General features: G+C 35.2%; 54 protein-coding genes and 1 rRNA gene (1 of these 55 running past the window's edge). 30 read left to right on the forward strand and 25 right to left on the reverse strand.

Annotated features, from left to right (window positions below; all coding sequences use genetic code 11):
* The 5 genes from EOJ36_RS06165 to EOJ36_RS06180 all read right to left on the reverse strand — a co-directional run.
* Positions 1–62: ribosomal RNA gene (locus EOJ36_RS06165) — 16S ribosomal RNA — on the reverse strand; the annotation flags it as partial.
* A gap of 102 nt (positions 63–164) precedes the next feature.
* The gene (locus tag EOJ36_RS11965; protein WP_164847859.1) at positions 165–311 is read right to left on the reverse strand and encodes a hypothetical protein; all 147 of its coding nucleotides are present in this window, start codon (positions 309–311) and stop codon (positions 165–167) included.
* A gap of 33 nt (positions 312–344) precedes the next feature.
* Entirely contained in the window at positions 345–1,628 is a 1,284-nt protein-coding gene (tyrS, locus tag EOJ36_RS06170) for a tyrosine--tRNA ligase (RefSeq protein ID WP_127804403.1), read from the reverse strand.
* Positions 1,629–1,665: 37 nt separating this feature from the next.
* Positions 1,666–2,907, reverse strand: a complete 1,242-nt coding sequence (locus EOJ36_RS06175) for an S-adenosylmethionine:tRNA ribosyltransferase-isomerase (RefSeq protein ID WP_127803453.1) — start codon at positions 2,905–2,907, stop codon at positions 1,666–1,668.
* Positions 2,904–3,410: an SdpI family protein gene (locus tag EOJ36_RS06180; protein ID WP_127803455.1), complete on the reverse strand. Its 507-nt coding sequence runs from the start codon at positions 3,408–3,410 to the stop codon at positions 2,904–2,906. Before EOJ36_RS06180 ends, EOJ36_RS06175 begins: the two co-directional genes overlap by 4 nt.
* Before the next feature lie 119 nt (positions 3,411–3,529).
* On the opposite strand from EOJ36_RS06180, the gene EOJ36_RS06185 reads away from it, so the two are divergent.
* Positions 3,530–4,081, forward strand: coding sequence for a cob(I)yrinic acid a,c-diamide adenosyltransferase (locus tag EOJ36_RS06185; RefSeq protein WP_127803457.1), 552 nt, complete (start codon positions 3,530–3,532; stop codon positions 4,079–4,081).
* A gap of 14 nt (positions 4,082–4,095) precedes the next feature.
* Entirely contained in the window at positions 4,096–5,148 is a 1,053-nt protein-coding gene (locus tag EOJ36_RS06190; protein WP_127803459.1) for a branched-chain amino acid aminotransferase, read from the forward strand.
* Here the strand turns inward: EOJ36_RS06190 and EOJ36_RS06195 are convergent.
* On the reverse strand, positions 5,145–5,726 hold the full coding sequence (locus EOJ36_RS06195) for a hypothetical protein (protein ID WP_127803461.1): 582 nt from the start codon (positions 5,724–5,726) through the stop codon (positions 5,145–5,147). The genes EOJ36_RS06190 and EOJ36_RS06195 overlap by 4 nt on opposite strands.
* A gap of 255 nt (positions 5,727–5,981) precedes the next feature.
* On the opposite strand from EOJ36_RS06195, the gene EOJ36_RS06200 reads away from it, so the two are divergent.
* Positions 5,982–7,193: a DNA recombination protein RmuC gene (locus EOJ36_RS06200; protein WP_127803463.1), complete on the forward strand. Its 1,212-nt coding sequence runs from the start codon at positions 5,982–5,984 to the stop codon at positions 7,191–7,193.
* On the opposite strand, the gene EOJ36_RS06205 is transcribed toward EOJ36_RS06200, so the two are convergent.
* Genes EOJ36_RS06205 through EOJ36_RS06215 form a run of 3 tightly spaced genes read right to left on the reverse strand, consistent with a single transcriptional unit; the run spans position 7,190 to position 11,427 of the window.
* Positions 7,190–7,399 carry an alkylphosphonate utilization protein gene (locus EOJ36_RS06205; protein ID WP_127803465.1) on the reverse strand — a complete coding sequence of 70 codons (210 nt, stop codon included), beginning with the start codon at positions 7,397–7,399 and terminating at the stop codon, positions 7,190–7,192. The genes EOJ36_RS06200 and EOJ36_RS06205 overlap by 4 nt on opposite strands.
* Positions 7,390–9,261, reverse strand: a complete 1,872-nt coding sequence (locus tag EOJ36_RS06210; protein ID WP_127803467.1) for a YgiQ family radical SAM protein — start codon at positions 9,259–9,261, stop codon at positions 7,390–7,392. Before EOJ36_RS06210 ends, EOJ36_RS06205 begins: the two co-directional genes overlap by 10 nt.
* 30 nt (positions 9,262–9,291) lie before the next feature.
* A complete protein-coding gene (locus EOJ36_RS06215; RefSeq protein WP_127803469.1) occupies positions 9,292–11,427 on the reverse strand; it encodes a S9 family peptidase in 2,136 nt (711 codons plus the stop codon).
* A gap of 170 nt (positions 11,428–11,597) precedes the next feature.
* Between EOJ36_RS06215 and EOJ36_RS06220 the strand changes: the two genes are divergently transcribed.
* From EOJ36_RS06220 to EOJ36_RS06250, 7 genes are read left to right on the forward strand one after another with little or no spacing between them, the layout of a single operon-like run.
* Positions 11,598–12,467, forward strand: coding sequence for an EboA domain-containing protein (locus EOJ36_RS06220; protein WP_127803471.1), 870 nt, complete (start codon positions 11,598–11,600; stop codon positions 12,465–12,467).
* On the forward strand, positions 12,451–13,455 hold the full coding sequence (locus EOJ36_RS06225; RefSeq protein WP_127803473.1) for a TatD family hydrolase: 1,005 nt from the start codon (positions 12,451–12,453) through the stop codon (positions 13,453–13,455). The genes EOJ36_RS06220 and EOJ36_RS06225 overlap by 17 nt, the downstream gene beginning before the upstream one ends.
* Positions 13,455–14,339 (forward strand): UbiA-like protein EboC, encoded by an 885-nt coding sequence (gene eboC, locus EOJ36_RS06230; protein WP_127803475.1) that lies wholly within the window; start codon positions 13,455–13,457, stop codon positions 14,337–14,339. Before EOJ36_RS06225 ends, eboC begins: the two co-directional genes overlap by 1 nt.
* Position 14,340: 1 nt before the next feature.
* The gene (locus tag EOJ36_RS06235) at positions 14,341–15,495 is read left to right on the forward strand and encodes a 3-dehydroquinate synthase (RefSeq protein ID WP_127803477.1); all 1,155 of its coding nucleotides are present in this window, start codon (positions 14,341–14,343) and stop codon (positions 15,493–15,495) included.
* Positions 15,495–16,652, forward strand: coding sequence for a metabolite traffic protein EboE (gene eboE, locus EOJ36_RS06240; RefSeq protein ID WP_127803479.1), 1,158 nt, complete (start codon positions 15,495–15,497; stop codon positions 16,650–16,652). Before EOJ36_RS06235 ends, eboE begins: the two co-directional genes overlap by 1 nt.
* Before the next feature lie 2 nt (positions 16,653–16,654).
* Positions 16,655–18,019 (forward strand): alkaline phosphatase family protein, encoded by a 1,365-nt coding sequence (locus EOJ36_RS06245; protein WP_127803481.1) that lies wholly within the window; start codon positions 16,655–16,657, stop codon positions 18,017–18,019.
* 57 nt (positions 18,020–18,076) lie between these two features.
* Positions 18,077–18,445, forward strand: coding sequence for a hypothetical protein (locus EOJ36_RS06250; RefSeq protein ID WP_127803483.1), 369 nt, complete (start codon positions 18,077–18,079; stop codon positions 18,443–18,445).
* Positions 18,446–18,460: 15 nt separating this feature from the next.
* Here the strand turns inward: EOJ36_RS06250 and EOJ36_RS06255 are convergent, their stop codons facing one another.
* Positions 18,461–18,946 carry a hypothetical protein gene (locus tag EOJ36_RS06255; RefSeq protein WP_127803485.1) on the reverse strand — a complete coding sequence of 162 codons (486 nt, stop codon included), beginning with the start codon at positions 18,944–18,946 and terminating at the stop codon, positions 18,461–18,463.
* A 187-nt stretch (positions 18,947–19,133) separates the two neighbouring features.
* Here EOJ36_RS06255 and EOJ36_RS06260 point away from each other — a divergent pair, with 187 nt between their 5' ends.
* Together EOJ36_RS06260 and EOJ36_RS06265 are read left to right on the forward strand one after the other, a co-directional pair.
* Entirely contained in the window at positions 19,134–20,348 is a 1,215-nt protein-coding gene (locus tag EOJ36_RS06260) for a parallel beta-helix domain-containing protein (protein WP_127803487.1), read from the forward strand.
* Between the two features lie 126 nt (positions 20,349–20,474).
* Entirely contained in the window at positions 20,475–21,512 is a 1,038-nt protein-coding gene (locus tag EOJ36_RS06265) for an SO2930 family diheme c-type cytochrome (protein ID WP_127803489.1), read from the forward strand.
* Between the two features lie 86 nt (positions 21,513–21,598).
* On the opposite strand, the gene EOJ36_RS06270 is transcribed toward EOJ36_RS06265, so the two are convergent.
* The gene (locus EOJ36_RS06270; RefSeq protein WP_127803491.1) at positions 21,599–24,934 is read right to left on the reverse strand and encodes a TonB-dependent receptor; all 3,336 of its coding nucleotides are present in this window, start codon (positions 24,932–24,934) and stop codon (positions 21,599–21,601) included.
* Positions 24,935–25,182: 248 nt separating this feature from the next.
* On the opposite strand from EOJ36_RS06270, the gene selD reads away from it, so the two are divergent.
* From selD to purS, 6 genes are read left to right on the forward strand one after another with little or no spacing between them, the layout of a single operon-like run.
* Positions 25,183–26,217, forward strand: a complete 1,035-nt coding sequence (selD, locus tag EOJ36_RS06275; protein WP_127803493.1) for a selenide, water dikinase SelD — start codon at positions 25,183–25,185, stop codon at positions 26,215–26,217.
* A complete protein-coding gene (locus tag EOJ36_RS06280) occupies positions 26,214–26,975 on the forward strand; it encodes an alpha/beta fold hydrolase (protein ID WP_127803495.1) in 762 nt (253 codons plus the stop codon). Before selD ends, EOJ36_RS06280 begins: the two co-directional genes overlap by 4 nt.
* Positions 26,972–27,676 (forward strand): SAM-dependent methyltransferase, encoded by a 705-nt coding sequence (locus EOJ36_RS06285; protein ID WP_127803497.1) that lies wholly within the window; start codon positions 26,972–26,974, stop codon positions 27,674–27,676. The genes EOJ36_RS06280 and EOJ36_RS06285 overlap by 4 nt, the downstream gene beginning before the upstream one ends.
* 36 nt (positions 27,677–27,712) lie before the next feature.
* The gene (locus EOJ36_RS06290; RefSeq protein WP_127803499.1) at positions 27,713–28,357 is read left to right on the forward strand and encodes an MBL fold metallo-hydrolase; all 645 of its coding nucleotides are present in this window, start codon (positions 27,713–27,715) and stop codon (positions 28,355–28,357) included.
* Positions 28,354–29,076 (forward strand): CDP-alcohol phosphatidyltransferase family protein, encoded by a 723-nt coding sequence (locus tag EOJ36_RS06295; protein WP_127803501.1) that lies wholly within the window; start codon positions 28,354–28,356, stop codon positions 29,074–29,076. The genes EOJ36_RS06290 and EOJ36_RS06295 overlap by 4 nt, the downstream gene beginning before the upstream one ends.
* On the forward strand, positions 29,073–29,324 hold the full coding sequence (gene purS, locus EOJ36_RS06300) for a phosphoribosylformylglycinamidine synthase subunit PurS (protein WP_127803504.1): 252 nt from the start codon (positions 29,073–29,075) through the stop codon (positions 29,322–29,324). Before EOJ36_RS06295 ends, purS begins: the two co-directional genes overlap by 4 nt.
* Here the strand turns inward: purS and EOJ36_RS06305 are convergent, their stop codons facing one another.
* Positions 29,325–29,678, reverse strand: coding sequence for a CoA-binding protein (locus EOJ36_RS06305; RefSeq protein ID WP_127803506.1), 354 nt, complete (start codon positions 29,676–29,678; stop codon positions 29,325–29,327). It lies immediately after the preceding gene.
* A 28-nt stretch (positions 29,679–29,706) separates the two neighbouring features.
* Here EOJ36_RS06305 and EOJ36_RS06310 point away from each other — a divergent pair, with 28 nt between their 5' ends.
* Entirely contained in the window at positions 29,707–32,115 is a 2,409-nt protein-coding gene (locus EOJ36_RS06310; RefSeq protein WP_127803508.1) for an AsmA-like C-terminal region-containing protein, read from the forward strand.
* Here the strand turns inward: EOJ36_RS06310 and metF are convergent.
* Genes metF through kdsB form a run of 3 tightly spaced genes read right to left on the reverse strand, consistent with a single transcriptional unit; the run spans position 32,107 to position 37,617 of the window.
* Positions 32,107–33,060: a methylenetetrahydrofolate reductase [NAD(P)H] gene (gene metF / locus EOJ36_RS06315; RefSeq protein ID WP_127803510.1), complete on the reverse strand. Its 954-nt coding sequence runs from the start codon at positions 33,058–33,060 to the stop codon at positions 32,107–32,109. The two genes, EOJ36_RS06310 and metF, sit on opposite strands and share 9 nt — an antisense overlap.
* Before the next feature lie 3 nt (positions 33,061–33,063).
* The gene (metH, locus tag EOJ36_RS06320) at positions 33,064–36,822 is read right to left on the reverse strand and encodes a methionine synthase (RefSeq protein ID WP_127803512.1); all 3,759 of its coding nucleotides are present in this window, start codon (positions 36,820–36,822) and stop codon (positions 33,064–33,066) included.
* A 39-nt stretch (positions 36,823–36,861) separates the two neighbouring features.
* Entirely contained in the window at positions 36,862–37,617 is a 756-nt protein-coding gene (gene kdsB, locus EOJ36_RS06325; RefSeq protein ID WP_127803514.1) for a 3-deoxy-manno-octulosonate cytidylyltransferase, read from the reverse strand.
* 49 nt (positions 37,618–37,666) lie between these two features.
* On the opposite strand from kdsB, the gene EOJ36_RS06330 reads away from it, so the two are divergent.
* The 6 genes from EOJ36_RS06330 to EOJ36_RS06355 all read left to right on the forward strand — a co-directional run bounded on the left by EOJ36_RS06330 (position 37,667) and on the right by EOJ36_RS06355 (position 42,309).
* Complete coding sequence (locus EOJ36_RS06330) at positions 37,667–38,314, forward strand: hypothetical protein (protein WP_127803516.1); 648 nt, start codon at positions 37,667–37,669, stop codon at positions 38,312–38,314.
* The gene (locus EOJ36_RS06335) at positions 38,307–39,215 is read left to right on the forward strand and encodes a septal ring lytic transglycosylase RlpA family protein (RefSeq protein ID WP_127803518.1); all 909 of its coding nucleotides are present in this window, start codon (positions 38,307–38,309) and stop codon (positions 39,213–39,215) included. The genes EOJ36_RS06330 and EOJ36_RS06335 overlap by 8 nt, the downstream gene beginning before the upstream one ends.
* 162 nt (positions 39,216–39,377) lie before the next feature.
* Positions 39,378–40,196: a TIGR02757 family protein gene (locus tag EOJ36_RS06340; RefSeq protein ID WP_127803520.1), complete on the forward strand. Its 819-nt coding sequence runs from the start codon at positions 39,378–39,380 to the stop codon at positions 40,194–40,196.
* Positions 40,177–40,335: a hypothetical protein gene (locus tag EOJ36_RS06345; protein ID WP_238944428.1), complete on the forward strand. Its 159-nt coding sequence runs from the start codon at positions 40,177–40,179 to the stop codon at positions 40,333–40,335. The genes EOJ36_RS06340 and EOJ36_RS06345 overlap by 20 nt, the downstream gene beginning before the upstream one ends.
* Positions 40,336–40,427: 92 nt before the next feature.
* Positions 40,428–41,372, forward strand: coding sequence for an aldose 1-epimerase (locus tag EOJ36_RS06350; RefSeq protein WP_127803523.1), 945 nt, complete (start codon positions 40,428–40,430; stop codon positions 41,370–41,372).
* A gap of 31 nt (positions 41,373–41,403) precedes the next feature.
* The gene (locus tag EOJ36_RS06355; RefSeq protein ID WP_127803525.1) at positions 41,404–42,309 is read left to right on the forward strand and encodes a DUF3078 domain-containing protein; all 906 of its coding nucleotides are present in this window, start codon (positions 41,404–41,406) and stop codon (positions 42,307–42,309) included.
* Positions 42,310–42,379: 70 nt separating this feature from the next.
* Here EOJ36_RS06355 and EOJ36_RS06360 read toward each other — a convergent pair whose 3' ends face one another.
* Both EOJ36_RS06360 and EOJ36_RS06365 read right to left on the reverse strand, forming a co-directional pair.
* Positions 42,380–43,279: a Ppx/GppA phosphatase family protein gene (locus EOJ36_RS06360; protein ID WP_127803527.1), complete on the reverse strand. Its 900-nt coding sequence runs from the start codon at positions 43,277–43,279 to the stop codon at positions 42,380–42,382.
* Positions 43,276–43,569: a HesB/IscA family protein gene (locus EOJ36_RS06365; protein ID WP_127803529.1), complete on the reverse strand. Its 294-nt coding sequence runs from the start codon at positions 43,567–43,569 to the stop codon at positions 43,276–43,278. Before EOJ36_RS06365 ends, EOJ36_RS06360 begins: the two co-directional genes overlap by 4 nt.
* 128 nt (positions 43,570–43,697) lie before the next feature.
* Here EOJ36_RS06365 and porX point away from each other — a divergent pair, with 128 nt between their 5' ends.
* Positions 43,698–45,266 carry a T9SS response regulator signal transducer PorX gene (gene porX / locus EOJ36_RS06370; RefSeq protein ID WP_127803531.1) on the forward strand — a complete coding sequence of 523 codons (1,569 nt, stop codon included), beginning with the start codon at positions 43,698–43,700 and terminating at the stop codon, positions 45,264–45,266.
* Here porX and EOJ36_RS06375 read toward each other — a convergent pair whose 3' ends face one another.
* The gene (locus EOJ36_RS06375) at positions 45,267–45,944 is read right to left on the reverse strand and encodes a cell division ATP-binding protein FtsE (RefSeq protein ID WP_127803533.1); all 678 of its coding nucleotides are present in this window, start codon (positions 45,942–45,944) and stop codon (positions 45,267–45,269) included.
* Positions 45,945–45,948: 4 nt separating this feature from the next.
* A complete protein-coding gene (gene fsa, locus EOJ36_RS06380) occupies positions 45,949–46,611 on the reverse strand; it encodes a fructose-6-phosphate aldolase (protein WP_127803536.1) in 663 nt (220 codons plus the stop codon).
* A gap of 192 nt (positions 46,612–46,803) precedes the next feature.
* Here fsa and EOJ36_RS06385 point away from each other — a divergent pair, with 192 nt between their 5' ends.
* The 3 genes from EOJ36_RS06385 to EOJ36_RS06395 are packed head-to-tail and all read left to right on the forward strand — an operon-like array spanning position 46,804 to position 48,808.
* Complete coding sequence (locus EOJ36_RS06385) at positions 46,804–47,511, forward strand: tetratricopeptide repeat protein (protein WP_127803538.1); 708 nt, start codon at positions 46,804–46,806, stop codon at positions 47,509–47,511.
* Between the two features lie 11 nt (positions 47,512–47,522).
* The gene (locus EOJ36_RS06390; RefSeq protein ID WP_127803540.1) at positions 47,523–47,894 is read left to right on the forward strand and encodes a transmembrane 220 family protein; all 372 of its coding nucleotides are present in this window, start codon (positions 47,523–47,525) and stop codon (positions 47,892–47,894) included.
* The gene (locus tag EOJ36_RS06395) at positions 47,888–48,808 is read left to right on the forward strand and encodes a sugar phosphate isomerase/epimerase family protein (protein WP_127803542.1); all 921 of its coding nucleotides are present in this window, start codon (positions 47,888–47,890) and stop codon (positions 48,806–48,808) included. The genes EOJ36_RS06390 and EOJ36_RS06395 overlap by 7 nt, the downstream gene beginning before the upstream one ends.
* A 2-nt stretch (positions 48,809–48,810) precedes the next feature.
* On the opposite strand, the gene EOJ36_RS06400 is transcribed toward EOJ36_RS06395, so the two are convergent.
* From EOJ36_RS06400 to EOJ36_RS06425, 6 genes are all read right to left on the reverse strand, one after another.
* Positions 48,811–49,263: a hypothetical protein gene (locus EOJ36_RS06400; protein WP_127803544.1), complete on the reverse strand. Its 453-nt coding sequence runs from the start codon at positions 49,261–49,263 to the stop codon at positions 48,811–48,813.
* A gap of 82 nt (positions 49,264–49,345) precedes the next feature.
* Positions 49,346–50,077, reverse strand: coding sequence for a DUF4292 domain-containing protein (locus EOJ36_RS06405; RefSeq protein WP_127803546.1), 732 nt, complete (start codon positions 50,075–50,077; stop codon positions 49,346–49,348).
* 65 nt (positions 50,078–50,142) lie between these two features.
* The gene (locus tag EOJ36_RS06410) at positions 50,143–51,345 is read right to left on the reverse strand and encodes a TCR/Tet family MFS transporter (protein WP_127803548.1); all 1,203 of its coding nucleotides are present in this window, start codon (positions 51,343–51,345) and stop codon (positions 50,143–50,145) included.
* A 74-nt stretch (positions 51,346–51,419) separates the two neighbouring features.
* Positions 51,420–52,319, reverse strand: coding sequence for a sugar phosphate isomerase/epimerase family protein (locus tag EOJ36_RS06415; RefSeq protein ID WP_127803550.1), 900 nt, complete (start codon positions 52,317–52,319; stop codon positions 51,420–51,422).
* Between the two features lie 2 nt (positions 52,320–52,321).
* Positions 52,322–53,062 (reverse strand): PI-PLC domain-containing protein, encoded by a 741-nt coding sequence (locus EOJ36_RS06420; RefSeq protein WP_127803552.1) that lies wholly within the window; start codon positions 53,060–53,062, stop codon positions 52,322–52,324.
* A 2-nt stretch (positions 53,063–53,064) separates the two neighbouring features.
* Complete coding sequence (locus EOJ36_RS06425; protein WP_127803553.1) at positions 53,065–56,925, reverse strand: pyruvate carboxylase; 3,861 nt, start codon at positions 56,923–56,925, stop codon at positions 53,065–53,067.
* A gap of 164 nt (positions 56,926–57,089) precedes the next feature.
* Between EOJ36_RS06425 and pdxA the strand changes: the two genes are divergently transcribed.
* Positions 57,090–57,671: the 5' portion of a 4-hydroxythreonine-4-phosphate dehydrogenase PdxA gene (gene pdxA / locus EOJ36_RS06430; RefSeq protein WP_127803555.1), read on the forward strand. Its footprint extends 420 nt past the window's final position; only the first 582 of its 1,002 coding nucleotides appear in the window; the start codon lies at positions 57,090–57,092; its stop codon lies off the right edge, out of view.

A 57,671-nucleotide genomic window follows, 5' to 3' on the forward strand; every position in this document is an offset into this window, starting at 1 on the left:
ACTTGCATGTATTAGGCCTGCCGCTAGCGTTCATCCTGAGCCAGGATCAAACTCTCCATTGTAAATAATCTTACGGATTCATTTGACTTGCTCTTATAATTAAAATAAGAATTGTCTATCCAATCTTTTTTTAGAATGCTACAATTAAATCTTACCCTCTTCGTTTACATCCAAAGAGTAAAATCGTCTACTTCTATCAACACTTCAAAGAACGTTTTAAAATCGGGACAAAATCCTTCTTTTAATTGCACCGAACTCTTTTGTTCAGTGGTTGGGAGTGCAAAGATGCAAGGTTTATTTCTTTTGTCCAAATTTATACCAAAGAAATTTTTAATTTTTTTTATCTATTTAAATAGCAATAAATAGTTTTTCTGCTTTCCATTGCCCACCAAAACATACTTCCCTCTAATCTTATCAATTGATTTCCAGTCAGTTTGAGGATCTGTAACTTTAACCTTATTTACACTAAGTGCATTCCCTTGAATAGCCTTTCTTGCATCCCCCTTTGAAGAAAAAATTATATTTTTTGTTCCAACAGATACCAAATCGGTTAAATTATTACATTCCAATAGATCTTCACTCGCTACTTCCAATACCGGTAATTGCGCCAACAATTCCTCCGAAGCATTTGCCAATAGTTCAACTGCATCTTTTGAAAATAACAATCCACTCGCCTCATTTACCAATGCCGTAATAGCTGCACCATGTACGCGAGTGGTCACCTCCTCTGCAATGGCCTTTTGCAAAATACGTAAATGCGGAGCGTCTGCATGCTCTTTTTCCATCGCCTCTATATCTTGTTTCGAAAACAAGGTAAAAACACGAATTAAACGAGCACAATCTGCATCTGCTGCATTTAACCAAAATTGGTAAAACTGATAAGGACTAGTTTTGGAGGCGTCCAACCAAACATTTCCGCTCTCCGACTTCCCAAATTTTGAACCATCAGCCTTGGTTACCAAAGGTGTTGTCAAAGCATAGGCCCTATCATCATTATCTTCTTCAGTTTTTCGACGAATGATTTCAGTACCCGTTGTAATATTCCCCCATTGATCAGACCCTCCCATTTGCAAACGTACATTCTTGGTTTTGTACAAATGGTAAAAATCATAACCTTGTAGTAGTTGATAAGAAAATTCCGTAAAAGACAGTCCGGTTTCTAACCTTTTTTGAACAGAGTCTTTCGACATCATGTAATTAACTGTCAAAAACTTACCTGCCTCCCGCAAGAACCCTAAAAAGGAAAACTCTTTAAACCAATCATAATTATTAACTACTTCAGCAGAAGTGGCTCCACATTCAAAATCTAAAAACTTTTCCAATTGAGCTTTGATACCAATTTGATTTTCACGCAAGGTCTCTTCTGATAAAAAATCACGCTCTGCACTTTTACCAGATGGATCCCCAATCATTCCCGTTGCTCCACCCACCAAAGCGATTGGTTTATGGCCAGCCAGTTGAAAGTGTTTCAACAACATAATCGCCGCCAAATTTCCAATATGTAAACTTGGCGCTGTTGGGTCAAAACCAATATAGGCTGTTGTTAATTCTTTTTGCAAATGTTCTTCCAAACCTGGAATCATATCATGCAACATTCCTCTCCAACGTAATTCTTCAATAAAATTCAATGACATTTCGTAAAATTTTAATCAATGGGATGCAAAATTAAGTAAATTTTGGCATATTTTGATTAAACAATAAAGAGGAATCTCCGTAACTCAAAAATCGATAATTTTCGTCTAATGCATTTTGATAAATATCCTTCCAATGGGAACCTACCAATGCAGAAACTAATACAAGTAACGTAGACTTAGGTTGATGAAAATTAGTTACTAAGGCATCGCAAAATCTAAATTGATAGCCTGGCATGATCAAAAGTTCTGTTTCTACAACCCAATTTCCCATTCCTTTTAGCTGTAGATAATTTAAAATATTTTCAAGTGATTGTTGACAACTTATTTGTTCTTGCTCTTGATAAGCAAATTCCTTAGAAATCAATACAGGAAATTCCACTGAATTATTTTCTTGTAAAAGGTAAACTCCCGACCAATAAAGACTTTCTAATGCCCTCAAGGCCGTGGTGCCTACAGGAATAAATTTCCCCTGATGTGCTAGTAAGTTTTTAATAAATTCTGCAGAAACTATAATTTGTTCCCTATGCATTGGATGTTTTGAAACATTTTCCTCTTTTACTGGCAAAAAAGTTCCAGCACCAACATGCAGCGTTAAATATTGCTTATTTACATTTTTTTGATTCAAATTCTGAAATGTTTTTTCAGAAAAATGCAAAGAGGCAGTTGGTGCAGCAACCGCCCCAATGGCCTTTGAAAATATTGTTTGGTACCTTGTTTGGTCCTCAATAGTAGAATCCCTTTGCATATAAGGAGGCAATGGAGTATTTCCAATTTGCTCCAAAATCACTTCCATTGTAAATTTCCCTTCCCAACTAATTTCAACCCAATTCATTTCCCTGTCGACCCACGAAAATTTAACAGCATTTTTTTGACCACCAACTAAAATTTCTTTTTGCAAAACCTCAGCTAACTTCCACCTTTTTTTATTACCGACCATCACTTCCCAAATCATGGAACTTTCCGTCATCTCTAAAACTTCTGTCAAGTTTTGATGAACATTTGGTCGCAACAAAAATAGCTCAATATGAGCTCCGGAAGATTTTTGGACAAAAATACGTGCAGGAATTACCTTTGTATCATTAAAAATCATCATCGAATTTTCAGGTATAAAATCGGCTAAATCTGAAAAATTCTTGTGTACAATTTGCTGATTTTGAAACACTAATAAGCGCGATGAGTCTCTTTGAGCTAGTGGATTTTGGGCAATTTGTTCATCAGGAAGAGGATAATCATACTCATTTATCCATACCTCTGGCATTAAAATCTTTTTCATTTTTCCTTAAAATCAGCACTCAAAACTAATCGAAAGGGAAAATATAAAATCCATGCCGCTATTAACAAATAACCAACCCAAGGAAGATAAGAATAGTCGGCATCAAAAGTTCTTTCATCATTTAATAATAAAAGAATTCGAAGAGCTAATAACAAAAAGGTATTGATTCCAGCTGCCAAAAAATGAACCCAATTGCAAAGTACCTTTTGAATTAATTCGCCACCCTTGGATTGAAAAATGGTAAAAATTTTCTCAAAAACAGCGACTGGAACTTTTTGAATATTTTTGATTAATAGTAAAATTAATACATTGATAAAGGTTACCAAGGCAGCCAATAAGTAAAAAATTTCCTCCTTTGGCAAAAAACCATCTCCTCTTCCCGATTCCCCAAAATGTACTGCAGTTGGATCTGGTAAACCACGATAAGTAAACAATAAAGTTATGCCAAAGGCAATTATCGAAGCCACTCTCCAAAATCTTGAAACAAAATGATCTATTGACATATCTCTGAAAATTCTTGCAAAATTATAACAGAACTCGCAATTGAACTAATGATTTATGAAAAATTGAATTGGAATTTAAGTCGTAAAATTTTAGATTTGTAATTACAGCTTTAATTTTAATGAAGATTTACACTAAAAATGGAGACCAGGGTTATACTCAGCTAGCAGATGGCACGGGTTTACATAAGGCTGAAAGTAGAATTCAGGCTATTGGTGAAATTGATGAATTAAATTGCCATTTGGGATTAATTGCCTGTAATTTACCCAAAAACATTGAACAGTCGATTGCGGAAATTCAGAAAAGTCTTTTTGCCTTAGGAGCTCACATTTCATCTAATTCACCTGAATTATTAGGGAACATGAAATTAGTTTCTTTACATGACATTGTTTATTTGGAGGAGGAAATTGATCAAATTGAATCAAAATTAAGTCCTTTGAAGAATTTTATTTTGCCTGGTGGAAACGAATTAATTGCGCAAACTCAAATTGCAAGAGCCGTCTGCCGAAGAGCAGAAAGAACATTAATTCACTGGGTAATCACCGAGGAAAAAGAAGATTACCAAACGGCAATTGCCTACCTAAATAGATTATCTGATTACCTTTTTATAGTATGCCGATATTTACATAAGGAATTAAATGTACCTGAAATTCCTTGGAAATCTGGCAAATAGACCCCTAAAAATTTATGCAAATTGATATAAATAAAATCTCGAATTCGAGAATTGCTGAAGTAGATTTTAACCAATTAGGTTTTGGAAAAGTATTTGCTGACCACATGTTGGTAGCAGAATATGCAGATGGAAAGTGGCAAAAAGCTACTATCCAACCTTATGGCCCATTAAGTTTTCAACCTGCCATGATGTCGCTTCATTATGGCCAAGCCATTTTTGAAGGAATGAAAGCCTATCGCTCAGATGCAGGTGATATTTTGGTTTTTAGACCTGAAGAAAACTGGAAAAGATTTAATAAATCGGCTGCAAGAATGTGCATGCCTGAGGTTCCTGAAGATATTTTCTTAGGTGGATTAAAAGAATTACTTAAACTTGATAAAAATTGGGTACCATCTCAAGATGGGTGCTCCTTATACATTCGTCCATTTATGTTTGCAACGGATGAATACGTAGGGGTAACTCCTTCAAGTACCTATAAATTTATCATTTTCAATTGTCCAGTAGGATCTTACTATGCGAAACCACTGCGTGTAAAAATTGAAACAGAATACATTCGCGCAGCTAAAGGAGGAGTAGGATTTGCCAAAAATGCTGGTAATTACGGAGGTTCTTTATTCCCAACTCAATTGGCAAACAAAGAAGGATATGACCAAATCATTTGGACAGACGCTGCAACACATACCTATGTAGAGGAAGCTGGAACCATGAACTTAATGTTCATAATCGACGGTGCGCTTGTAACAGCTCCTACAGGTGATACGATTTTAGATGGTGTAACTAGAAAAAGTGTACTTCAAGTGGCCAAAGATTGGGGAATGGATGTACAAGAAAGGCTTTTATCTGTTGAGGAACTGGTAAAAGGCATTGAATCAGGAAAAGTTCAAGAGGCATTTGGTGCTGGTACCGCTGCAGTTATAGCCCCTATTCAAACGATTGGCTACAATGGAAAGGATTATGATTTACCAGAAAGAAAACCCGATGGTTTTTCTGCTAAGGTTTACCAAGAAATTAACGATATTCGTTTAGGTAAAAAAACAGATACCAGAAATTGGATTTGGAAGGCTTAAGGCTTTTCAATAAATTCTAACTTTAAACCTGGATCTTTTGCAGTACTCATGTCTGTAAATTTGATTCGGGTTTTTTGATTTTTATCCCAAATAAATTCAGAATCTTTTTGCTCAAATGAACCATATTGATTTGTAAGAAAACGAGCCACTTCTTCTTTAATTTTTTTTACCTCACTAGGCTCCTCTAAATACACATCAAAAATAATCTGATTCAATTTACCCGATTGACCTAAATAGGAAATATCTACAAAATTAAGGTCTGTATCATCAAAATAAAGGGAATAAGAAATCCCGTTTTCCGGCTGAGATTCTGATTTCTCTAAATTTTCAGAAATTTTATCGATAGAATCTCCCCAATTTTTGTCGCGAATAATTCCAACAAATGAACCTAAAATTTTCTGACTAGTAGGTGAAAGTTCATCCCAAGCATCTTTTATTTTTTGATCAGTAGGACTTAATTTAATTTCAGTAGCAGAATCCACCTTTTCAGAGCTACTTGAACAACTCATTAAATAGATACTTAAAAAAGCAAAAATGCCTATTTTTAGAATAATTAATTGCTTTTTAGGAGATTTCATAGGCGATGATTAGTAGAGAAAAAATATTTTCATGAAATTACAATAAAATTATAGGGTACTTGATAATTTTTATAAAATAAGTTGTAATTTTGTATCAGAAATTTAGAGCAGTTAACTGCCAAAAGATATTTAAGATTATTAGTGGTTAGGTATTTTAAAAATGAGCCGGTCTTTGACTGGCTTTTTTTTGTCACTGGATTTTTTTCACTTGCTTCCTTTCTAATCAATTTCTACACATATTTGTAAAAAAATGCTATGGAAATCGCTTTATTTATCGCTGGAACACTAATTGGTATTGGTTTAACTTATTTCCTTTTTCAAGGACAATTGAAAAAATATTCACAATTAGAATCTGAGAATTTGTCATTAAACCAAGCAAATGCTTTCTTAAAAGGTAAAATGGAAGAGGTTCAAAAATCCTTAGAAGAACAAAAAAATAATGAGTCAAATTTGCGCAAAATGATGAGCGATATTTCAAATGAAACCATTTTGCGACAAGGCAAAATTTTACACTCTCAACAAGAACAGCGATTAACAGAAGTATTGACTCCTTTAAAAGAAAAATTAAAGGATTTTGAAAAGAAAGTGGACGATAGTCAAAACGAGGCAACCAAACAAAACATTCAACTATTTGAACAAATAAAGAGTTTAACCCAACTTAACCAAACTGTTACCCAAAAAACAGAGGATTTAACAAATGCCTTAAAAGGTTCAAATAAAATTCAAGGAAATTGGGGAGAAGTAATCTTGGAAAGGGTCTTAGAAAGCTCTGGCTTGGTCAAAGATAGGGAATATAAAACGCAATTTGTTACTAAGAATCAGCAAGAAGATACCATCAAACCTGATGCGGTGATATTTTTACCCGACGAAAAAAACATTATTATCGACAGCAAAGTATCTTTAAAAGCTTATGAAGAGTACCATTCGGCGGAAGATGGTTCAGAGCAAAAAGCCCTTGCCTTAAAAGCCCACATGGAATCTTTAAAAAATCATATTAAATTATTGTCATCCAAAGATTACCACTCTGGATTAGATTTAAACTCACCTGATTTCACTTTATTATTTATTCCGATTGAATCAGGATTTGCTTTAACCATGAGCCAAGACAACTCTTTGTTTCAATTTGCTTGGGAAAGAAAAATTGTTTTGGTTTCACCTTCTACCCTTTTGGCTACCTTACGAACGATTGCCTCTGTTTGGAAAATTGAAAATCAAACCAGAAATGCTATTGAAATTGCCCAAAAAGCTGGCGATTTATACGATAAATTTGTGGGATTTACTGAGGACATGCAAGATATAGGAAAGCATCTCCAAAAAGCAGAAGATGCTCACCAAAAAGCCTTTTCAAAACTTCAATTTGGAAAAGGTAACTTAATTTCCCGAATGGAAAATTTAAAGAAAATGGGTATCAATGCGAATAAAAAGTTAGATATTAGCCATGATACAAATGAGGAGAATGAAAACTAAGACTTTTTCAGAAAACAAGTTTTCAAAACCATTACAGATTTTTCTACCTTTCCTTCTACCTCTTCCTCATCGTCTGTTAAACGTATATTTTTCACAACTGTTCCTCTTTTGATTACACCAGAAGAACCACGTACTTTTAAATCTTTAATTACTACTACAGAATCTCCTTCATTTAATAAATTACCATTACTATCTCTTACTTCCATTTTTTAAAATTTTGATTGTTATTTTTATTAAAACCTAATAATCTTTGAGCCAAATCACCACGATTCATTTGATTTAATCGCTTGCGAATCCAGTCCTTATATTCTGCTTTGTACCAAAAGAAATATTTATTTTGGTTTAATTTTTCTTCTCTAGTTTTAGCGGTTTTAACTGGCTGTAAAGTATATGGATGCACTCCAGAATAATAAATCACCTCAGCTACCGTCATAGGTGTTGGGGTAAAATCTTGTACTTGCTCCAATTGAAAGCCTAAATCCTTGGTTTCTGCTGCTAAATTGGCCATATCCTCTTCTTCACAACCTGGGTGCGAAGAAATAAAGTAAGGAATCAAAGGTTGACGCAATTGGAACTTGGCAGAAATCTGATCGTATTTTTCCTTAAACTTTTTGAAATATTTGAAAGATGGCTTTCGCATAATTCGCAAGGTATTATCTGATGTATGCTCAGGTGCCACCTTTAATCGACCAGAAACATGTCGAGTGATTAATTGTTCCATATATACATCATGATTCTTGTCTTGATTATTTTTATTAAAATCATCTACCAACAAATCATATCGAATACCAGAACCCACAAAAGCCTTTTTGATTTTCGGATGGGCATCTACCTTTTTATATATCTCTGTTATCGGGGTATGATTTGTATCTAAATTAGAACAAATTACTGGATGAATACAGCTTGGACTTACGCATTTTGCACAAATAGACTCATCTTTCCCTTTCATTTTATACATATTTGCAGAGGGTCCACCGAGGTCAGAAATATAGCCCTTAAAATCGTCTTGCTGGGTGATAAAATCAACTTCTTTCATGATTGACTTTTCACTTCTTGAAGCTATAAATTTACCTTGATGAGCTGAAATAGTGCAAAAACTACAACCCCCAAAACATCCTCTGTGCATATTAACAGAGAATTTTATCATTTCAAAAGCCGGAATGGGTCCACGCTTTTTATACTTTGGATGAGGTAAACGAGTATAAGGAAGGTCAAATGATTTGTCCATTTCTTGTTCAGTCATGGTCACAAAAGGTGGATTAATCACCAAAGTTCTCTCACCTATTTTTTGCAAAATTCGATCTGCTTGCCATTTATTAGATTCTACTTCTACGACCTTAAAATTGGCGGCGTATTTAATTTTATCTTCTAAACATTCTTCATGGCTCGCCAATTCAACTGTTTCAGTTTCAGTCCAATCTGGCAATTTATCTTCTTTATTTTGAATGAATGCAACTTGTTTAATCTGGTGTAAATCCTTGAAACTTTTACCCGCTTTTAATTCTTGAATAATTGAACGAAGGGGTTGTTCACCCATACCATACACCAACAAATCTGCTTTTGAATCCTCTAAAATGGATGGAAATAATTTATCTGCCCAATAATCATAGTGGGTAACTCGACGCAAAGAAGCTTCTATTCCACCAATCATTACTGGGACATCAGGATATAGCTCTTTTAAAATTTTGGAATAGACAACAGTTGCATAATCTGGTCTAAAACCAGCCTCTCCACCTGGAGTATAAGAATCATTTGAGCGAAGGCGCTTGTTAGCAGTATAATGGTTAACCATGGAATCCATGCAACCAGCAGTAACGCCAAAAAAATATTTAGGCGTGCCTAACTTTTTAAAATCTCGTAAATCGTCCTGCCAATTGGGTTGGGCAACAATACCTACTTTAAAACCTTCACTTTCTATAATTCGGCCGATTACAGCTGTACCAAAGGATGGATGATCTACATAGGCGTCACCTGAAATCAAAATTACGTCCAATTGTTCCCATCCCCTTTTTTCAACTTCTTTTTTGGTTAAGGGCAACCAATCGGTTATCGGACGTTCTGCATTCATCTTGCAAAATTAGGTAAATGCTTGCACATTTTACTTCATCAACTGATTTTTTAAAAATTCTGCAGTTGCCTCCAGTACTGTAATTGAGTTTTGATGTTTAGCCCAATGGTGATTGTCATCTACAATAACCATAGATTCCATTTTAACCTTTTTCTTTTCCAAACGTTTCATTAAATCAATAGTTTGTTGAAAATTGACGTTTCTGTCATCATCTCCATGAATAAACAAAACGGGTGAAGTCCATGAGCTGGTGTAAGAAATTGGAGAGGCCTTAGAAATTAAATTAGCGGCCCACTCTGCATCGGGTGCTTTTTTATTTTCATCTCCAAACAATTGCATTTGAGAATAGCCCAACCAGTCGTGCACACCGTGAATATCAACACCTGCTGCAAACAATTTTGAATCTTTACCTAATCCCATGGCGGTTAAATACCCTCCATAAGAACCACCCCACAAACCAATTTTTTTAGGATTTACGTTTGGCTGCTTTGCCAGCCACTCGCCAGCGGCTTTCACATCCCAGTATTCAGGAGCAACTAAGAAATTTGCTGGATGCTGAAAACTAAATCCATACCCAATTCCTAAACGATAATTTACCGACAATACCACAAATCCTTCCTGAGCTAAATATTGATTTAAAGCGTAAGCATTTGAATAATAATCAGAATAATGCCAGCCTAACAACATTTGTCGAGATGGTCCACCGTGTACGAAAACGACAGCTGGTTTATTTGTTTTTCCGTCTCCATTGTCAAATACTTGTCCATAAATAGTTAAACCATCTAAGGATTTAAATTCTACTGAAGTTGGTGTTACCAAGGCCTTTTCAGGAAATTTTGTTGGATAAAGATTTGCTGTTAATGATGAACCAGCTTGATTTCCATTTTTCAAATACACTTGAGGGCCTTTTTGGGCAGTGGATCCTAAATAGGCATACGTATCGCTTCCTGCTAAACTCTTTGCCGACCATTCATTCCCAGCACCACTTGTCACAAAAGACATATTTGCTTTATCTACAGAAACCTTACCTATGTGACGTCTGTGGTAATCTAATGGATCATTCCCAAAGTTGCCATCGAACAAAATACTTTTTGCGTCAGCGCTCAATGATAAATGCTCAACCATAAAATTTCCTGGTGTTAATAGAGTTGCTTGGCCACCTTTAGTAGAAATTGAATAAATATGTGGCCAACCATCGTGGTAACTTGTAAAAGTCAACAATTGTTTGTTGGGGAACATCAAATTTGCATGCCCATCTGTTGGTGGTAAAGTGCCAGCTTGAGTATTTGGAGAACTCCACAAAGTGGTTGACAATTTATCTTTTAAATTAGAAATTTGAATACTCCAAAGGTTGGGTTTTCTTTGGGATAGCGAATCCACAGCACCACCAGAAGCTGCAGTCCTTATAAATGCAATTTGTGAGCCATCGGGCGACCAGCGTGGGCTAGAATCTTTGTAAAATCCTGGCGCAACCCAATTGATAATTTCAGAATCCAATTCCTTCCCTAAGTTGGTGTGGCCTACAAACGAATATGTACCACGATTTACTGTAAAGGCCAATTGATTTTTCACGGGTGACCATTGCAAATCACTTACTTTTCCACGGGTTGAAACTAATTGTCGAGGTATTTCTAAAAAATCATCACCCTTTACTGTATCTAAATGGCATACCCAAGGTTGGTCGTCTTTAATAAACGCAATAACCTCTCCATCTGAAGAAATTTTCGGAAAGTCGCCTTCTGAAATTACACGCAAAGGACCACCTGCAAATAACATTTGACAAACTCTAACTTTAGAAGGAATTTGTGAAGAAGAAGGATTGCTAGCTTTGGATACATCCCAATTACCTCCATGCTCTCCACCTAAAGTAAATACAACCCATTTACCATCAGAACTGATAGAAATAGAAGTGATTTCTTGTCCGTTATCTGCATCAAAATTGGTCAATTTTCTCAATTTAAATGAAGGAGCTTCACCCACATAAACATTTCGACTGCCTTCTTCATTAATAGCTAAGGCAATCTTATCACCTTGTAAAGAAGTCACCATTTCATTCGGGAATGCGTAAGATTTCACGTCTGCAATAGTGAATTTTTGAGAATAAATTTTCGAAAAAGTAGAAATTAGGATAATTAATGATAAAAATAACTTTGAGGAGTATCTCATAAAATAAATGAATTAATATAGAACAAACACGTAAATGGTAAAGCTTTAGAAAGTTACTATTTATTTCGAGCAAATACTTATTGAAATAAAGCTGATTTTCATCAATTTCATAAAATTTTACAAAATAAATTCCATTTTTGAGTATTTTCGTATAAAAGTAAACCTAAGCTTTGAAAAAATCCGCCGAACTTACAAAAATTTTACAAGCAAATTTATCAGATGTAAATTTGCAATGGATAAATTCCAAAAAAAAAGGAGAAGCCAAAGACTTGGCATTAGCCTTTGTTTTAGCTGGTCGAAAAATTGAATCAAAAGAAATTAGTGTTTTTGATTTTTTACAAACTATTGATCCTAATTGGAATTTGGAGACTTGTAATGCAATTTCATTAGTTAGAGCCTATTTCCTAGTTCTTTTAGAAGAAAATTATGAAAAAGAAATTTTTCAAAAATGGATAAATGAATTATTTGAAACGGCTGAAATCAATGAATCCATTGCTTTAATACAATTTTTATCTCTTTCTTCTTACCCAGATATAGTAATTTCAAGGGCAAAAGATGCGGTTAGAAGCAATATTGGAAGCATTTTTGATGCAATTGCCTTCAACAACCCGTTTCCTTTTAATTATTTTGAGGAAGCTGCATGGAACCAACTGATTTTAAAATGCATTTTTAATGACAAACCCATTCACCAAATAATTGGTTTAAATGAACGTCGAAATATAGCCTTAGCAGAGACATTGTCTGATTTCGCGCACGAACGATGGGCAGCACACAGAAGAGTACCTTCCCAAGTTTGGCGATTAGTCATTCCATTTATCAATGATGAGATTGCCAAAGACATTGAAAGGTTATTCCTATCGGAAGATGAAAAAGACCAATTGGCAGCGAGTTTGGTTTGTTTGGAATCTGAATCTGCTTATTTGAAAGGGCTTATTGAACAAAATAGTTCAAAAATTAAAAAATTTGAGGGATTTAATTGGTCCCATTTAGAAGTAAACGAACCTATATATACTGGACAAGAAGATGTGTCAAAATCATAAAAACCCTTCTCATTTTGAAGGAACCGAAATTGAAAAAAGTGTTGACCTAACACCGGTAAATTACCAGTCCTACATTCAAGGAATGAAATTCTTTGATCCGCATATACACATGACCTCTCGCACAACGGACGATTACGAAGCCTTGGCAGATGCAGGAATTGTTGCAATTATTGAACCAGCCTTTTGGTTGGGACAACCAAGAACAGGATTGGCATCATTTAAAGATTATTTTTCCAGTTTGGTAGGTTGGGAAAGATTTCGTTCTTCTCAATTTGGCATTAAACATTATTGTACTATTGGATTAAATTCAAGAGAAGCAAATAATGAAGCCTTGGCTGAGGAGGTAATGGAAATTTTACCCCTATATCTTCAAAAAGAAGGTGTGGTTGGAGTAGGTGAAATTGGTTTTGATGACCAAACAGCATTGGAAGAAAAATATTACCGGGCACAAATTGAATTAGCAAAAGAATTTGAATTGCCTGTTCAAGTTCATACACCTCACCGCGACAAGAAAAAAGGAACAGAGAGAAGTATGGCCATCGCTTTGGAGCATGGTATTGATCCAAAAATGGTCATCATCGACCATAACAATGAAGAAACTGTAAAATCTGTTTTAGATCAAGGATTTTATGCGGCATTCACTATTTATCCTTTTACCAAAATGGGAAATGAGCGAATGGTAGAAATTGTAAAACAATATGGTTCAGAGCGAATTATGGTAAATTCCGCTGCAGATTGGGGCATTTCTGATCCAATGGCCATCCCGAAAACAGCAGCACTGATGAAAATTCATGGAATTTCTGAGCAAGATATTCAAAAAGTAACCTATCAAAATGCTTTAGATGCTTTTGCACAAAGTGGACAAATAAAGGAGGCTGATTTTATTGATGGATTACAAATTGACCAAAGTCAAAAGTTCAATGGAAACACCGTATTAAGGGGAGGTCAGTCACCTAGAATTGATAAATCGTCCATTTTTATTAGATAATGAGTAAAATCAGAGCTTTTTTAGAACTTTGTAGGCCAGCAAATGTTGTTACTGCATTAAGTGATATTATAGCAGGGATGTCAATCGTTGGATTCACCTTTGGAAGTATCAATTACCAATTCTTACCTGTACTTTTTTTAGGTATTAGTAGTATGTGTTTATATGCCGGAGGAGTGGTAATGAATGATGTTTTTGATTTCAAATTAGATCAAATAGAAAGGCCTGAGAGGGCGCTACCCTCTGGTAGATTGCAGATGAAGGAAGCCATTTTGGGGGGAATTATTTTGTTTTGCTTAGGAATTGGACTTGCATTTTCACAGAGTATTTTTTCAGGAATATTATCCATCGTTTTGGTTGCATTCATACTTTTATATGATTCTTGGGCAAAAAATTATTTAATAGCTGGACCTGTCATAATGGGACTTTGTCGCTCTTTAAATTTAGGCCTTGGAATGTCCGTTTACGAATTAGATTTCTTTGAGCACGTTGAATTAACCCTATTACCTCTTTTATATATTTTTGCCATCACACTTATTAGTAAAGGAGAGGTTCATGGAAGTAAAAAATGGCCCATGGCACTTGCTTTCGCATTTTATTTATTCATTCAAATTGGTCAATTACATTATTCCTTATTGCATGACAAATTATGGATTACCTTACCTTTTGTATTAATTCATGCCTATTTTTTGTATCCACCTTTATACAAAGCCTTTCAAAATCCGATTGGGCCAAACATTGGTAATGCAGTAAAATCAGGGGTTTTGTCTCTTATTATCATGAATGCAGGATGGACAAGTATAGGAAAACAATGGTTTGTCGCTATTTTTGTATTTAGCCTATTAGGTTTGTCAAAATATTTGGCAAAGAAATTTGCAGTTACTTAGAATGAATAGACTTTCGCTTACACAAGAATTTTCAGTTCCATATAAATACGAAGTATTTTTTACAGAAAACCTCTTTGAAAAAGAAAACACACTTTTCAAAGATTTTATTGTAAATTTTGGCAATAAAGACTATCAAAAAAAGGTCTTATTTGTGGTTGATGAATTCGTTGCAAAAAGTCATAAAAATCTAACTTCACAAATTGTAGCCTATTTTAACCACGAAAATTTTGCAGAATTAATGCCTGAAATATTAGTGTTAGAAGGAGGCGAAAACTGCAAAAATGATCCAAGATATTATGAAGAGGTCATTCGTGCAATTAACGAACATGGTATTGACCGACACTCTTTTGTGGCATGTATTGGTGGTGGCGCCTTGCTGGACATGGTTGGCTATGCAGCGGGAATTTCACATCGAGGCGTTAAATTAATACGAATTCCAACCACGGTACTTTCACAAAATGATTCGGGAGTTGGGGTAAAAAATGCAGTCAATTATTTAGGTAAAAAGAACTTTTTAGGCACATTTGCTCCTCCAGTTGCTGTTTTTAACGACATGCAATTTTTAGAAAGTTTAGGTGAGCGCGATTTAAGGGGAGGTTTGGCGGAAGCTATTAAAGTTGCTCTAATCAAAGATATTGAATTCTTTAAATGGATTATTGCTCATATTGAAGAATTAATTGCTGGCAACAAAAGGGTAATGCAAGAGCAAATTTTCAGATGTGCGCAGCTTCACCTGCAACATATTGCCAGTGGCGACCCATTTGAAACCGGTTCTGCCAGGCCTTTGGATTTTGGACATTGGGCGGCCCATAAATTAGAATATTTAAGTGATTTTCAAATCAGACATGGAGAGGCAGTTGCTATTGGAATATGCCTAGATACACTTTACTCCTATTTAAAAGGTTATATTTCTCAAAAAGAAGCAGAAGGTGTCGTTTATTTGTTCCAAGATTTAGGATTTGCAACTTTTCACTCGGCACTTGCTGAAAATGATAAGATAAATTTATTCAACGGTTTAAATGAATTTAGAGAACACCTGGGAGGTCAATTAACTATTACATTGTTAGAAAAAATTGGCAAGGGTTTTGAAGTACATGAAATCGACTTTGATTTGATGAAAAAAGCTGTAGATTTACTTGAAGAACTATCACAATAATGTATACGCAATTCGGCTTATTAGGGTACTGTAGCAACATCCATCCTGGAGAAATTTGGGAAGAACATTTTCAAGAATTACAAAATAACGTTCCTAAAATCAAGGAATTGGTTTCACCCAAGCAATCATTTGGATTGGGATTAAGAATTGCCAATTTAGCTTCCATTGAGCTTTTTGAGAATCCACTAAAACTTCAAGAGTTAAAAAACTGGCTTCAAAAAGAAGACGTTTTTGTATATACTTTAAATGGATTTCCATTTGGAGGATTCCACAAGGAAATTGTAAAAGACCAGGTTCATACACCTGATTGGACTACTTTTGAGCGCTTGGAATACTCAAAGCGACTGGCTCAAATTTTAGTTCAAATTTTGCCTGAAACTTTACAAACAGCAGGACTTTCAACCTCACCCCTATCTTATAAATTTTGGTGGAATGCAGATTCAATTCAAAGTGCTTTTGAAAAGTCTAACAAACATATTTTAGATTTAGTTGATTTTTTAGTCGATTTAAAAAGTAAAACAGGAAAATCTATTCATTTGGATATTGAACCTGAACCTGATGGATTATTGGGAAATCATCAGGAATTTGTGAAATGGTTTGAAAAATTAGTAGAGAGTAATCCAGAAAAAGAGCTTCAAATTAGAGAACATATTCAAATCTGCTTCGATGTTTGTCATTATGCAGTGTCGTTTGATTCTATTGAAGATTCTTTGAAGGAACTAAAAGAAAAAGGAATTGGTATCGGAAAAATTCAAATTAGCTCGGCACTTCGAGTAGATTTGGGTGAACAAAAAGATGAGAAATTAGTGGCCCTAAAAGCATATGAAGAGCCCATATATCTGCATCAAGTTCGAGCAAAAAATTCAAGTGATAAAATCATTGAATTTGGAGATCTCTCAGAGGCATTAATTCCTTTGAAAGAAGATTTTAAAGAAGCAAGAATACATTTTCATATTCCGATCTTTTTAGACAATTTTGGTTTAATTGATTCAACTCAAGAGGAAATTAGAAAAAGTATTCAATTACAAAAGTTACATGCCTATACAGAGCAATTAGAAATTGAAACGTATACTTGGGGAGTTTTGCCTAAAGAATTGCAAAAACCTATGGAAGAAAGTATTGCTCGAGAGATCGATTGGGTTCTGAAACAATTATAAAAATGAAAAAAACGGCTGTTATTGATATTGTAGGTTTGAGCCAAAGCGTCATTGGAGCACACACTCCATTTATTCAATCATATATTGAGAAACATTATATACAAAGAATCAAACCGTCTTTACCGGCTGTAACTACTACTGCACAAAGCAATTACCTAACTGGGGTTTATCCTGAAACACATGGAATTGTAGGCAATGGGTGGTATGACCAACAAGATGCTGAGGTTAAGTTTTGGAAGCAATCGAATCAATTAGTAGAAGCGGATAAAATTTGGGATAAAGCCAAAGAGGTAAATCCAGAATTTACCTGTGCCAAAATGTTTTGGTGGTACAATATGTATTCTAATGCAGATTATTCAGTTACACCAAGGCCACAATATCACGCAGATGGAGTGAAAGCACCAGATTGTTATTCACAACCCGCCAGTTTACGAGATGAATTGCAAGAAGTCTTAGGAACGTTTCCCCTTTTCAATTTCTGGGGACCAAATGCAAATATAAAATCTACCCAATGGATAGCAGATGCCTCCATTTATGTAGACAAAAAATATAATCCAACGCTCAATTTAATTTACCTTCCACATCTCGATTATTGTTTACAGAAATTTGGAAACGATTTTACTAAAATTTCAAAAGAACTAGGTGAAATTGACGAGGTGGTAAAGCAATTAGTTGAACATTTTGAATCGGCAGGTGCAGAAATTATTTTGCTTTCAGAATACGGAATTAATCCTGTGAATCAACCTGTCCATGTGAATAGGTATTTAAGAGAACATGGCCATATTGCTATTCGAGAGGAACAAGGATTAGAATTATTAGATGCTGGAGCTTCAGAAGCATTTTCCGCATCTGACCATCAAATTGCTCACATTTATATCAAAGATAAATCGAAGATTGAGCAAATCCGATATGAATTGGAAGACTTACCTGGGATAAAATTGATTTTAGACAAAGAAGAGCAAAAAGAATACCACTTAGCCAACAAACGATCAGGAGATTTGGTTTTAGTGGCGAACGACAATGCTTGGTTTACCTATTATTATTGGTTGGACGACCAAAAAGCCCCTGATTTTGCACGCTTGGTTGATATTCATAAAAAGCCAGGATATGACCCAGTTGAGATGTTTATGGACCCCAAAAATCCATTCATCAAATTAAAAGCAGCCTATAAATTGGCCAGAAAATTGGCTGGATTCAGGTATTTAATGAATGTAATTCCATTGAATGCAAATTTAATTAAAGGCTCACACGGTAGTCCGTTTGTTGAAAAACAATTTTATCCGATATTTGTTTCGTCTAATGCCGAGCATAAAGAATTGGAACCGCATGAAGTTTATGAACGCATTTTTAGAACTTTAGAACTTTAGAACTTTAGAACTTAAGTTCTATGCACTAATTATATATATACTTTAAACTTAATAAAAATGAAAACCCTTAAAAAAACCTTTTATGTACTAGCTACTTTATTAGCAGTCAATTTCGCTTCGAATGCCCAAGGCTTCAGTCCTGAGCAAATGGTTCAACAACGCATGGCGCGTATGGAATCTGAATTAAAACTGAGCAAGGAACAATCCAACAAAATTTTCCCATTGGTAGAGGCAAGTGTGACCAAAATGATGGAAATGCGTGAAAATGGTATGGACATGGAAAAGATGCGTGAAGCCATGAAATCTAGCAATCAAGCTATGATGGACAGTCTTAAAACCATTTTAACTGAGGAGCAAATGAAGAAATACCAAGAGATGCAGGAAAGAATGCGTCAAGGTGGATTTGGACAAAGACCTCAAAACTAATTTATTTCCTTGGGTCTAATCCAAATCGTCATCACCTAATGATGAAAAAATATAATTTTCGTCATTGAAAAAATGTTGACAAGAACAATGGGTTGGACCCAAAGGACAATTCTCTACATCCTGTTCACAAAAATCTAAATGCAGGAATCCAAATTGCAAAATGTTGACACGCATACCCAGTGTCGAAACAATTAATTTATATTTTTTATCGGTTGGAAATGACTTTGGAATATCTAAAATGATATTCCAGGAATAAAGACATTTTTCAAACGCATTATTGATGACTTTCATTTGCGATTCGGAAAGCAAATTAGATTCAGGAAACCACTCATTGCCGATACCAATCAATTCAAAAATGAACATATTTTTATAATTGCAGGTATAAGTCTCAATGTCGTCTATGTAATCTTCAAATGAAGTAAATGATTGTCGGATATTTTGTTTTCCTAATCGCTGGGCGGCTTTTAGGTCATCTGTAAGGTGTTTGATGTAGTTTTCCATAGTGGTATGAATTGTTAATTGTTAATTGTTAATTGTTAATGGTTAATGGTTAATTGTTGAATAAATTTATTTTTAAAAAAAATTAAAACAAAGGCTTCCAACCACATTATCAGGTTTATGATTTTTTATATAAATAATGTGATAATTTGGCAAAATTTGAATAGTTTAGAGATTCAAATTTGAAAGAATGAAATCGGTAATACTAATCTTATGTAGTTTTGGGATATGGGGAATTTCAACTAATTCCTTTGGACAATCGGCAGAGGAAAAAAAGCTTCAAACGCTCTTTTTAGTAGCAGAAGATAATACAATCATCAACCTACCTGAAGGTAATTTTCAATTAAGCAAAACACTAAGTTTAGAGGGAAAGAAAAACATCATCATCCGTGGGAAGGGAATGGATAAAACGATCTTAAATTTCTTTGGCCAAACATCTGGCGCCGAAGGGATTAAAATCAGTAATTCTGAAAATATAATCTTAGAAAATTTCACTGCTCAAAATGCAAAGGGGGATTTAATAAAAACAACGGAGGTTAAAGGAATTACATTCAAAAATATAAAGGCTGAATGGACAGGAGGACCCAAATCTACCAATGGAAGCTATGCACTTTACCCTGTACTTTGTGAAAATGTCATCATAGATAGCTGTGTAGCCATTGGGGCATCTGATGCAGGAATTTATGTAGGGCAATCGAAACACATACAAGTTAAAAACTCAGAAGCTTACCAAAATGTTGCAGGAATAGAAATTGAGAATTCTTTGTATGCTGAGGTTTACAACAACAAAGCATACGAAAACACAGGTGGAATTTTGGTTTTTGATTTACCCGATTTAGTACAAAAGAAAGGTGGACATGTTATGGTCCACGATAACCTAGTTGAAAACAATAATTTAGACAATTTTGCCCCAAAGGGAAACATTGTTGGGAATGTGCCAAAGGGGACTGGTGTTTTAGTTTTGGCTACTAATAATGTAGAAATTTTCAATAATAAAATTAGAAATCATAAAACCTTTGGCGCTGGAATTATAAGCTATTACATGACTGAAATACCCATACACGACAAAGCATACGACCCCTATCCTGCTGGTATTTCAATTCATGATAACCAATTTATCAGAAAACCTGGCAGAGTGCCTTTTAAAGGTCGATTTGGCAAATTATACCGATTATTACTCAAGGTGGGTAAAAATCCACCTATGATTATAATTGATGGCATCAAGGACCCCAAAAAATTAAATACAAACGGTGAGTTTTATCCTGAAAATAAAATTTGTATCAGCAACAATACGCCACAAAGTTTTATGATTTTGGATGCTGAACATAATTTCAAAGGCAAAGTTTGGAATGACCCTGCCTATATTTGTGATTTGATTAGTACTAAAAAAGTAGATATAAAGTGAGCAAGTTAGCTAATGAGCCAGTTAGCTAGTGAGCTAGTGAGCCAGTGAGCAAGTGGGCAAGTTGAATCTCACGCTTAGCTTTGCTAAGTGTGGACTATGAAAAAATCGGATTGATTTTAATATATAATGGAAAAAATAAAGAAAATAATAATTTTAGAATTACTTATTTGTATAATTATTTTCTTAAACACCAATTCACAAAAAGGTATTCCCGAAAAACTTTCATCTTATAATTTTTTTCTTGGTGATTTGAAAAACTTACAACCTAACCAAAGAATTATACCCTATGAATTAAACAGCTCATTATTCACGGATTATGCCTCGAAACTTAGATTTATCAAACTTCCAGAAGGTAAAACCATACCTTACAATTCAACAGAGGTTTTAAATTTTCCGGAAGGTACAATTCTAATTAAAAATTTCTATTATCCATTCGATGAACGAAAACCAGAAATGGGTCGAAGAATTATCGAAACCAGGTTATTGATTCATCAATCAACAGGTTGGAAAGCCTACCCCTATATTTGGAATGAGGAGCAAACAGATGCCATATTAGAAATAACAGGTGAAACCATTCCTGTTTCTTATGTCAATCTAAATGGCAAAAAGGTAAATATCAATTACGAAGTCCCAAATATCAATCAATGCAAAGGATGCCATGAAGTAGCAGGAAAAATGAGTCCCATTGGGCCTTCTGCGCGACAATTGAATAAGGAAACGATTATTGATGGGTACCATCAAAATCAATTGACGAAATGGAAAGAATTAGGGATTTTACAAATTGGAAAAGATGAATTAAAAAATGCTCCTCAATTAGTTGATTATTTAGACGAATCGAAAAGCTTAAGTGAACGAACAAATGCCTATTTAGACATTAATTGTGCCCATTGCCATAACGAGAAAGGTCCCGCTAAAAACTCCGGATTATTTTTAAATTGGAACAATTTGAATGTATCAAGCTATGGACATTTAAAAAGCCCAGTTGCTGCAGGTCGTGGTTCGGGCAATCTTAAATATGACATAGTCCCAGGCAAACCTCTTGAAAGTATTCTATTCTACCGAATGAATTCTACTGACCCTGGAATTATGATGCCTGAAATGGGAAGAACCATGGTGCATAAGGAGGGGGTGGAATTGATAAGGAGGTGGATAAGGGGGTTATGAATTGTTAATTGTTAATTGTTAATTGTTAATTATAACCAAAAAAGGCTTCGATTTCTCGAAGCCTTTTTTGGTATAGCAATTTTCAATTAGTTGAAGATATATCTCAAACCAAATTGTGCTTGCCATCTAGAACCTAAACCAAAGTTTCTTTGGAAGGTCTCAGCCATTGGAGTAGTTCCTGAACGGAATGGGAATTGGAATACTGGACGACCAGTAGTTGCATCATTTCCTGTATAGTTCAAAATTGCTGTCTTAACAGCTGATTGGCTTAAGCCCCAATTTGGAGAAACATAATTACCAAAGTTAAAAATATCCAATGTTAATTGAATTGTATTTCTTTTTCCAGCAACTTTAACATAAAAATCTTGAATGATTTTAAAGTCAAAGTTTGCTTGCCAAGGCAATTCAGCACCATTTCTTTCAGCATATTGTCCACGACGTGTACTTAAATATGGATCCTGAGAGATAAATTTATCTAAATCTGCCCATTGCTGCGCTTTTGTATAACCTGTTAAATCCTTCAATAAAATATCTGATTCATTTCTAGGAACAAACATTAAATCATTCGAAGTTTGGTTATCCCCATTCATATCGCCAGAGTAAACATAAGAATAACGTCCTGCAGGAGCTACAGAATAAGTAAATCCAAAAGTCGTACTAGCTTTTTCGTTCAAATAATTGATTTTATAAGAGCCGTATGCATTAATTCTATGACTTTGTAAGTAAGATGAATAAGATGCTACATTTTCATTTGGATCACCTGATACAACACGATCTCTCCATTGAGATTGTGCAATTGAACCACCGTCGTTCACAGAACGAGAATCAGAATTTGTATAGGCTAAACTTGCGAATAATCCATTTTCAAATGATTTTGAAACTGTGGCTGTGAAAGCGTATGAATAACCTAGATTGGTATTCTTAATTAAGATGGCATCAGAAATGTTTGGAGAAGTAACCGTGTTACCAGTAGCTGGTGCATTTACACCTTTTGTGCCACCATAAATTTGGTTGTTTTTAGTAGAAACAGTAGGAATACCATTTGCAAAAGTGTACCAAATTGGACGATTATCAGTTCCAACTGCCTTACCCATTGCATTTGGTAAATTTATGTTTTCTAAATAAACCGCATTAATATCTTTCGTATATATTCCTTCTAATCCAACAATCCAACCTTCACCCAATTGTTTATCAATTGCTAAATTTGAACGGAAAATTTGAGGGAATTTGAAATTAGGATCAGTAATTGCTAAATTATAAGAAGTATTTTCTTTTAAAGATGTAGGTCTATAAGCATTTACATCAGGATTAAATGGACGCTTTGCTAGCGTAGCAGCATCTGTAATGGTTTCCGAACCAAATAATACACCATTATTTGATAATTGGTTTGATAACCAAACATAAGGAACACGGCCTGAGAAGATACCTAAACCACCACGAATTTGTGTAGTTTTATCATCTTTTACATCCCAATTAAATCCGAAACGAGGTGACCATAAGATATTAAAATCAGGGAATTTATTTGTTGACTCAATTCTTGCACCATCGCGGAATGTTAAACTAGAAACGTTTGTATTATTATACTTTACCTCCTGAGAAACAGGGAATGAAGTACCATCTGCACGCAAACCAAAAGTTAATTTCAATCCTTTAGCAACTGAAATTTCATCTTGACCATAAAGAGACAGAGTATTTCCTTTCATTTCAGCAAATGGAAATTCTGGGTACATTGAATATTGTTGTTGATATCTAACAGGTAAAACTGTTGCATCTCCAGAAGCATTTTTAATAAAATCATCAATTGATTTAAAATGGAATAAACCATAGTAATTAGGAGCAAAACCATTACTGAATGAATTTGTTTCATAAGCAGCACCAATTGTCCAAACGTTCTTTCCTTTATAAATTGTTAAATTGTCAGAGATTTGAAAAATATCTGAATTCAAAATATTATTTGCAGAAAAAGGTTCATAACCAAAAGTTGTTAATTGTGTCAAATCCCCATTACCTATATCCACAGTTGGAAATGGAGTGTTATTCACTGGAGATTGACGGAAGTCACGCATTTGTGTATAACCTACAGTTAAGTTATTTGCTACAGAAGAAGAGAACGTAGAGTTCAATTCAGCAATGTATGAATCTAAGTTATTGTTGATTCTGTACATAATTCCTTGGAAAGGTAATACCAAGGTTGAAGGAGAACGACCATTCGTCAAGGAACCTGAATTTGATGGAGAAATATCGGAATAAGAACGAAGGTAGTTATACTTGAAGTTGAACTTGTGCTTATCTGAAATATTCCAGTCTAAACGCAAATTGATTTTAGAAGAATATTTCTCCTTGTTATAATTTTGATATGCTCCTGGATCATAGTTGTATTTTGTAACCAAGAAATCCTTTAAACGATCTAAATCAGCTGCCACGGCTCTAGATTCAGAAGCAGTAGCTGCAGTTGCAGCAGATGCTCTTGCAGTATAGTTTGAACCAGGATTTGTTTCATTTTCTTGTTCAAATGAACCAAATACAAATAATTTATTTTTGATGATAGCTCCACCTACACGGCCACCAAATTGTCCTCGGTTGAACTTACCATATTGATTTACTACATCACCAATTCTATTACCTACCAAACCTTCGTTTGTTCCAAAGTTATAAACTGAACCAGTCCAATTATTTGAACCAGATTTAGTAACTACGTTGATATTTGCACCCGTTGCCATCCCCTGACGAACGTCGTAAGGAGCAATTAATACCTGGAATTGATCTATTGCATCTACCGAAATCGGAGAAGCACCTGCTTGAGAACCAATTGTTGACTGCAAACCAAATGCATTATTGAAATAAGCTCCATCAATTGTAATATTGTTGAAAGAGGCATTTCTACCAGCAAAGTTCAAACCGTTTGCACGTGGATCTAAACGAGCAAAATCACCTAATGAACGGTTCAAAGTAGGTAATGTTGTGATTTGAGAGTTACCAACGGTAGTAGCAGCACCTGTACGTCCTGAGTTAATCACAGAACTACGAGAAGCAACAACTTTAACTTCTTCTAATTGGGCTTGGTTAACTTCTAATTTGAAATTTTGACGTAACTCCTGAGCTAAAGTCAATACAATTCCTGTCTGAACTGCATCCTTGTAACCCACGAAAGTTACTGATACTTTGTATGGACCACCCACACGCATGTTAACGATGTTAAAACGTCCATCTGCACGTGTTGAAGCACCATAACGTGAACCAGTTGGCTCGTGAATGGCAATAACGGTGGCACCTGGAAGGCCCTCACCTTTTTCGTCCAATACAACACCCGCAATAGCAGAAGTTGTGGATCCTTGAGCAAATAAATGCCCTGCGGGAAGTATTGCGAATAAAGCAAAAATTGCCCCTAACAATACCGATTTAATAGTAAATCTTTTTTGCATAAATTTGAAATTTAGTAATAAAAAGAGTTTTAGTTTGAAAATGCAAATTAACTTCAAAATCCTAAAATTTCCAAAAGATAAATAGACACATACCTCTTCAACTAATTGACTAATAGAATAAAACAAATAATTAATTTGATTAAATAGTTTTTAAAGCATGATTTTGTGCAATTTTTAAGCAATTCTTAACAATAAATTAATTTTTAACTTTTTAAAGAATATTTTTGTAAAATAATTTTTAAAATCCCTTGGAAGACCCTATTAAATTAACCTCGTATTCACATGGAGCTGGTTGTGGTTGCAAGATTTCGCCACAAATTTTAGATAAAATAATCCATACCGATGAAAAAATCATTTGGAAGGATTTATTAGTTGGAAATGAAAGCAAAGATGACGCCGCTGCATTTGATTGGCAAAACGGAGAAGCAGTAATTTCTACCACAGATTTTTTCATGCCAATTGTAGACGACCCATTTCATTTTGGAAAAATCGCTGCAACTAATGCCATATCCGATGTGTACGCTATGGGTGGAACTCCCCTTTTAGCAATAGCGATACTGGGTTGGCCAATAGACAAATTGGCACCTGAAGTAGCAAAAGAGGTTGTAAAGGGAGGTAGAGCTGCTTGTTTAGAGGCAGGAATTCCTTTAGCCGGTGGACATTCAATTGACTCCCCTGAACCTATTTTTGGACTTGCAGTAACCGGTAAAGTAAAAAAAGAACATTTAAAACAAAACAATACAGCAAGCCCAAATTGTACGCTATACCTAACCAAACCACTGGGAGTAGGCATATTAACAACTGCCCAAAAAAGAAACATTATCGAATCGAAAGATTTAGAAATGGCCATTCAACAAATGGAAGGTCTCAATAAAATTGGAGCTGTTTTGGGTGGACTAGATTATGTAAAAGCCTTGACAGATGTTACAGGATTTGGTCTATTTGGACACTTGATAGAAATGTGTGATGGCTCAGGAATATCTGCAGAAGTAAATCCATTAAATTTCCCAAAACTTCCTAATATTGATTTCTACTTAGAAAAAGAATGCTTTCCAGGCGGCACCAAAAGAAATTTAGCCTCTTATGAACATCGAATAGAAAACGGGTTGGATGAAAAGCTAAAATATATTGGAGCAGATCCTCAAACCTCAGGAGGTTTATTGATTGCCATAGAGAATTCTAAAACTCAAGAATTCGAATCTTTGATGCAAACAGAAAATCAAGTGATTTTCAAAATTGGACAAACCATTGAACAAAAAGAAAAAGCGATATACTTCAAATGAAATTATATTTCAGAAAATTAGGTGAACAAGGTACCCCAATCATCATTCTTCACGGAATTTTTGGAAGCTCAGATAATTGGGTAAACATCGGAAAAGTACTTGCGGAAACTCACCAAGTGTTCCTGCTCGACCAACGAAATCACGGGCAAAGTCCTTGGTCTGATGAATTTGATTATATGGTCATGGCCGCAGATTTAAAAGAATTCATTGAAGACCATCAATTGCAAAACCCCATATTAATTGGACACTCCATGGGTGGAAAAGTTGTGATGCAATTTGAACTAAATTATCCCGCCTTAGCCCAAAAAGTAATCATTGTAGATATTGCTCCAAAATACTACCCTGTGCATCATACACAAATTTTAAATGGCTTGAATTCACTGGATTTAAAAAATCTTCAATCGAGAACAGAAGCTAATGAGCATTTGAAACGATTTGAGGAAAAGGAAGGAGTGCGACAATTTCTATTAAAAAATCTTTACAGAAATTCTGAAAACGAATTTGCTTTTAGAATCAATTTGAAAGTCATTACCAAAAACATTGATGTGGTTGGACATGAATTATTCATTAAAAATCCGTCTGAAACTTTCACCTATTTCATTAAAGGCTCCGACTCGCATTATATTTTACCAGAAGACGAAAGATATATATCCGAAATTTTTCCCAATTTTGAAATCATCGAAATTACTAATGCTGGGCATTGGGTACAAGCCGACCAACCAGAGGCATTTGTAAAAGCCGTTCAACAAATTCTATGAAACTAGTACTGATTCCTTGTCCAATTGCTGAAAACACCGTCCAAGGCACCTTGCCTGCAGAGATTAAAGAGGCAATTCTTGCTTGCAAACATTTTTTGGTGGAAAACACCAGAACTGCAAGACGATTTATCAGTGAATTAAAATTGGGAATCAATATAGAGGATTTAGAATTTTTTGAGTTGACCAAAGAGAGCAAAACTGCTGATATCCGAAAAATCTTAAATCAATGGAAGCAAAACCATTGCAAATTAGCTGGTGTGATTTCAGAAGCTGGGTGCCCGGGTGTTGCTGACCCTGGAGCTATGGCCTGCCAATTGGCACATGAAATGAATATTGAAGTAGAACCACTTGTAGGGCCATCTTCAATTTTATTAGCCCTGATGGCATCTGGATTCTCCGGACAAAGTTTTGCCTTTCATGGATACCTCCCAATTGAACGCCCCAATCGCATTCGAAAAATTGAAAATTTAGAAAAGGATGTTCAAATAAAAGGACAAACTCAGATTTTCATGGAAACACCTTATCGCAATAATGGATTGTTAGAGGACCTACTTCAAACTTGCCATCCCGACTCCCTTTTAAGTATTTCTTGCGAGGTAAAAGGACAAGATGGGTTTTCCAAAACCAAGAAAATTCAGGATTGGAAAAAGCAACTTCCTGATTTACACAAAAAACCAACCATCTTTTTATTAGGCAGGTAATTTTATATTTCCATTATTTTTTGCAAATTTCAACAAATGATTCAAGTTCAAACTTTTTGCTTCAACGCTTTTCAAGAAAACACCTACCTTGTTTGGAACGAACAAAACGAAGGACTCATCATTGACCCGGGTTGTTATACCTTCGAAGAAAGACAAAAATTGAGGGATTTTATTGCTGAAAAGGATATCACACCCCTTGCTATCATCAATACACATGCCCATGTAGATCATGTATTGGGAGTGCAAGCCCTAAAAGAGATTTACAAAATTCCCTTCGGATTACATCCAAAAGATTTTATACTCTTACAAAATGTAAAAGAACGAGCAGAATTTTACGGATTTCCACATTACCAAGAACCCTCAGTAGATTTTGAATTAACTGAGGGAGAATTGAAGAATTTAGGAAATTTTTCAGGAAAAGTTTTATTTGTCCCTGGTCACGCTCCTGGACACGTTGCATTTTATTTTGAAGAAGATAAAATATTACTTTCGGGAGACGTGTTATTCAGAAGAAGTATTGGTCGAACAGATTTTCCTTTATGTAATCATGATGACCTTTTAAAAAGTATTCAGACCCAATTTTATACTCTCCCAGACGACATTTTAGTTTATCCAGGACACGGAGGGACAACTTTGATGGGAGATGAAAAAAGGTTAAATCCATTCGTACGAAAACAATGAGTTTGAAAAAAGAAATTCCTAATTTATTAACCCTATCTAACCTCTTGGCAGGTTGCTTAGGATTGGTTTTTGTGATGCAAAACAATTTGCTCGCTGCCTCGTATTGCATTGGCATTTCCCTTGTTTTCGACTTCTTTGATGGTTTCCTTGCCAGATTATTAAGCGCCTACTCCGAAATTGGCAAACAATTAGATTCTTTGGCCGATATGGTTTCCTTTGGGGTCTTACCAAGTTTCATATTATTAGGATTGGTTGAAAATTCATGTACCAGCCTATGTTATTACGGTATTGGTGGCTTCTATAAACCCTATATGGTGTTTTTATTAGCCTTGGCATCTTGTTACCGATTGGCAAAATTTAACATTGATACTCGACAAACTGATCAATTCATCGGAGTTCCAACTCCTGCTAATGGACTACTTATTGCTTCAATCCCATTAATATTACATTTCCAACCTGAATATAGCCAATACTTTTTAAGCTTCAACGGACTTTTGATATATGCCGTATTGATGAGTTATTTATTGGTTTCTGAATTACCTTTAATGGCCTTTAAATTCAAGTCGTTTGGGTGGTCGGAAAATCAAATGCGATACATTTTTTTAATTTTCTGTGTCATAAGCGTAATATTCCTTAAATTTGTAGCTATTCCAGTTTTGGTCGTTTGTTATATTCTATTGTCTGGAATTCAATTTATCTTTAATAGTCAAAAAAAATGAAGTTTTTAGCAGAAATTAATGTAATGCCTCAAAAGGAAATCCTAGATCCACAAGGTAAGGCCGTAAAAATTGGTCTTCAAAATTTAGGAATCAATCAAGTTTCAGATGCACGAATTGGCAAGCATATCCAATTACAATTGGAAGCTGGTTCTGAAGCAGAGGCAAATCAAATCGTTACAGATGCCTGCAAAAAATTGTTAGCAAATATCATCATGGAAGAATTTGAATTCAAATTAATCCAATTGTAATTAAAATTGGCCTGTATGCAATAATACAAGCGTACAGGCTTCTTCTACTTGAATACCTAAAGCCTCTAATTCCTCCTCCAATGTAGGATTTTCAGTTCCTGGATTAAATATCACACGTTTAGGTTTTAAAACTTTAAGATAATCAAGTAATCCTTCTTGATTTTTAGGTCCAACATACAAGGTTACTGTATCTACTGGCTCAAATTGTTTTTGTTTATGAATGGGGTAACCAAAAAGATTGCCGTCACGATGGCCCACCAAAACAATTTCATGCTTATATTTCAACAACAAATCTGCAGCTTTATAAGCATATCTTTCTGGGTTTTCTGAGGCACCGTATACTAAAACTTTCATACCTTTGTTTTAAAATAAATTCACTAATATGTTCAAAAAAATCATTGGCTATTTTTCAGCTTTTTTACTTAGCATCTTACTCCTTTCATTCATTTTAGGATGGATTTACCAAGGCAAAATAAAAGAAAAGGCCATTAGCGAAATAAACAAAAAACTAGAGGCAAAAGTTCAAATAGAAGATGTTTCAGTAGGCATTTTCCGCAGTTTCCCGAATGCCAATATTCAATTACAAAATCTTAAAATTATTGGGATAAATGAGTTCAAAAACGACACATTGGCAAACATATCCAATTTTAAGTTAGAAATAAACCTGTGGAAATTCATCAGTGCCAATCAGGTTATCATAAAAGAAATTGCAATTGAAAAAGCAAAAATCAAATTACATATTCTTAAAAACGGGAAAGCAAATTGGGATATAAGTAAAAAAACAACACAAGAAACCACTACGAGTGAAAGTCCCTTACAAATTGCCCTTCAATACTATCAATTAAAAGAATCTGAAATAATTTATCTAGATGAATCCAGAAACTTCGAGACCCATCTAATAGGATTAAACCATTTGGGGAAAGGTGATTTTCAAAATGAGGTATTTGATTTGCAAACAGAAACAGAGGTTGAACATTGGGATTTAGCTTTTTTAGGCAAGCCAATTTTCAGTGGAATCAGAGCCCAATTAGAAGCCCCAATTTCCATGAATTTCAAACAAATGGAATTCAAGTTCACCAACAATACCCTTCTACTAAATGAATTACCCATTGAGTTTTCTTATTCAGTTGCCATGCCAAATGAAAACATGAAAATGGATTTCACCTTTAAAGCAGCCAAAACTGAAATCAAAAATCTGTTTTCAATTATACCCTCCTTATACAAAAATGATTTCGAAAAACTAAAGGCAAATGGAGAGTTTCATTTGAATGGTTCAATGAATGGAATTTTAAACGATACGCAAATTCCAAATTTCAACATCAAATTAGCTCTTAATAATGCCAATTTAGCCTATGAGGGTAAACCTGACAAAATCAGCAATTTGCAAGTTGGCTTCGAGGCAAACAACCCAACTGGGAAAGTTGAAAATACTGAAATTCACATTGCTCCTTTTTCCACGCTTGTTAACCAAAATAAGTTAAATGGTGAATTGCATATTAAACATCCGACAGGTGACCCTATTTTAAACGGAAACATCAAAGGAGACATTGATTTACAATCATTATATCGATTTTTTAGTAAAGAAAACTTGAGCTATTCTGGCAAAATGTATGCTGACATACAATTCGATGGGCAATTGAGTCAATTGAAAAAGGGAAAAGGAAAAGTTTCAGGAAAGGCAGTTGTGGAGAATTTCAAAGGAAAATACCAAAACCAAAGCATTGAAATGGCTAAATTAATTGGAAATTTCAGCCCACAAAAAGTACAAATTCAAACAAGTGTAAATTACTTGCAAACCCTTTTCCATGTAAAAGGTAGCATTGAAAATGTATTTGGTTACCTAATTAAAGGGGAAGATTTTACAAGTAAGGTTGGAATTGATGTCAAATCTCTTTCCATTCCAAAGGCATTTGAGAATATAGCTTTAGTGCAAAAATATTTACCCATTGCAGGATCGCTTCAGGGGGATATTGCAACTTCATTCAATTTTTCTGGAAATTTCAATTCCAAATTTGACTTAATACTTCCTTCTGTAAATGCTGAAGGAATCTTAAATACTGGACAAATTGAGGCAAAAGGTTCTGAAATTTTAAACAAAATTATTACCCTAAGCAATTGGAAAGGACAAAATCAAATATCTCTCAATCCTACTAAAATGAACTTTGTGATAAAAGATGGATTTTTGATTTTCAAACCTTTTGACATCCATACCAATTTTGGACAATTCGCAGTTTCTGGAAAAAATGGTTTAAATCAAAGTTTAGCCTATTCGATTCAAACAGAAATACCTGTTGAAAAGCTTGGTAATAAATGGTTAACACAGTTGAATGAAAAATTCATAAACCTAATTCCAGGAGGTCAAAAACCCACTATTAAAGGTAATATTCCTTTTGAAATAAACATTAGCGGTACTATCCCTAAACCACTTATTCAAGCGGGTTTATCGAAATCCTATTTAGATAAATTTAATGCAAAGGATATACAGCAGGCCATTCAAAATGTTGTCAAATCTGAAATCAAAAAACAAAAAAATAAGGCAATAGAGGAAGCTCAACGATTGGCAGACCAAGAGATGGCTAAAGCTCGGGAAGAAGCAGAGCGAATTAAAGGTATTGCCTACGCAGAAGCAGATAAATTGGTGGAACAAGCTGGCAATCCTTTGGCAAAATTTGCAGCCCAAAAATTAGCAGATAAATTAAAAAGAGAAGCCGATAAAAAAGTAGAGAAAATTTTGCAAGATGCCCAGGACAGAGCCAATGAAAAAATAGAAAAAGCCAAATCCCTAGAATAAGGATTTGGCAATTGCTTGTACGTTATCTGATTTACTCATGGTGTAAAAATGTAGCGCTGGCACACCAGCTTGCATTAATTCACGCCCTTGAGCAATTGTCCACTCAATACCCACTTGCTTAATTTGCTCTGGTGCGGTACATGCCTTCACCGCTTTTTGTAAATCTTCTGGAATATCTAAAAAGAAAATTTCAGGTAATATTTGAAGCTGACGAGCCGTGGACAAAGGTTTTAGACCCGGAATAATAGGCACATTGATTCCGATTGCCCTACATTTGTCTACAAAATCAAAATATTTTCGATTGTCGAAAAACATTTGCGTCACAATATAATCAGCACCTGCATCCACTTTTCTCTTAAGGTTTTGTAAATCTTCCTCCAAAGAAATTGCTTCAAAATGTTTTTCAGGATAACCCGCCACTCCTACACAAAAATTGGTAGGAAAGGATTCGGTTTCTTCGTACAACAATTTACCTTGATTCATGGCTGAAATTTGCTCCACCAATTCATTGGCGAATGCATGTCCACCCGATTTAGGTATGAAATGGGTTTCCCCTTTTTCTTGGTCACCTCGAAGTGCCAAAATATTTTCAATGCCCAAATAATGTAAATCAATTAAGAAATCCTCTGTTTCTTCTTTCGTAAATCCTCCACAAATTACATGCGGAACAGCCTCAACTTTGAATTTCTGCATGATTGCAGCACAAATCCCTAATGTTCCAGGTCGCTTACGTATAGGTATTCTTTTGGTTTCACCATTTACCTCTTTCGTAATATATTCTTCCCTGTGGTAGGTAACCTCAATAAATGGAGGATTGAATTCCATTAATGGTTCTATATTCTGCATCAAATCGCCAAAATTTGAACCTTTCATCGGTGGAATAATCTCCAATGAAAACAATGTTTTCCCCTTAGCCTGATTAAAATATTCGGTAATTTTTGTCATTTTCTATTGATAATTTAAGACAGGACTCAACCACTTCTCAACTTCCTCAATGCTCATCCCCTTGCGTTTGGCATAATCCTCCACTTGGTCTTTTGCAATTTTACCCAATCCAAAATAAGTACTTTGAGGGTGTGAGAAATAAAAACCTGAAACAGAAGAAGCTGGATACATTGCTAAACTTTCTGTTAAAGAAATCCCTGTCATTTCTTCTACATTCAACAATTCGAATAATCGAACCTTTTCGGTATGGTCGGGACAAGCAGGGTACCCTGGTGCTGGACGAATCCCTTGGTATTTTTCTGAAATCAATTCTTCATTTTGAAAAGCTTCATTGGCTGCATAGCCCCAATATTCTTTACGTACTTTTTCATGTAAATATTCAGCAAAAGCCTCCGCCAAACGGTCAGCCAATGCTTTTAACATAATGCTGTTATAATCGTCATGCGTTTTTTCAAATTCTGCTAATTTGGTTTCAATCCCAAATCCGGTAGAAACAGCAAATGCTCCAATGTAATCGACATCTGCCTCCAAAGGAGCAACAAAATCACTTATACATAAATTGGGTAAACTTGCTGCTTTTTGTCCTTGTTGTCTCAAATGATGCAACCATTTACTTGAATCAGATTTAGCATCATTTGTTTGAATTTCGTAATTCAAGTGAATATGTTCACCATGTTTTTCACAAGGTACGGTTTGCGATTTTTCTACAAAATCATGCAAAATGATATCATCACCAAATGAGTTTGCCGGGAAAAATCCTACAGCAGCATTGGCTGATAACCATTTTTCAGCAATAATTTGCTTCAACATCGCTTCTGCATCCGCAAAAAGCTTTTTTGCCTCCTCTCCAACAATCGGATTATCAAATATTTTTGGGTATTTGCCCGATAATTGCCAAGTTGAGAAAAATGGTGTCCAATCGATATAAGGAACCAATTGTTCAATTGGGAAATCTTTTAAATATTTCGTTCCTAAAAAGCTTGGCTTTTTAGCCTTAAACCCAGTCCAATCAATCGATTTTTGCTTATCCCTTGCTTGTTGAATTGTCAAATAATTTTTATCCTGCTGGCGATTCGCGTGGGCTTCGCGCAATTCAGCATATTCACTTTTAATTTCTTGATAAATCTCTTTCTGAGTTAATTCACTCTGAAGTAATCTACCAGCTACTGGCACTGACCTTGAAGCATCTAAGACATGAATTACAGGTCCCGAATAATGTGGATCAATCTTAACCGCCGTATGTATACGTGAGGTTGTTGCTCCACCAATTAACAATGGAATAGTTAAGCCTTGTCGCTCCATTTCTTTGGCCACATAAACCATTTCATCTAAACTTGGAGTAATCAATCCAGAAAGTCCAATAATATCAACTTGATGCTCTTTAGCTGCTGCTAAAATCTTATCGCATGGCACCATAACTCCCAAATCAATGATTTCGAAATTATTACAAGCCAAAACAACACCCACAATATTTTTACCAATATCATGCACATCCCCTTTCACTGTAGCCAATAAAATTTTACCAGCCGAAGAACTACCAGTACCTTCTTTTTCAGCTTCAATAAATGGCAACAAATAAGCAACTGCCTTTTTCATTACGCGGGCCGACTTCACTACCTGCGGCAAGAACATCTTTCCTTCTCCAAATAAATCACCCACTACATTCATTCCGTCCATCAAAGGGCCTTCAATCACCTGTATTGGTTTTTCTGCTTGTTGACGAGCCTCCTCAACATCCTCATCAATAAATTCAGTCAAACCTTTGATCAAGGCATGTTCTAAACGCTTATTAACAGGTAAATTTCTCCATTCTAAATCCACAACCACTTCCTTAGAAGTCGATTTTACCGTTTCGGCAAAATTTACTAGTTTTTCAGTTGCTTCATTGTTTTTATTCATCAACACATCTTCGCATAAATCACGCAAAGGCTGTGGGATATCGTCATAAACTCCTAACTGTCCAGCATTCACAATACCCATATCCATACCAGCTTTAATGGCATGGTATAAAAATACCGTGTGCATCGCTTCACGCACAGGCTCATTTCCTCTGAATGAGAAGGAAATATTTGAAACCCCACCCGAAACTTTCGCTAAAGGCAGATTTTGCTTGATCCAACGCGTGGCATTGATGAAATCGTTGGCATAATTGTTATGCTCTTCAATTCCGGTGGCAACGGTTAAAATATTGGGATCGAAAATGATATCTTGTGCAGGGAATCCAACTTTTTCAGTTAAAATCTTGTAAGCACGAGAACATATTTCAATTCTTCTTTCGTAACTATCTGCTTGTCCTGTTTCATCAAAAGCCATCACCACTGCAGAGGCACCATAACTTTTAATTTCATGTGCCAATTCAATGAATCGCTCCTCTCCTTCTTTTAAGGAAATAGAATTGACAATAGATTTACCTTGAACACATTTCAAACCTGCTTCAATCACTTCCCATTTCGATGAATCAATCATCAAGGGTAATTTGGCAATATCAGGCTCTGCCATCAACAAATTCAAGAATTTAGGCATCATGGCAACACCATCAATCATTCCCTCATCCAAATTGATATCCAATATCTGCGCTCCACCTTCCACTTGATCTCTGGCAATTTGAATTGCTTCCTCGAAATTCTCCTCTCTGATCAATCGAGCAAATTTCTTAGAACCTGTCACATTACATCTTTCACCCACATTCACAAAATTTGTCAAAGGACTAATTTCCAATGGCTCCAATCCAGATAATTTCTGGTTATCATTTTGAGCAGGAATTTGATGTGGTTGATATTTTGCAGCAGCGTCAGCAATTAATTTGATATGAGCGGGGGTTGTTCCACAACAACCACCAATGATATTTACTAATCCATTTTTCAAAAAGTCCCCAACAATAACAGCCATTTCTTCTGGACTCTGATCGTACTCTCCCATTTCATTCGGCAATCCAGCATTGGGATGCGCTGAAACATAAAATGGAGAATGATCAGAAAGGGTTTGTACATAAGGACGCATCAAATCAGCACCTAAAGCACAGTTAATTCCCACAGACAACAAAGGCATATGAGAAACGGATGTCAAAAAGGCCTCAGTGGTTTGGCCTGACAAGGTTCTACCTGATTGGTCGGTAATGGTACCTGAAACCATAACAGGCAAATATTCTTTTTCAGGATGTTTTGTAAAATATTCGTCAATGGCAAATAATGCTGCCTTTGCGTTAAGTGTATCAAAAACTGTCTCAATCAATAATAAATCAACCCCGCCATCTACTAATCCACGAACTTGTTCGGTGTAGGCTTCAACTAATTCATCAAAACTAACCGCACGAAACCCTGGATCATTTACATCAGGTGAAAGAGAAAGTGTTCTATTTGTTGGCCCCATAGAACCTGCCACATACCTTGGTTTTTCTGGATTTTCCTGGGTGAATTTATCGGCAACCTCTTTGGCAATTTTAGCAGATTCAAAATTCAATTCATAGACCAAATCCTCCATGTGGTAATCTGCCATGGCAATGGAAGTACCCGAAAAGGTATTGGTTTCAGCAATATCGGCACCAGCCTCAAAGTATTTTTTATGAATTTCTTGGATAATATCTGGACGCGTAATAGAAAGCAAATCATTATTTCCCTTCACTTCATGTGGAAAGTCTTTAAATCTTTCTCCTCTATAATCCGCATCAGTAAGCTTATACTCTTGAATTAAAGAGCCCATGGCTCCATCAAGCACTAGAATTCGCTCCTTTAATATTTCTCTAATAGATGGTTTTTGAATCATCACGCAATTTACTTCTTTTTACTTAAAATTTGGACAAAATCAAGAAATAAAACCCATTGATTTCAATCGATTTAAATCTTCTGGCGTATCAATACCAATGGTTTCCAAATCTGTTTTCATAGTCTGTATCTGATAGCCGTTTTCAATCCAACGCAATTGCTCCAAGGATTCACAATTTTCCAGGAAAGATGGCTTCAAATGAGCAATTTTAGGTAAAATATCTGATCGATAGGCATACAAACCGATGTGTTTGTAAAAAACCCCTTGACTCAGCCATTCATTGGGTGGCACATTTCTAAGATAAGGAATGGTTTGTCGAGAAAAATAAATGGCTTTACCTGTTGAATCAATTATCACCTTTGGATTATTTGGATTAAATAAAGTTCCATCATCTTCAATTTTCTTAACCAAGGTAACCAATTCAGGTTTTTTTTCGAATCCTAAAACTAAATCTTCCAACTGTGTGGGATGAATAAAGGGTTCATCTCCCTGAATATTCACCACATAATCAACATCATCACCATATTTAGATAATACCTCTGCACATCTATCGGTCCCTGAGACATGCTCTGCAGAGGTCATCACAACCTTTGCCCCAAAATTTTCAGCAACGTCCTTTATACGTATATCATCTGTTGCAATTATCACATCAGCCCAAATTTTCAATTTATTTACCTGCTCATAGGTTCTTTGAATCATTGTTTTGCCATTAATTTCTACCAAAGGTTTTCCGGGAAAACGAGTAGAGGCAAAACGAGCAGGAATAATTGCAAGAATTGATAAGTTGGAAGCCATAAATGATAAAAAATTTCTCAAATTTGCAGAAAATTAAGGATATTTCATTTTGAAAGTTAAATTTCAACAGCTTTTTACTGACAAAGTTCAACAAATTGGCTACTGGGGCAATTCAGAAGACTTACATATTTGGATTGAAACAGCATCAACCACTGAAAAGAAATGGTTCAACTATTCTTTTCAAAAAAATCAGATAACTGAAATTCCTTATCCATTTGACTTCAAAAATCAATATAATTTCATCCAAGCCTCTGGAAAAATTGCTTACTTTTCTGAATTACTGCAAGGAAAAAACCCAGTGGTAAATCAAGTTCTTGCCATCGACTTATCAAATGGCAAAACGAGTCAACAAGTAATGAAACTTGAAAAAACCTTTGAAATAAATACCCCAAACCACTATGCAGAAGGTCAGGAATACTTCAAAGAATTTCAAGAATTTTTCGAGAAAAAATTCAATGAACAAATTGGAAAAGGAATTGATTATTACGAAGGCGAAGACCAACTCGTTTTTTCTTATTATATTTACAAAAATGCTTGGGTAAATATACTAAAAGTATGTAATTCGTCGTTTGATATCCTTTGGAAAGACCAATTAGACGAAAATGATTTGATCGGAAAAATAACTTTCCAAATAGTCGCAAATCATTTAATTTATATCAAAAATAAGCATCAATTGATCGTATTAGCACATGAATAAGTTATTATCAATCGTATCTCTTTGTTTAGGCATAACCTATATGTCTGTAGCCAATAAGCTTGACTCATTGGGATTGAAAAAGGAAAACAATAAAACCTATATCGTTTATAAACTGGGCCAAAAACAGACCTTGTTTTCTGTTTTGAAAAAATATAATTTATCCTTAGCAGAATTCAAACAAGTTAATCCAGAGACAGATATTCCTGTAAAAAGTGGTGAAATCGTTTACATTCCTTTACATTATTTGGAGGAAAGTCCTAGTATTTTAAAAAATATTGATAAACCTATTGCTTCAGAAAAGGAAACAAAAGAGGAGAAAAATACAGAAAAGAAGGTTGAAAAATCAGAAAGCAATATCCATATTGTTCTCCCAAAACAAGGACTTTTAACTATCGCTAATTTGTATGGAGTTAAAATGGCTGATATCCGAAAATGGAATCAATTGAAATCTGATAGATTACAAGAAGGACAAAGACTTATCGTAAAAGAACCAGGAATTGAATCACCAAGCCTTCCAACAGCTACGGCTAAAAATGAAAAAACAGCTCCGAAAACTGAAGGTAAAATTGATATGACTATTCCTGCCAAAGCAGAGGAGTCGACAGTAGCTAGCACTCCAGCCCAAGAGGGGATTAAAAAAACAATTGAAACAGGTATTGCTGAATTAATAGATGTTCCAGATAATTCAGGTAAATATTTGGCACTTCACAAATCAGCACCAATTGGCACTTTGGTTTTGGTTAAAAACCTAGCAAATAACCAAAGTATTTGGGTGAAAGTAGTAGGTCGCTTACCAAATTCTGACCCCAAAGTAATTATCAAAATTTCGCCAAAAGCATTTGAAAAATTAAATGCAGTGGACAAGAGAATTCGTGCAGAAATAAGTTATTTAATTCAATAAAATGCCTAGAAAAAAGAGGCCGATCACCGCGGGACAAGTAATATTTGAGGTTATTTTCATATTGGCTTATCCCTTTATTGCCGCATTCACCTTGGCATCTACTATTATTGTTTGGTTTTTCTCCCTTATATCGAAAGTAATTTCATTTTTCTTTGGAAAAAAATGAATTCGGCAATTGGCGAATTATTAGAAAAAAAATTTAATCAGTTCAATCAAACCAGTTTTATTGAACATGACCCCATTAGTATTCCTCATTTGTTTTCCGACCAGGCAAACAAAGAAATCATGGGATTTTGGACAGCGATTTTATCTTGGGGGCAAAGGAAAACCATTCTAAACAAAGCCCATGAATTAATTGATTTAATGGATGGAAATCCACATCAATTTATTTTAGGTTTTCAGGAGACTGATTTAAAAAGATTTGAAAACTTCAAACATCGAACGTTTCAATACCCAGATACCCTCTATTTTTTACATTTTTTTCAAAGGCATTATCAAAAACACAACAGTTTAGAAACGGCCTTTACCATTGGTTTTTCAGACGAAGAGCCGAACATTGAAAAAGCTTTAAACAATTTTTATACCTACTTTTTCGACGATGAATGGGTATTAAACCGAACTAAAAAACACATTTCTCGTCCCGCCAGTAAATCTGCTTGTAAACGAATTTGTATGTTTTTACGTTGGATGGTAAGAAAGGATAACATGGGGGTAGATTTTGGGATTTGGAATAAAATCGAACCTTCCCAATTAATTTGCCCATTAGACGTTCATGTGCAAAGGCAAGCGGAGTTATTAAGAATTATCCCGGAGAAAAAGCCCAATTGGCAATTAGCAGTCGATTTAACGAATGAATTAAAAACCTTAGATCCACATGATCCTGTAAAATATGATTTTGCTTTGTTTGGGTTAGGGATAGAATATAAGAATTGGGGAATTGAAGAATTGGGGAATTGGGGAATTGAAGAATTGGGGAATTGAAGAATTGGTGAATTGGAGTATTGAAGAATTGGTGAATATTAGAATTGGTGAATATAAGAATTGGGGAATTGAAGAATTGGTGAATTGGAATATTGGATTAAAAACGGAGGCTGAGGCCGAGCAAAGCAAGGAAACTTGAAACCTCGTTTCAAAAGCCCTGAGGGCTTTACTTGCATAGCCCGGTGCGCAAGCTCCGGGATTATATGAATTATGAATTATGAGTTATGAGTTATGGAAATAGAAATTGTTGAAACAAATGGGGATTCGATTATTAAAATCTTAAATCCTTTATCAAATGAATCTGCTTGCATCAATGCAAGTGTGGGTGGTACTTTGATGTCCTTGAAATTAAAAGAGGCTAACGAATTACATGAATTGATTACCATACCTTATCATCAAAAATATCATTTACATGAAAACCCCTTCTACCCCAGTGGTTTGCTAATGCCTTGGGTTAATCGGGTGCGAAATGGAAATTATTCCTTTTTAGGAAAAAACTACCAACTACCTATCAATGAAACCAATTTAGGAAATGCAATTCATGGATTTATGGCAAGGCGTAAATTTGAAATCTTTGAAGAGATTTGCAATGAGCAAGAAGCCAAGATTATCCTAAAAAGTAGCTATTCAAACGATTTTGAAGGATTCCCATTCCCATTTGAAAGCTACCTAAGCTATTCATTGAAAACCAATGGACAATTTGAATTCACCATATCTTGTAAAAATATGGGAGAAACTAATATGCCATTTGCCACGGGCTGGCACCCTTATTTTCAATTGGGCAATCAATTAAATGATTTGACCTTATATTTTAATTCCATTGAAAAATACCTTTCAGACAGCCAAATGATTCCCCTTAAGGCAGTTCCTTTCCAGGCAGCTGATGGAATGAAACTTTTGGAAGAAAAACCAGACAATGTATATTTACTTGAACAAAAGAAATTAACAAAAGTTACTTTGGCACACACCCAAAGCAACCTTGCTTTAAATCTTTCATTTGATTCCTCTAAATTCCCTTATTTCGTAGCATTTTGTCCAGAAAACAAGGAATGCATAGCCTTAGAACCCATGACAGGAAATACAGATTGTTTCAACACTTTTGAAGGATTATTACAATTAAAACCAAATGAAAATTTTAGTGGAACTGTCCAAATTTCATTAGAAAAAATAGGATAAACCTAATTTTCAAAATAATTTTGTAGGAAATATGAGAGCCCTAATTATTATTATTGGATTATTTTTAGCCAGCCCAAGCCTTCTTTTGGGTAGTTCAGACGGAGCAGATTCAGTAGCGACCAAACCTGTAAGTTTATGGAAAAAAGATTTTCAAATAGGTGCAAACTTAAACCAATCGTCTTTTTCTGAAAACTGGAAATCAGGTGGCTCAAATACATTTGCAGGTGGATGGTTTCTTAAACACAATGCCAAATTCGACAATTCAGGCTGGCGAATGACCTCAGACCTCGACATGCAACTAGGTTTTCTTCAAAACAATGGATTGGGCATACGAAAAAACCTTGATCGAATATTTTATGAATTCAAGGCAGGTTATAAAATCAGTCCTAAATGGGATTTTTTCGGCTCAACTAACTTCCAAACACAATTTTTAACAGGTTATGAATACGGAAAAAAAAATAAATTGGGGACACCAGTGGATTCTCTCGTTTCTAGTTTATTTGCCCCAGCATACCTTACCTCATCACTAGGTTTTGAGGTACATCCAACTAAGGAATTTTTTACACGATTCGGTGTAGGTTCCCTTCGACAAACTTTTGTTCTGGATAAACGTATTTCAAATGCGGGACTTTATGGTTTAGAAAAACCAGGAGATAACATCCGTAACCAATTCGTTTTGCAAGTAATTTTCAATTACGAAAAAGAGATATTTGAAAACATTAATTTAAAAACGAGATATTCAGGACTTTTTGATTATTTCCGTTTAAACCAACCAGGAACCTACGTTCATAGATTTGATACAACGGTTTCTATGAAGGTAAACAAATATGTAAACGCCAATTTGCAAGCCATCCTTCTGCGCGACCGCGATCAAGATCCCAATTGGCAGTTTTCTCAAGCCATTAGCTTAGGTTTTTTGTATAGAATAGCTAATTAAGTTGAAAGTTGAAAGTGGAAAGTGGAAAGTGGAAATGGAATAATAATTTTCCACTTTTAACTTTTCACTTTCAACTTTCAACTTTCAACTTTCGTAAGTATCGATCATACAACAATTGAATTATCCCATCCTTCAGGCCTAAATCTGGCACAAAGATTTCTTGACAACCAGCCTCTTTCATGGCAGAAAGATAAATAGATGCCGCAGGAACAATTACGTCAGCACGATCTGTATTTAATCGCAATTTATGCACACGATCTTCATAAGAAAATGAGGCTACATAATCAGCAATACGATTTAATTCTACAAATCCAATTGTTTTGGAGTCGTCGGCATTGTCTGACAAATTATACAATTTATTGATGTTTCCACCAGTACCAACTGCAGTAATAGGGCCTTTAATTTCTTCCATTTGTGTGGCAATCCAACGCTTCATTTTATCCCAATCTCCCTCCTTTTCCTTTCCTTCTAGCAAACGTACAGAGCCAATTTTAAAAGATTTAGAAGCTATTTTCTGGTGATTTTGATAAATGTTAAGTTCTGTAGAACCACCCCCAACATCAATGTGTAAATAATTTTTTTGTGGATGCAATGATTTCACAACTACATCATTAATCAATTCAGCCTCCCTGTTTCCTTCTATGATATTGATTTTCATATCCAGAATCTTCTGGATTCTGGTGACAATTGGTCCCGAATTTGCCGCCTCTCTCATTGCGGAAGTTGCACAAATGGCATAATCGCGTACCTCATGCAATTCCATTAACAATTTATAAGAATGCAATAATTTAAATATACGAACCTCCGATTCCGGAGAAATTTCACCATTGGTAAACACATCATGTCCCAAACGCAAGGCAAAACGAACATATTCAACCCGCTTAAAAGACATTTGTCCTTCATTATCCAATACACTCGATATTTGCAATCGAGCAGCGTTGGATCCAATATCTATTGCCGCAAATTTCATGATTTACTGGGTTTATGTAAATAAAAACCATTTGCACGGGCCTCAAAAACAACTTCTGTGCCCATAACAAAAAGTAATTGACGTTTATCAATTACCAATGGGATACCCTCCACTTCAAATTCATCATCGAAATCAGTCTTAGTGTCAAATCCCAATACAAAAGAACCTCCACACGTCCCTCCATTCATTCCAATCCGTAAAAAAGGTTCTGGAAATGAATTTGAAGACAATAAATTCAAAAAATATTCCTTTGCTTCCTCTGTAAAATAAATTGGATTTTCTCTGGCCATTTCGATTTAATTCGAATTGTAAATATACCTAAATTTATATTTTATAAGGAATTTTACCCCTTTAACAATTATTAATTTTTTAGATTGCAATAAAACCGAGAACTTTAAGTTTATAGCATAAAAAACGTATGAATTATTCGATACTTTGGGCAGATGATGAGATAGATTTACTCAAACCATTAATTATATTTTTAGAAGGAAAAGGTCTTCAAGTCAAAACCGCCAATTCTGGATTAGATGCAATTGATGCCATCCAAACAGAATCTTTTGACCTAATTTTTTTAGATGAAAACATGCCTGGGATGACGGGTTTAGAGGTTTTAGTTGAAATCAAAAAACAAAAACCCAACTTGCCAGTTGTAATGATTACAAAATCTGAGGAAGAAGAAATAATGGAAGAAGCTATTGGCTCAAAGATATCAGATTATTTAATAAAACCCATCAATCCCAGTCAATTGTTGCTCTCCATAAAAAAAATAATGGAGCGTAAAAAGCTGGAAGAGGTACATACAAATAGTAATTACCGACAAGAATTTGCCGAATTATCCATTCAATACCAAAACAAATTAACCGCACAAGAATGGGCTGAAATTTACCAAAAATTAGTCTTTTGGGAATTAGAAATTGATTTGACAGAAAACAAATCAATGGCACCCATCTTACAAGACCAAAAACAAGAAGCAAATAAACAATTTGCCAAATTTGTAGAAAAAGAATATGAAAATTGGTTGAATCAACCTGATGAAAACAGTCCTATTTTATCTCATAAAATCATGCGAAAGCATGTTTTTCCTCATATCAATGATAAATCTCCCCTGTTTTTTATCTTGATTGATAATCTACGAATGGATCAATGGAAGATTTTAGAAAACTTACTGAGCGACTATTTTAAACCTGAAATCGAGAACAGTTATTATTCTATCCTACCTACTACAACAGCGTACGCAAGAAATTCAATTTTTGCTGGAATGATGCCTTCAGAAATTCAGAAAAAATATCCCGAGAAATGGATAAATGATTTAGGTGATTCAACAGATGAGGAGGGCTTCAATCATAACGAAGAATTTTTTCTTCAAGAGCAATTAAAACGCTTGAAAATTCAGGCTAAAACCAGTTATCACAAAATTATCCATCAGTACCATGAAAAGGCATTGCTGGACAATTTCAACAACCTCTTAAACAACAATTTAAATGTGGTTGTATTCAATTTTGTGGATATGCTTTCACATGCCAGAACGGATATGTCGGTGATCAAACAACTTTCTCCCGACGAATCAGCCTACAGAAGTTTAACAGCCAGCTGGTTTCAACATTCGGCCTTATTTGAATTTTTGAAAAAAATCTATGCAAAGAAAGGGCGTGTCATTATCACTACAGACCATGGAATGATTCGAGTACAAAACCCCGTAAAAATAATTGGCGATAAGAGCACAAATACCAATTTGAGGTACAAACACGGCAAGAATTTGAATTATGACAATACCAACAAAATTATGGTTGTGAAAAATCCGGATGCTGTATTTTTACCCAAAATTAATGTTTCTACCTCCTATGTTTTTTCCAAGGAAGATTCCTTTTTAGCCTATCCAAATAATTACAACCATTACGTACAGCACTATAAAAACACGTTTCAACATGGCGGAATTTCCATGGAAGAATGTATCGTACCGATTGTTTATTTAAGCTCGAAAAAATAATTAGACTCCAGCAATTTCCTGAATGGTATTATTTTCACATTTAAAATATCTACCAGGAAATTGTCGGATTGTTGAATAATCGTGGGATGCGATCAATAAAGTAGTCCCTTGTTGATTTAACTCTTTGAATAGCATCAAAATTTCTTTGGAAACCTCTGGATCTAAGTGCCCTGTTGGTTCGTCTGCTAAAATTAGTACGGGATTATTCAATAAGGCACGCGCGATTGAAATGCGCTGTTGTTCTCCTCCTGATAATTTGTGAATTTTTTTGTGAATAGCATTTGACATGCCAACTTTTGCCAAAACCTCTTCAATTTTGGTATTGATTTCTGCCTTATTTGTATGTCCTGTTGCTTCTAAAACGAAAGAAAGATTCTTTTCTACGTTTCTGTCAGTTAAAAGTTGAAAATCTTGGAAAACAAATCCCAGCTTTCTCCTTAAAAAAGGAACCTCTTTTTTTTGAATTTGATTCAGATTAAATCCAGCTACAGAAGCCATTCCAATTTCAATGGGTAGTTCGGAAAAAATAGCTCTAAACAAAGTACTTTTCCCTGATCCCGACTTACCTACCAAATAGGCAAAATCGCCTGGATTCAATTGAAATGAAACATTTTGCAAGGTAGGAACTCCTTCTTGCAAAATGGTCACCTGATCAAAACTCAAAATTGGTTCTGCCATTGTATTATTTTCCTGAATTTGCTTTTGCGTGATCAGCCAAGAAAGTCGCTAAACCACTGTCAGTTAATGGATGTTTCAAAAGAGCTAAAATAGCTGACAAAGGTCCTGTCATAACATCTGATCCTATTTCAGCACATTTTAATATATGCATTGAATGACGAACAGATGCCGCTAAAATTTGGGTATCGTATTGGTAATTATCGTAAATCAAACGAATTTGCTCGATCAATTCTAAACCATCAAATGAGATATCATCTAAACGACCAATAAATGGGGAAACATAGGTTGCTCCAGCTTTAGCAGCTAATAAGGCTTGTCCTGCTGAAAACACTAATGTACAATTTGTTTTTATTCCTTTAGAAGAAAAATACTTTAATGCTTTAACTCCGTCTTTGATCATCGGAATTTTTACAACGATTTTGCTATCTAAAGCAGCTAATTCTTCACCTTCACGAATCATCCCTTCGTAATCAGTTGCAATTACTTCTGCAGAAACATCTCCGTCTACGATATCACAAATAGCCTTGTAATGCTTTATCACATTTTCTTTTCCACTTATTCCCTCCTTAGCCATCAAAGACGGATTAGTAGTTACACCATCTAAAACACCTAAATCTTGGGCTTCACGAATTTGATCTAAATTGGCAGTATCGATAAAAAATTTCATTGTGATTGGATTTGTTTGAACAAAAAAATGGCAAATTCACCGCTACAACCAACCTACCCTTGCTTCGATCAAGACCTGGGGGATTCAGCGGGAGCTGGTAATTTGCCGACACAAAATTGCAAAAAAATCGGCTTTTTTCAAAATTAGTACGGAATAAAAAGCTTCCTTTGTAAATTATTTTCAAATTTATCGATGAGATTAATTCAAATTTTATTTTGCAGTCTTTTTCTTTTTTCCAATTGTAGTTCTTCTGAAGAAACTTGGCTCAAAGAAGCAAAGACCCGTTTACAAAAAGGTGAACTTCAACCGGCGCTAGATGCAACAAACAAAGCTTTATCCAAAAATCCAGGATTTGCCGAAGCCCATAACCTAAAAGGTGTTATTTTATTTCAACAAAAAAACACAGCTGAAGCAGAACAAAGCTATTTGAAAGCATTAGAAATTAAGCCTTCCTACTATGCTGCAAATTTAAATATGGTGGATATTCAAATGGGTAAAAATGATTGGAAAACTGCCCTAAAATATGCCCAAGCAAGTGTTAAAATTGCACCTGATTCGAGTGAGGCATATTTGAAACGTGGTATCATTTTAGCTGCGTTAGGTGATGTTCAGGCGGGAATAAATGATTTCACAAAAACCACAACGTTGAATCCCAATAATATTGATGCCTGGTACAACCGAGGAAATATTTACTTTCAACAAAAAAACTACCCCAATGCCCTACAGGATTTTGAAAAATGTATTCAAATAAATCCTAAATTTGGAAAGGCATTTTATGCGATGGGTTTGAGTTATTTTTATTCTAATTCTAAAGAAAAGGCCTGCCTTTCCTTGAAACAAGCCCAAGATTTAGATTATCCAGGTGCCCAGCAAGCTTGGCATCAAATTTGTGAAGACTAAACAAAATACCTATGAAAAATACAATGAAATACCTTGGTTATTTATTCACTCTTATCTTTTTATTATTTGCTTATTGGCAATTAAATGACCCAGATCCTATCATCTGGATTCCGCCATATTTAATTTCAGCATATATTGCCTTCCGAGCTTCTCAGGAAAAAATAAATTGTGAGGTTCTAACTTTAGCAACAATTATGTCTTTTGCAGCTGGTTTACAAATCTGGACAGAAATGGATGCTTGGGAAGGATTTATAACAGATGGTTTAAGCATGAAAACTCACAATCAAGAATTGGCTAGGGAGGCTGTTGGTTTGTGGATCACTACCCTTTCATTTGTATTATTTTATGTTTTAAATAAATTATCTGGAAATAAATCATGCTAGATTTAGGATTTGCTTCTGCCATTTTACCCAATAAAAATCTCTTTGAAGTATTAGATTTTGCCCATTTAAATAAATTTGCCTGTGTGGAGGTAATGTGTTGGCCAAGTCAAAATTCAGATTCGAGACGATATGCTGGAGTTTCGCATATTTCAGTAGATCAATTGAGTAATGATGAATTACTTCAACTAAAAACGAAAATTGAAAAACACCCAACACAAATTTCAGCTTTAGGATATTATCCTAACCCGCTTGATCCGGATGAAAAACAAGCTGCTTATTATAGGGAACATATTAAAAAAATCATTAAAGCCGCCAAAGTATTAGGCATTGATCGGGTAAACACCTTTGTGGGGCGCGATTACAACCAGTCTATAGCTTACAACATATCAAAATTTAAAGAAGTTTGGCCAGAAATAATTGAATTAGCGGATGATTTAGACATTAAAATTGGTATTGAAAATTGCCCCATGTTTTTTACAGATGACGAATGGCCAGGAGGAAAAAATTTGATGACCACTCCAAAAATCTGGGATCAATTATTTAACATTATTCCTTCATCAAATTTTGGACTAAATTACGACCCATCTCACATGGTTTGGCAAATGATGGATTACCTCTATCCTATTTACAATTACAAGGAAAAGTTACACCATATCCACTTAAAGGATGTTAAATTGTATCCCGAAAAGCTAAATAGAGTAGGAATTATGGCCAATCCTTTAGAGTATCATTCACCAAAGCTCCCGGGACTTGGAGAAATCCATTGGGGTAAATTCATTTCGGCTTTGCATGATGTTCGCTACAGAGGGCCTATTGTAATAGAAGTTGAAGACAAGGCATTTGAAGGATCTGAAGTAGATATCGAAAAAGCTATTTTAACAGCAAGAAATCATATTCAACAATTTTTGCCCTAAAATTAAAGAGCAGGAACCATTTTAACTGTTGCTTCTACCAATTGAGACTTGTAAGTTCTTGCACCAGAAAAAGTAAACTCAGAAGTTGTTAGAGATAAAATATTTCCAGTACCATCTAATAAATAATTTTGAGAACTTGAAATAGATATTTTTGAATCATTTTCCAGTAAGGTCCATGTTCCTGTTGTTTGCGCATTACCTGTATTATCAATAGCAGAAGCCTTTCCATTGGGTAAAAATTGCACTCGGATTTTAGACATATCATAGGGCGAACCTTCTGGAGTTCTTCCTCTTTCATAAATCAATCCAGTTAAATATCCTGAAGCCTGAACACTCTGAACCATCCATGTTGTAGATTGAAGGATTTCACTTTTAGTAGTTGGTTCATTTGTTTTTGTGCAAGAGTTAAAGGAAAAACCTAAGGCAATTAATCCTAAAATAAGTATTTGTCTCATATATTTTCTAAAAGTTCACAAAGGTAAAAAAATAAAAGATGAACGTTACCATTCATCTTTTATAATCTCTAAATATTCTGGATTATTTAGCCTTTGCAAAAAATGCAAGATCTATAGTTGGATTTAAATCAATTTGAGAAACCTCTACCTCCATTTTACCACCTCCCATGGGACTTGGTTGTTCGATGGTAAAAGGAAACATCAATCCTTCAACTGACTTGTAGTTAGAATAGGAAACTTCCACTTCCATTTCTTGACCTTGTACATTCAATTTAGATGAGGTTTTAAGCACATAAAATGTACTCGCTGAAACATATATGGCAGTTTCTTTTCCTGCTTTATCTTTTGCTGATAAAACATAAACGTCTGCACCATCTAATTTCTCCTTACTTTCAACTTCAATCGCATTTCCTTCTGCCCTTGCTTTCATTAAAGCAGATCCTGGAAAAATTTGACTTTTCAAACTTCCTACTTGTTCTTGAGGTAAATCTTCTGGCTTATCTGTTCCTCCCATCATGGCTGGACGCTGCATCCAAGCACCTGAACCATCAAAGCAGGTAATCATTTTATTACCCATAACCTCTACTTCCACTTTAATTGCTTTCCCAGCTAACATATTCATTGTTGTTTGAATATCCATTCCTTGCATAGAAAACTTACTTATTGATCGAAGAGATTTTAAACCTGACCATTTTTGGGCACCTCCCATAGCAGTTTCATGTTTGGCAATAATTTCTTCAACTGTTTGTGCATTCAATTGGAATCCTAAAACAAAAAGTAAAGAAATTGATAATAATAATTGTAGTTTTTTCATTGGTTATAATTTTTAGAAACCAAATTTAAAATGTTATTTATTAAAAAAAGTTGTGATTTTGCAACTTATTTAATACTCTTCATAGCAATTCCCCAACCAACAAAAACTAATATACCTGCCACAAAAAAAGCTGCCCCAGGAAATTGAAAAGGTGCATTTTCACTAGTAAAATAAGCAAATAAATTAGAAGCAAAAAGTGGGCCAATAATTGTGGTGATAGACTGCATACTGGTTAAACCTCCTTGCAACTCCCCTTGCTCATTTGGTGCAACCTGCTGAGTAATCAAACTTTGTAGGGAAGGACCTGCGATACCTCCTAGTCCAAAAGGAATCATAAAGGCATACATCATCCAAGATTGGGAAGCATAGGCAAATAAAATAAAACCTATTCCATACAAGATCAAGCCAATATTTACCGAATTTTTCTCACCTAATTTGGGAGTTAAAATGCGACTTAATCCACCCTGAACTATTGCAACTATTAAGCCAACAAATGCCAATGAATATCCAACTTCAGCTGGCGTCCAATTAAACACTTTCATTGTAAAATAAGACCATGTACTTGGGTGTGCCTGTCCAGCTAAATTCAAGCAGAAGTATGCTCCTACTAAGCCAGCAATTAATGGAAATTTAGTTAAATTTTTCAAGGATCCCCATGGATTGGCACGTTTGATATCAAAGTCTCTTCTATTCTCTTCGTTCAATGATTCAGGCAACACAAAATAGCCATAAAGGGCATTCACAAATGTCAAAACTGCTGCTGCATAAAAAGGGAAACGAATCCCGAATTGTCCTAACATACCACCAATTGCAGGCCCAACAATAAAGCCCAGTCCAAATGCAGCACCTACCATCCCAAAGTTCTTTGCCCGATCCTCTGGCTTTGAAATATCAGCAATATAAGCCTGAGCGGTTGTAAAACTTGCCCCAGTGATTCCAGCAAACAATCGACCTAAAAACAACCAAAAAATGGTTGGGGCATTGGCTAAAATCAAATAATCTACTGAAAAACCAAATAGAGAGGCTAAAATAACAGGCCGACGACCAAACTTATCTGAAAGTCCACCCAATATTGGCGAAAACAAAAATTGCATCACTGCATAGCTTGCCATCAAAAATCCAGAGTAACGAGAAGCGTTACTTAAGTCCCCCCCAGTAAAACTTCTAATCAAAGTTGGCATAACCGGCACTATAATACCAATTCCCAACACATCAATTAAAATTGTAATAAATATAAAGCCTATTGCGGCGTTTTTGTTTTTAAACATGATACTTTATAAATAAGTGAGCTAGTGAACCATAATTCATAACTCATAACTCATAACTCATAATTCATAATTCACTACATCTGCCCAATCCCCTTCAAGAATTCTTTACTCGTTGTTGCGCACTGCAATGGAGATTTATCTGGTGAAGGAACACCGTCTAGTTCAACGATTGCCCATCCGGAAAATTTGATTTTAGTAAGGTTTTGAAAAACCTCATTCAAATTAACTTTTCCTTGCCCTAGTTCAACAAATTTATAGGACTTAGGATCATCTTTTCCTTTGATTGGAGCCTCCACATCTTTAATATGAAGAGTATGTAGAACTTTTCTGAATTTCAAAACTGCTTCTGCCGGATTCCCTCCTCCTTGGAAATAATGTGCAACATCTAATTCCAATTTAACATTATCTGGATTTAAATAATTAACAATTACATCCACCTCTTCAGGAGTTTCACCCCATTGATGCATGTGATTATGGTAAGTAGTTTGAACGCCAAATGCTTTAGTTTTGCCTCCAATTTCATTCATCACTTCTGCTAAATGAACCAATTCTTCTTTAGATGGAACTTGATTATTTTTTCGCAAACTGTTTGTCAATTGAATGGCCTTCCCTCCCAATTTACTAACAAATTCTGCATGTTTCACATGTTGATCAATAGAAGCTTCAACCTTATCTGCCGCAATTTCCACATTTCCAGAAGAGAACATAGCAAGTGTTAAACCAGCCTTATCTAATAGGTCTTTTAATTCTTGGGGTTTATCCTTATAAATTGGAAATGAATTTGCCCTTAATTGAATGCCCTTGTAACCTAAAGAGGCAATTTCTGAAATAGCCTGCACATCCTTTCCTCCCCAAGTAATAGCTGAATAGCCAATTTTGATTTGACTTTGAGCCGATTCAAACAAATTTTTAAAAGGCAAAAAACTTACAGCTGCAATTGCTGCAGAGTTTTGAATAAATTCTCTTCTTTTCATTTTTAATAGGTTTTTAAGAAATCAGCCAATTCTTGTAAATTGTCTGTTCCAATATAATCAAGTCCTAAAGATAATAGAGTTTGGTAGCATATCAAGGAATTTGGGGTGCCCCACAATCTGATTTTTTTCCCTAGGGCATGTTGAGCATCCACAAAGGCTTTAATTTTCTCCTTCATTTCAGGTTTCATAGGGGTTTTTCCATCCCAAAAACCGAATTTAATAAATGATTCAGAGACTAAATAAATTCTATCTTGAGCAAATTGAGGAACATTTTCATCTTTTCGACCATCAAAAGTTATCCAATTCGGATACTTGATGTAATCTTTGGGAGCTGGTCTGTTTCCCGATATCACAATTTTCAATAATCCTTTTTGGGCAAATCCCTTCAAAGGCTCAAGTGATTTTATCAATAAAGGTAAAGTTGAATCTGCCGAGGTTTTAAAATCTATTAAAAACAAATGAAAGTTTCCTTGTCTTTTTTCTTTAAAAATTTCTTCAATGGGATCTATATAAAGATTTTTTAAGTTTTTAAAAGCACTGATATGTCCTATTTCGTGCGCTACCAACAAATCCCCATTGTGAGCAAAAACATCCGCTTCAATAGAGCCAAATCCTAATTGAAATGCCTCAAAAAATGGCTTTTGATGCTCATAATCATTGTGCGCATGGGCTTTTTTTAAAGAACTTTGGGCATTCAATTGAATGCCCAAAATCAATAAACCAAAAAGGAAAATCTTTTTCATTTTTATTTTTTCAAATAATCACCTGAAACAATTTTTGTTGAGGAATCTGTCGCTCTATTGTATAAATAAGCATAAGCTGTTTTTGTTTCCCCATTCAATTCTACTTGAACTTCAGATCGCACAAACAAACTGTTTTCAGCATTTTCTGGATCATACTCTTCGTATTCATCCAATACATTCAATAATTTAATCGTATTGGATAATAAATACAATTCTCCAACAACTTGATCTTTTACATCTGAAGACGGCACAATACCTGGATAATCAGCTACCTGATACATTTTTCCTTGGAAATTTGCCATTCCTACATAGTCGGAGTTACGGGCAATCAATCGATGTAAATCGTTTCCACAATCTCTTCGAAGAGTTCCATAAACAAACAAGTATTCCTCCTTATCTGGTTCTGGCAACTTAGCTTCTTCTAAGGTCAAAACCAAATCTTCTTGTTCAACTACTGTACCTTCATTCAATACTACATTACCTACTATACCTTCAAAAGGAGCCGAAACGATTGATTCCATTTTCATGGCTTCAATTACGTAAAGTGGTGCATTTTTCTTTACTTCTTCTCCCGGCTTCACCAATATTCTGCTCAAACGACCTTGTAATGGTGCACCTATATCTCCTTTTTTAGTTGCTTTAATATGCTGAGGTCTTTCAATTTTAATGGTTTTATCCAAAACCTTAATTCTTCTGGCTTGACCATTTAATTCAAAGGTAACATTTCGTAAACCTGATTCATCTGGCTCCGACATGTACAAATATTTAACAATAATCGTCTTGCCTTCTTCGATAGTGATCATAATTTCCTCGTCCTGTTTCAAACCATATAAGAAGGCAGGGGTTGGCATAGCACTTAAATCGCCAAACAACAATTGATTTTTGTAATAATCCTCATAAACTTTCGGATACATTTTGTACGATAAATAATCGTAAAATCCATCCTCTGCCTCTGGGAATTTTGCTTTAAACTCAGCAAAATCTTTATCAAAATCAATTGGTTTTAAGGAAACATTTGGTCGACCTTCAAACGGCGTTTCTCCTTTTAATACAATTTCTTGTAATTGTTTCGGGAAGCCCTGATAAGGTTGTCCTAATCCACCTTTGAAGAAATCCTTAACTGATTCTGGGAAAGATAAGGATGAACCTTTTGCATAAACATCTTCTGCAGTGAGGCTATTTGCTGTCATAAAAATGGCCATATCACCCACTACTTTTGAAGAAGGTGTCACTTTCACAATATCTCCAAAAAGCTTATTTGCCTCTGAATAATTATCTTTCAACAATTCAAATTTATCCCCAACTCCCAAAGCAATTGCTTGTCCTCGCAAGTTAGTATATTGTCCACCTGGAATTTCATTTTCATATACCTCTGCTGTACCCGCTTTCAATTCAGACTCAAAAGGAGAATACCAATTTCTTACCGCTTCCCAATAATTAGAATATTTATTCAATTCATCCAAATCAATATCACAAGCACCTTGTTGACCTTTCATCATGGCAACCAAAGAGTTTAAATTCGGTTGAGAAGTTAAGCCCGACATCGCTGCCAAAGCTCCATCAACCACATCAACACCTGCTTCAATTGCTTTTAAATAGGTAGCAGACTGGATAGAAGCCGTATCATGTGTATGTAAATGAATTGGAATATCAATTGATTTCTTAAGTTCAGTTACTAATTTCTCCGCTTGAAAAGGTCGCAACAAACCAGCCATATCTTTGATTGCCAACATGTGCGCTCCTTCATCTTCTAATTGTTTAGCTAAATCTAAATAATATTGTAGGTTGTATTTTTCATTTGTGAACACATCTCCGGTATAACAAATGGCAGCTTCTGCAATTGAATTTGTGCGCTCTCGAACCGCACGAATAGAAACCTTCATGGCTTCCACCCAGTTCAATGAATCGAAAATTCTAAATACATCTATACCAGCTTCTGCAGATTTCTCTACAAATTTCTCAATTAAATTATCAGGGTATGCCGAATATCCAACAGCATTAGAACCTCTGAATAACATTTGAAGCAACATGTTTGGCATGGCTTCTCTGAAATCTCTTAAACGTTGCCAAGGCGATTCATTCAAGAATCGCATAGCCACATCAAAGGTGGCTCCACCCCAAACTTCCATTGAGAATAATTGAGGGAATGATTTAGCAAAACCAGATGCCACCGCAACCATATCTTGAGTACGTACGCGAGTAGCCAATAAAGATTGGTGACCATCTCTGAAAGTAGTATCTGTAAATAATACATTCTTTTGCTCGCGTATTTGCTTAGCCAATTTTTCTGGACCTAATTCATCCAACAATTGCTTGTAACCTTTTGGAAACTCTAATCCAGCCTCCACTGAAGGAATAATTGGGTGACGGAAAGCTGTTGTAGGCTTTACTTTAACATCAGGATTCCCATTTACGATCACCTCACCTAAATAACGTAAAGCCTTTGTAGATCGGTCGCGAGTGGGTGTAAATTTAAACAGCTCTTGATGTGTATCTATAAACTGCACCGTACATTTTCCATCTTGGAAAATTGGGTGCTGAATAACATTTCTTAAGAATGGAATATTTGTTTTTACCCCACGAATACGAAATTCAGTTAAAGCACGATTCAATCGCTCCGCTGCCCCCCGTAAAGTTCTACCTTTGGCAGACACTTTCACCAACATGGAGTCGAAATAAGGAGAAATCTTAACTCCTGGATAAGAAGAACCTTCATCTAGACGAATACCAAATCCCGCTGCATTTCTGTAGGCAATAATCGTACCGAAATCCGGTTTAAATCCGTTGGCAGGGTCTTCTGTGGTAATACGACACTGAATTGCATATCCCTTCAAAGGAATTTCTTCTTGAGAATGAATGAAAATTCCTGGGTCCGACAATTGATAATTTTGTGCAATTAAAATTTGCGTTCGAACAATGTCAATTCCAGTTACCTCTTCCGTGATCGTATGTTCTACTTGGATACGTGGATTAACTTCGATGAAGAATATATTCTCGTCTTTATCAACCAAAAATTCTACTGTACCTGCATTGTAATAATTTACTGCCTTTCCAATGGCCAAGGCATATTTATATAGTTTTTGTTTAGTTTCTTCCTTTAATCCAAAAGAAGGCGCCACCTCAACTACTTTTTGAAAACGACGTTGTACAGAGCAATCACGCTCATATAAGTGAACTAAATTACCATGCTTATCACCCAACAACTGCACTTCAATATGTTTGGGTTGATCAATGAACTTTTCGATAAAAATCGTTTCATCACCAAAAGCATTTTTAGCCTCATTTTTTGCTTCTGTGTAAGATTTTTCCAAATCTTCCTCTGCACGTACCACACGCATTCCTCTACCGCCACCACCTGCAGCTGCTTTAACCATAACAGGGAAACCGATTCGTTTAGCTTCTGAAAGTGCATAAGAATAATCACTTAAATCGCCCTTAGAATCTTCAATCATTGGCACATTTGCCTTCAGGGCAGCCTCTTTGGCAGCAACCTTGTCTCCTAAAGCATTCATTGCCTCTGGAGATGGTCCCACAAAAACGATACCTTCTTCTCTACAACGACGAGCTAAGTTTACATTTTCTGATAAAAATCCATATCCTGGATGTACTGCTTCTATATTCTTTGATTTACAAAGAGCAATAATTCCTTCAACATCCAAATAAGGTTTTAATGGTTCGTCTTCTTTACCGATTTGATAAGCTTCATCAGCTTTGTATCTATGCAAAGAATAGCGATCCTCAAAGGTGTAAACCGCAATTGTGCGGATACCCAATTCGGATGCGGCGCGCATAATACGGATGGCAATTTCACCGCGATTTGCGACCAATAAACTTGTAATTTTCTGAATGTGAGACTTTGGCATTTTACTTCATTTAGTGCAGTCTACAAAAATCTGAAATAAATAATGAAAAATGGCATTTTAATCACTGAAAATTATCATTTTATTGAAAAAATCTAACATTTGTCGGGTTAGTGTCAATTTTTTATTTAGTAACTTGCATATTCTTATAAAAATTCATTTTTAACATGAACAAACCAGCAATCGGAATAACGCTTGGAGATTATAATGGAATTGGTCCAGAGGTTATTTTAAAAGCCTTGAACCACAATATTTTATTGCAATGGTGCACACCAGTTGTTTACGGATCTTTAAAGGTTTTAAACTTCTATAAAAAGCAATTTGATATGCGTGATTTCCATTTTCAAGTGGTTGATAGTCCAGATAAAATCAAGGATTCTCATGCGCATGTAATCAATTGCTGGGATGATGCCAACACCCAAGTTGAACCTGGTAAAGAAACTAAAGAAGCAGGAGCTGCAGCATTCGCCTGCTTAGAAAGAGCTTGCAAGGATTTGGATGGCGGTAAAATTGCTGCTGTGGTAACAGCCCCTATCAATAAAAACAATATTCAATCAGAACAATTTAATTTTCCAGGACATACAGAATACCTGACCCAAAAATTTGAGGTAAAGGAAAGTTTGATGATGATGGTGGCTGAAAATTTCAGAATTGGAGTGGCGACTGGACACTTACCGGTTTTAGAGGTCAGCAAAAAACTCAGCAAAGAATTATTGAAAACAAAAATTGATTTGTTTTTACATTCCTTA

Origin of the sequence: Sandaracinomonas limnophila (assembly GCF_004005965.1) — a bacterium.
Taxonomy (GTDB): Bacteria; Bacteroidota; Bacteroidia; order Cytophagales; family Spirosomataceae; genus Sandaracinomonas; species Sandaracinomonas limnophila.

Bases quoted from the DNA above. Each gene is read 5' to 3' on its own strand.
- EOJ36_RS06175 (WP_127803453.1), bottom strand. From the start codon at position 2,907: ATGAAAAAGATTTTAATGCCAGAGGTATGGATAAATGAGTATGATTAT.
- EOJ36_RS06180 (WP_127803455.1), bottom strand. From the start codon at position 3,410: ATGTCAATAGATCATTTTGTTTCAAGATTTTGGAGAGTGGCTTCGATA.
- EOJ36_RS06185 (WP_127803457.1), top strand. From the start codon at position 3,530: ATGAAGATTTACACTAAAAATGGAGACCAGGGTTATACTCAGCTAGCA.
- EOJ36_RS06190 (WP_127803459.1), top strand. From the start codon at position 4,096: ATGCAAATTGATATAAATAAAATCTCGAATTCGAGAATTGCTGAAGTA.
- EOJ36_RS06195 (WP_127803461.1), bottom strand. From the start codon at position 5,726: ATGAAATCTCCTAAAAAGCAATTAATTATTCTAAAAATAGGCATTTTT.
- EOJ36_RS06200 (WP_127803463.1), top strand. From the start codon at position 5,982: ATGGAAATCGCTTTATTTATCGCTGGAACACTAATTGGTATTGGTTTA.
- EOJ36_RS06205 (WP_127803465.1), bottom strand. From the start codon at position 7,399: ATGGAAGTAAGAGATAGTAATGGTAATTTATTAAATGAAGGAGATTCT.
- EOJ36_RS06210 (WP_127803467.1), bottom strand. From the start codon at position 9,261: ATGAATGCAGAACGTCCGATAACCGATTGGTTGCCCTTAACCAAAAAA.
- EOJ36_RS06215 (WP_127803469.1), bottom strand. From the start codon at position 11,427: ATGAGATACTCCTCAAAGTTATTTTTATCATTAATTATCCTAATTTCT.
- EOJ36_RS06225 (WP_127803473.1), top strand. From the start codon at position 12,451: ATGTGTCAAAATCATAAAAACCCTTCTCATTTTGAAGGAACCGAAATT.
- eboC (WP_127803475.1), top strand. From the start codon at position 13,455: ATGAGTAAAATCAGAGCTTTTTTAGAACTTTGTAGGCCAGCAAATGTT.
- EOJ36_RS06235 (WP_127803477.1), top strand. From the start codon at position 14,341: ATGAATAGACTTTCGCTTACACAAGAATTTTCAGTTCCATATAAATAC.
- eboE (WP_127803479.1), top strand. From the start codon at position 15,495: ATGTATACGCAATTCGGCTTATTAGGGTACTGTAGCAACATCCATCCT.
- EOJ36_RS06245 (WP_127803481.1), top strand. From the start codon at position 16,655: ATGAAAAAAACGGCTGTTATTGATATTGTAGGTTTGAGCCAAAGCGTC.
- EOJ36_RS06250 (WP_127803483.1), top strand. From the start codon at position 18,077: ATGAAAACCCTTAAAAAAACCTTTTATGTACTAGCTACTTTATTAGCA.
- EOJ36_RS06255 (WP_127803485.1), bottom strand. From the start codon at position 18,946: ATGGAAAACTACATCAAACACCTTACAGATGACCTAAAAGCCGCCCAG.
- EOJ36_RS06260 (WP_127803487.1), top strand. From the start codon at position 19,134: ATGAAATCGGTAATACTAATCTTATGTAGTTTTGGGATATGGGGAATT.
- EOJ36_RS06265 (WP_127803489.1), top strand. From the start codon at position 20,475: ATGGAAAAAATAAAGAAAATAATAATTTTAGAATTACTTATTTGTATA.
- EOJ36_RS06270 (WP_127803491.1), bottom strand. From the start codon at position 24,934: ATGCAAAAAAGATTTACTATTAAATCGGTATTGTTAGGGGCAATTTTT.
- EOJ36_RS06280 (WP_127803495.1), top strand. From the start codon at position 26,214: ATGAAATTATATTTCAGAAAATTAGGTGAACAAGGTACCCCAATCATC.
- EOJ36_RS06285 (WP_127803497.1), top strand. From the start codon at position 26,972: ATGAAACTAGTACTGATTCCTTGTCCAATTGCTGAAAACACCGTCCAA.
- EOJ36_RS06290 (WP_127803499.1), top strand. From the start codon at position 27,713: ATGATTCAAGTTCAAACTTTTTGCTTCAACGCTTTTCAAGAAAACACC.
- EOJ36_RS06295 (WP_127803501.1), top strand. From the start codon at position 28,354: ATGAGTTTGAAAAAAGAAATTCCTAATTTATTAACCCTATCTAACCTC.
- purS (WP_127803504.1), top strand. From the start codon at position 29,073: ATGAAGTTTTTAGCAGAAATTAATGTAATGCCTCAAAAGGAAATCCTA.
- EOJ36_RS06305 (WP_127803506.1), bottom strand. From the start codon at position 29,678: ATGAAAGTTTTAGTATACGGTGCCTCAGAAAACCCAGAAAGATATGCT.
- EOJ36_RS06310 (WP_127803508.1), top strand. From the start codon at position 29,707: ATGTTCAAAAAAATCATTGGCTATTTTTCAGCTTTTTTACTTAGCATC.
- metF (WP_127803510.1), bottom strand. From the start codon at position 33,060: ATGACAAAAATTACCGAATATTTTAATCAGGCTAAGGGGAAAACATTG.
- metH (WP_127803512.1), bottom strand. From the start codon at position 36,822: ATGATTCAAAAACCATCTATTAGAGAAATATTAAAGGAGCGAATTCTA.
- kdsB (WP_127803514.1), bottom strand. From the start codon at position 37,617: ATGGCTTCCAACTTATCAATTCTTGCAATTATTCCTGCTCGTTTTGCC.
- EOJ36_RS06335 (WP_127803518.1), top strand. From the start codon at position 38,307: ATGAATAAGTTATTATCAATCGTATCTCTTTGTTTAGGCATAACCTAT.
- EOJ36_RS06340 (WP_127803520.1), top strand. From the start codon at position 39,378: ATGAATTCGGCAATTGGCGAATTATTAGAAAAAAAATTTAATCAGTTC.
- EOJ36_RS06350 (WP_127803523.1), top strand. From the start codon at position 40,428: ATGGAAATAGAAATTGTTGAAACAAATGGGGATTCGATTATTAAAATC.
- EOJ36_RS06355 (WP_127803525.1), top strand. From the start codon at position 41,404: ATGAGAGCCCTAATTATTATTATTGGATTATTTTTAGCCAGCCCAAGC.
- EOJ36_RS06360 (WP_127803527.1), bottom strand. From the start codon at position 43,279: ATGAAATTTGCGGCAATAGATATTGGATCCAACGCTGCTCGATTGCAA.
- EOJ36_RS06365 (WP_127803529.1), bottom strand. From the start codon at position 43,569: ATGGCCAGAGAAAATCCAATTTATTTTACAGAGGAAGCAAAGGAATAT.
- porX (WP_127803531.1), top strand. From the start codon at position 43,698: ATGAATTATTCGATACTTTGGGCAGATGATGAGATAGATTTACTCAAA.
- EOJ36_RS06375 (WP_127803533.1), bottom strand. From the start codon at position 45,944: ATGGCAGAACCAATTTTGAGTTTTGATCAGGTGACCATTTTGCAAGAA.
- fsa (WP_127803536.1), bottom strand. From the start codon at position 46,611: ATGAAATTTTTTATCGATACTGCCAATTTAGATCAAATTCGTGAAGCC.
- EOJ36_RS06385 (WP_127803538.1), top strand. From the start codon at position 46,804: ATGAGATTAATTCAAATTTTATTTTGCAGTCTTTTTCTTTTTTCCAAT.
- EOJ36_RS06390 (WP_127803540.1), top strand. From the start codon at position 47,523: ATGAAAAATACAATGAAATACCTTGGTTATTTATTCACTCTTATCTTT.
- EOJ36_RS06395 (WP_127803542.1), top strand. From the start codon at position 47,888: ATGCTAGATTTAGGATTTGCTTCTGCCATTTTACCCAATAAAAATCTC.
- EOJ36_RS06400 (WP_127803544.1), bottom strand. From the start codon at position 49,263: ATGAGACAAATACTTATTTTAGGATTAATTGCCTTAGGTTTTTCCTTT.
- EOJ36_RS06405 (WP_127803546.1), bottom strand. From the start codon at position 50,077: ATGAAAAAACTACAATTATTATTATCAATTTCTTTACTTTTTGTTTTA.
- EOJ36_RS06410 (WP_127803548.1), bottom strand. From the start codon at position 51,345: ATGTTTAAAAACAAAAACGCCGCAATAGGCTTTATATTTATTACAATT.
- EOJ36_RS06415 (WP_127803550.1), bottom strand. From the start codon at position 52,319: ATGAAAAGAAGAGAATTTATTCAAAACTCTGCAGCAATTGCAGCTGTA.
- EOJ36_RS06420 (WP_127803552.1), bottom strand. From the start codon at position 53,062: ATGAAAAAGATTTTCCTTTTTGGTTTATTGATTTTGGGCATTCAATTG.
- EOJ36_RS06425 (WP_127803553.1), bottom strand. From the start codon at position 56,925: ATGCCAAAGTCTCACATTCAGAAAATTACAAGTTTATTGGTCGCAAAT.